Genomic DNA, 57,671 nt, shown 5'->3' with positions numbered 1-57,671 from the left:
AATGGTTACTTTACTCATGAAAGATGAGAATCCTTTTTCAGTTCCTGGATATTTTTCAGCTATAAAATCGTTTAATTTAATTCCGAAAGGCAATTCATACACCTTAGACCCATAACGTAATGAAAAATCGAGTCCGCCTAGGGTTACCTTATCTGAATATTCAGCAGAACCTTTACCTCCCAATAAAGTCTGTTGAACTTTTTCGCCTTTAGTTTCTATTTCTACCACCATGGCATCTCTAGTCTTTTCATTTACTTCTGCTTCGGGAACTTCTACAACACCATAAGACCCCTTAAGAATAGGTTCTGGAATTACAAATTGCATACCCGCAGTGTTATATAAAGACCGCAATACTAAAGGCTGAATACTATCTTTTAAAAGTACGCCTTTAAACTGATCTGCCATACGCATATAATCGCCCTCAAAAGGAGAATCAATTAGATATTCGCCATCCTCAAACAGTATATTTATAGCACCATCGGTTGGTTTGTTTAATGCGAATAGTACATTATGAATGCTTGTTACCTTCCCACTTTCTAAATAATGATCATGACGTTCTCCATCACCAGCTTCAACAATTTTCAAATATTCATTACCATTTTCATCAGGAATTAAACCTTCTGCAGCACCTTTTATAAATTTCACAAATGAAATTTTAAAAGGCTGACCGTTAAAGTCCATCTTCCAAGGCAAACTAGATTTTATACCTTCCGGTGTTACGATAATATCATCTTCAAGAGGTTTACGTAAGCGTTCCCCATCAATATCTCCATCTACATTAGCGCTCAAAAAAGTTTTATCCGAATAAAACACTTTTTCTGTCTGCCCCTCACGGATGGGCATCATTCCTTCAAAGCTTATATATCTTGTTACAAAAGCACCTACGATGATTAGAATCCAAGACATATGCAGCAATAATACAGGCCATTTCTCTTTTCTAAGTAAACGATATCTAAAAATATTACCTGAAAAATTAATAACAAAAAACACCATAATGGCTTCAAACCAAGTGGTGTTATAAATATATATACGTGCCGTATCTGTACTATACCAACTTTCTACAAAGGTACCTATCCCCATAGAGACAGCAAATACAATAAATAAAACGGACATTAATCTTGTGGAGAAAAAAAACTTCTGAAGGAGTGCTTTCATGGATAATAAACCAATTGAATTTGGTCTACAAAAGTACGCCCTTTTACTACTAAATTAAAACCAATCTGGGCTAAAAACGGTTTTAAGATGTTAATTATTTCTTATAATTTATTTAACAATTACCTCCGAAAGGATTCAGCATCAATACGCTGTATTGTTTAAAATATAAAATAAGCGAAGTAGTTCTATATTACTATAGCTATTTTATGAAAATTAGTACTTTTGGGTATGATTTCAATTGTGCTCATTGGTACTGGAAATATTGCAACGCATCTATTTGATACTTTCTTGCAATATGACATGCTTAACGTATTGCAGGTAGTAGGACGACAAAAAGAGGCTCTAAACTATTTTAGTCAAAAAACAGACACCTGCCTTTTAACAGAAACCATTACCACTGCAGATGTGTATATTATTGCGGTAAGTGATGATGCTATTACGGAAGTTTCTTCTAAACTTAAGGATGTTAATGGTTTGGTGGTACATACCTCGGGTAGCGTACCAATGCTTGCCTTAGCAAACTGTAAAAACATAGGCGTATATTATCCGTTACAAACTTTTTCTAAGGGTAAAAAGGTGAATTTTAGAACTATTCCCATTTGCATCGAAGCAGAAAATGATGAGAATTTAAAATCACTTTCTTTTCTTGCGGAAACAATTTCCGATAAGGTATACCACATATCTACAGAACAACGCAGGCATTTACATTTGGCTGCCGTTTTTGTAAATAATTTTACCAATTATATGTACACCATAGGCAATGAAATTTGCGATGAACACCAAGTGCCATTTGATATTTTACGTCCATTAATTAAAGAAACTTCAGATAAAATAGCAACTTTAGCTCCAAAAGAAGCACAAACTGGGCCTGCAAGACGTAATGATGTTGCCACCATGCAACGTCAATTGGAACAAATAAATAGCAAAGACAAAAAACAGATTTATAAAATATTAAGCGAATCAATTCAAGAAAAATATGGAAAAAAGTTATAAAGAATACCTAGAAAATATTACCACATTTGTTTTTGATGTTGATGGTGTTTTCACCGATGGTAAATTGTTAATTACAACAGAAGGTGAAATGCTTAGAACTATGGATGTAAAAGATGGTTACGCCCTAAAAACAGCTCTAAACAAAGGGTATAACGTGTGTATAATTTCTGGCGGCACCAATGAAGGTGTACGTCAGCGTATGAAAACCCTAGGCGTTAAAGATATTCACTTAGGTGCACATCAAAAAATAAGCATCTTAGAAGCCTACTTAAAAGCAAATTCTATAGCCCCGGAACACGTTTTGTATATGGGTGATGATTTGCCTGATATTCCTCCTATGAAAATAGTAGGATTAGCCACATGCCCGCAAGATGCAACGCCAGAAGTAAAAACCATATGCAGCTATATTTCTCATAAAGCGGGTGGTAATGGCTGTGTAAGAGACGTGATAGAGCAAGTATTAAAAGTTCGTGGCGATTGGTATGAAAATTTTGACGCATATAACGCTTAGAATATGTGGAATAAAAGATTGAACGGTTTACATATTATTTTAGCCTCAGGATCTCCAAGAAGAAAAAAGTTCTTTGAAGAATTAGATCTAGAGGTCGCTATAGATGTTCGGCCGGTAGACGAAGTATACCCTGATCATTTAAAAGGACGTGAAATTCCTGATTATTTAGCGGTGCTTAAAGCTTCAAAATTTAAAGAAACACTGAATGAGAATGATGTGGTTATCACTTCTGACACTGTGGTTTGGTATAAGAATGAATCTTTAGCAAAGCCCGCAGATGGTAATGAAGCTTATGAAATGTTACGAAAAATGTCTAACGATTGGCATGAAGTTATTACCTCTGTTTGTTTTACCACTTCTGTAAAACAAACCGTGTTAAATAGTACTACCCATGTAAGATTTAAAGAATTAAGCGACGAAGAAATCTGGTATTATATAAACACCTACAAGCCTTTTGATAAAGCTGGTGCTTATGGTATTCAAGAATGGATAGGACTTATTGGAATAGAAGAAATTAAGGGTTCTCATGCCAATGTTGTTGGCTTGCCAACGCACTTAGTTTATAAAACGCTGATGGGTATGGTATCTTAAATAAATTCCTTTATTTTTAAGGATGAAAATTTAAATGTTATGAAAAAGTGGATGAAATTTGAGTTCTTAATCATTATTTTCTCGTTGGGCGCAGTGAGTTTAGAGTCTTGTGCTCAAAACGAGAAAAAGACAGCTCCTGAAAAAGGTACTACAACAGAAGAAACTACTCCAAAAGCCAAGAAAAACTTAGCCTATAATTTTAAAGAATATTGGTATTCTGGTACGGCAGAGCTTACTTCATATACCTTAGACCAAGCAAGATATGGCGAAATGCGTGGAGGTAATGCTGTTTTAATCTACGTTACAGAACCTTTTTTAGCAGACAAACAGGTAAAGGCAGATGGCTCCAATGCTGACAATATCCCCGTGCTGAAACTAAATAGCACCAAGAACTACATCACGGGCATTTATCCTTATTCATTAATGACGAGTAGTTTTTACCCTGTTCACGATGATGCGCATGCGGTAAAACTATCTTTTTCTGCTCAAGAATGGTGCGGACATATTTACGCTCAATTAAATAACAGAGAACAATTTGATGTGGTTTCGCACTCCTATTTTGAGCGTGAAGCAGATCAAAATTTCACTTTAGAAAAATCAATACTTGAAAATGAAATCTGGAATAAAATAAGAATAAATCCTAGTAACTTACCACTAGGAACATCAGAAGTTATTCCTTCTTTAGAACATATTAGGCAAACACACAAGCCTCTAAAAGCATATACCGCAACTATGCGTATTGATGCTAAAAATGATAGCATTAGCACCTATACCATGAGCTATCCTGAGTTAGAAAGAACTTTGAAAATTGATTTCACAAAAGCATTTCCTCATACCATAGAAGGATGGTCTGAAACCTATAGTAGTGGGTACGGCGACAAGGCAAAAATATTAACGACTACTGCCATTAAAAATAAGTTAATTATAACACCATATTGGCAACAAAATAAGAATAGTGACCTATTTTTGCGCGATAGTTTAGGTTTATAATATATGACGAAGTTTTTTATCAATCACCAAGAAGAGTTATTACGATCTTTCATTACCATCGCTGTAGTTTTAATTTTAAAATTTGTATTTACAAAAGCAGTAAAGAAAGTTGGAAAATTAGGTGATTTTAATAAGGTTAGAACCAACCTTATTATTAAGTATATTTCTATTGCACTAACCATAATCGCTATCGCTATTTTAACTTTGATTTGGAGTGTAAACTTCAAAGATTTAGGCGCATTATTAGCTTCTATCTTTGCCGTAATTGGTGTGGCTCTTTTTGCGCAGTGGTCTATTTTAAGTAACATCACTGCTGGCGTTATCATCTTCTTTTCGTATCCTTTTAAAATAGGAAATACCATCCGTATTTTTGATAAGGAAATTCATAAAACAGATAAGAATGGTGAGGAGACGTTTGTCATAGAGGATATACGAGCATTTCACTTACATTTAAGAAGAGGAAATGGTGAGATTTTAACGTACCCTAATAGTTTGGTGTTACAAAAAGGGGTATCCCTTGTCCAAACCTACAATGAAGACACCCAAGAATTGTAAGTAAGGCTGTTAAAGATATTTTAAAAATTGCACTCTAGCAGTTAATATTTCTATATTTGAGTGCCAACTAAATTCAAAAAATTATATATGCGCAAGATAACCAAGTTGTTTGCATTAGCTCTCCTATTATCAAATTTTACATTTGCACAAGCCCCCAAGAAAAGTTCTTCCTCAGATATTTATCATGCCATAGAAAAATTAAATTTTTTAGGTAAAGCACTATATATCGCAGCACATCCTGATGATGAAAACACACGGTTAATCTCTTATTTATCAAATAACGTAAAAGCAAAAACGGCGTATTTATCGTTAACAAGAGGTGATGGAGGTCAAAACTTAATTGGCACAGAATTATCAGAATTATTAGGCGTATTACGTACCCAAGAATTATTGGCTGCAAGAAATGTAGATGGTGGAAATCAATTTTTTAGCAGAGCTAAAGATTTTGGATATTCTAAACACCCTAATGAAACTCTTAAGATATGGGATAAAGATTTGGTCTTGAGTGATGTTGTTTGGGTTATTAGAAATTTTAAACCCGATGTTATTGTTAATCGTTTTGATCACAGATCTCCAGGCACAACACACGGACATCATACCTCTTCGGCAATGCTAAGTTTTGAAGCTTTTGATTTGGCAGGAAATAGCGCTAGCTATCCAGATCAGCTTTCAAAAACAAGTACATGGCAACCTAAACGTTTGTTTTTCAACACTTCTTGGTGGTTTTACGGAAGTCAAGAAAAATTTGATGAAGCAGATAAAACTAATTTATTAAATGTAGATACTGGTGTATACTATCCTAACCTAGGGCTTTCTAACAATGAGATTGCAGATATGGCTAGAAGTCAGCATTTATGTCAAGGTTTTGGAAGGCTCACTTCAAGAGGTTCTGAAACAGAATACATCGAACTTTTAAAAGGAGATTTACCTAAAGACAAGAGCGATATTTTTGACGGAATTAACACGACATGGACCCGTATTGATGGCGGAAAAGCAATTGGTGCTATTTTATACCAAGTAGAAGAAAACTTTAATTTTAAAAATCCTTCGATACACCTTCCTGAACTACTTAAAGCTTACAAATTACTGCAAAATAGCAAAGATTTAGATTGGAAAGTAGAAAAAGAAAAAGAGCTACTTGCCATTATAGAAGCGGTAACGGGTCTTTATTTAGAAGCTTCTGCAACATCATCATTTGCGGTACCAGGTGAGGTTATTGATATAGCAATTGAAGCCATCAATAGAAGTGATGCCAATATACAATTGCAGGCCTTAGAGCTTAATCCTGATGAAGTTGTTATTGAGGGTGCCGCTCTTAAAAATAATATTGAATACAAAAATACACTGGCGCTAAACATACCTGCATCAGCTAAATATACCAATCCATATTGGTTAAATGAAAAAGGAACCTTAGGCACGTATACCATTAAGGATCAGGAGTTAATAGGAAATCCGGAAACACCTAGACCATTTCATGTGAACTTCACTTTAAATATTGAAGGGGAAACAATTGTAATTACGAAACCTGTAGTCTATAGGTATTCAAAGCCAGATAAAGGAGAATTATACCAACCTTTTGAAATAGTTCCTTCAGCTACAGCAGCTATAAAAGATAAAGTACTAATTTTTGCAGACGGAACATCAAAGCAAATAGCGGTTACTGTTAAAGCTCATAAAGATAATGCCATCGGTGAAGTAATGCTTCAACATGCAAAAGGATGGAAGATTAACACCCCATCATTGCCCTTTACTATTGCTAAGAAAAATGATGAGAAGACCCTTATTTTCACCGTTACACCACCTGCTACACAAGATGAAAGTTACCTCTCTCCTATTGTAAAGATTGACGGATTTGAAATTTCTAAAGAATTGATTTCTATAAACTATGATCATATTCCTGAACAAACGGTATTAATGCCTGCGGAGACAAAAGTGGTACGCTTAGATATTAAAAAAGCAGGGCAGTATATTGGATATATTGTTGGTGCCGGAGATAAAGTTCCTGAAAGTTTAAAACAGATAGGATATACGGTACAAGAGATAGATCCTTTAAGTATTTCTGATGCATCACTTAAAAAATACGATGCCATCGTATTAGGTATACGAGCATACAATGTTGTTACGGAATTAAAGTTCAAGCAGAAAAATCTTTTAGATTATGTAAAAAATGGCGGCACCATGATTGTACAATACAATACAGCCGGCAGATGGAGTGATCAATTTGAAAACATTGCCCCTTTTGATCTTACCTTATCAAGAGATCGTGTAACCGATGAAAATGCAACTGTCCATATTTTAGATAAAAAGAATTCGCTATTGAATTTTCCGAATAAAATTTCAGATGATGATTTTAACGGTTGGATCCAAGAGCGAGGATTATACTTTCCAAGTGCTTGGAGCAAGGAGTTTACCGCTGTTTTAGGAATGCAAGATGAAGGGGAAACAGAAAAAAAAGGGAGCTTACTTATCGCTCCTTATGGAAAAGGAACCTATATTTATACAGGACTCAGTTTCTTCAGAGAATTACCTGCTGGAGTTACAGGTGCCTATAAGTTGTTTGCCAATATGCTGTCTGTTGGAAAAACAACCGTTAGTGCTGATAAAAAATTAAAAGATTAACTGCTATGGATGATAAGTTTAGTTGGAAAAATGAGTACTCTCTAGTACTTATATTGAATATTATTTACATCATAGTATTTTACTTCATTATGACAGGAAACAGGTAATATGGAAGCGATTGATTGGAGTATATTAATAGGCACCTTAGCTTTTATTGTAGGTTATGGAGTTTGGAAAACAAAAGGCAGTAAGAACGTAAAAGACTATGTTCTAGGTGGTAAAGAAGCCAATTGGACTACTGTCGGATTATCAGTGATGGCTACACAAGCCAGTGCTATCACCTTCTTATCTACTCCAGGACAAGCATTTCATGACGGGATGGGATTTGTTCAATTTTATTTTGGCCTACCTATTGCCATGGTCATCATTTGTATTGTGTTTGTTCCGCTGTATCACCGCTTAAAAGTGTACACTGCTTACGAGTTTTTAGAATCTAGATTTGATGTAAAAACCAGAACACTTGCCGCGCTACTATTTTTAATTCAAAGGGGTTTAGCCGCGGGAATTACGATCTACGCACCTTCTATTATATTATCTGCCGTTCTAGGGTGGGATTTACTCACTTTAAACATTATCATTGGTACCATTGTAACTATTTATACCGTTTCTGGAGGTACTAAGGCCGTAAACGTTACTCAAAAACAGCAAATGTTTATTATTATGCTGGGTATGTTTGTAGCCTTCTTTTATATCTTGGGGTATTTACCCGAAGATATAACTTTTAGCAAAGCTTTAAAAGTTGCAGGTGCTAGCGGAAAATTAGATATTTTAGATTTTAGTTTTGATACTTCCAAGCGCTACACTTTTTGGAATGGAATCACCGGAGGTCTTTTCCTTTTCCTAGCATATTTTGGTACAGATCAAAGCCAAGTACAACGTTATCTTTCTGGAAAATCTGTTAGAGAAAGTCAGCTTGGTCTTATTTTCAACGGTATTTTTAAAATCCCGATGCAGTTCTTTATTTTACTTCTAGGAGTTTTAGTTTTTGTTTTTTACCAATACAATCCTTCTCCCTTAAATTTTAATCCTGCTGCAACTTCGGCGGTATATGACTCTGAATATGCAGAAGATTACAAATTATTAGAGCAAGCACATGAAGAACTAGCTATAGAAAAAAAAATAGCGCAAGATGAGTTTTCTGCAGCATTAGACATCAAAGAGTATGATGCTACTGTAGAAGCAAAACAGCATATTATTTCTGTAAATAATAAAGACAAAAAAAATAGAGCTGCAGCCCGTGAGGTAATAAGTGAAGCAGATCCTAATATAGAAACCAATGATAAGGATTATGTCTTTATTCACTTTATACTAAATTACCTCCCAAAAGGACTTATAGGCTTGCTACTTGCTGTTATACTATCTGCAGCAATGTCTTCAACCGCATCAGAATTAAATGCCTTAGGAACTATTACGGCCCTTGACATTTATAAAAGACACACCGAAAAAAGAGGAGAAAAACCACAAGAATACTATGTAAATATGTCTAAATGGTTTACCCTCATTTGGGGCGTTATAGCCATAGGCATTGCGTGTGTTTCTAATTTATTTGACAACTTAATACAATTGGTAAATATTATAGGTTCTATATTTTACGGGAATGTTCTAGGGATATTTTTACTTGCCTTTTTTATCAAATTTGTAAAAGGAAATGCTGTTTTTATAGGGGCAATCATTACACAATTTTTAGTAATTGCCATCTATTATTTCTTTATTTACAGCATGCCAGAAGGAGAGGAAAAAGTGAGTTACTTACTTCTGAACTTAATAGGTTGTGGCCTGGTTATGGGGATTTCAATTTTCTTACAGTTGTTTGATAATATTCTTAAAACACCCTCAATAGAAGCATAAAAAAAAGCGCTTCATTTTACAAATGAAGCGCTTTTACTTTTTAGAGTGCCTTTATTATTTTGCGCCCCATTCTTTTAATGAATCTTTGTTCATTTTAACGTAATCCATATTCTTCGCTATTTCTGCCGCTGCTAAAGATTTTTTAGCTGCTTCAATAGCGCCTTTTTTATCACCTGCTTTTGCATAGATAAGCGATTGTTGTCTTAGTTGCCAAAATGCTGGTTTCTCAGTCATTGACATAGCCTTGTCTATCCATTCTTTGGCTTGCTTAATATCTTTACCAGAATTTAAGTAGTATACTGCAGATGCATAATAATCGCCAGCGCCAGGACCTGCCATCACTTTACTTATTCCTTCCATCACTGTAGCATCCGTAGGAACTTCAAAAGGAATAGCAACTTTAGTCGTATCCCAAGATATTTCTAAATGCGCACCATTATCTGAAATGTGATTGATTGCTAATGTGAAAGATTCTGCTTTATCTGCAGTTGTTGTTGGATTTATTTTTACTACTGCGGCCACTTTACTTGCATCCCAACTTTCTGGTGTTCCCCAGTTTTCTGTGTTCGTGTAAAAATTAACCTCCCAAACTGCTTCTCCTGGAACTGTAAAAATGGCATATGAACCTGCTTTAAGTTCTTTCCCTGCAACTTTTACATCATTGCTAAAAGTAACAATTGAGTTTTTATTAGCTCCTGTTCTCCACATTTTGTCAAAAGGTACCAAATCTCCAAATACCGTTCTACCACGCATTGCTGGTCTAGAGTATTCTAAGGTTACATCTGTTAAACCAACAACTTGTGTTACTTTAGCAGCAGGGCTTGCTTGTGGGGTTGTTATTTGAGCATTCACTGCAAAACCAGCGCAAAGTGCCAAAAATAAAAATAGTGTTCTTTTCATGATAATTAGTTATTTAATTTTAACAAAGCTACTAATAAAGGAATCCATCAATTGTTAACAAATCCTTAAATAAGAATATTGAAAAATTATTTAGCAATGTGATTTTTGTTTAAACATTAATTTGTAACTTTAAACAAAATTTACAGAATGCGACTTTACAGATTACATTCAAAGCAACAATTACCAATTTCTAAAGAGAAAGCTTGGAGCTTCCTATCTGACCCTGCTAATTTAAAAGTGATTACTCCAGATGCTATGGGGTTTGAGATTTTATCTGGTGCCGATAAGAAAATGTATGCCGGGCAAATTATACAATATAATGTTTCGCCGATTGCGGGTATTAAAACGCGTTGGGTAACAGAAATAACGCATGTTGAAAAGGGTACTTATTTCGTTGATGAACAGCGATATGGACCGTATGCACTTTGGCATCACAAACATTTTATTACAGCAACAGCACAGGGTGTAGAAATGGAAGACATCATAGATTATAAAATTCCATTTGGCTGGCTAGGCCAACTGGTGCATGGCCTATTTATAAAAAAACAATTAACTACCATATTCAAATATAGAGAAGATAAACTTACGTCTCTATTTGGCACCATAGAAGGAGCCAAAAATTATCTTGAACTAAAAAAAATATAACGATGAAAAAAAATATACTCCTTATAGGGGGCTCTCACGGTATTGGTTTATCAATAGCCAAAGCATTACATGAAAATCATAATGTATTTATAGCATCTAGAACCAAAGAAGCTTTGGAAGATCTGTCAATAACACATATTCCGTTTGATGCTTTAACTGATGAATTAGATACTTCACTCCTACCCGATACCTTAGACGGATTTGTATTTTGTCCAGGGAGTATCAATCTAAAACCTTTTAAGATGATGAGTTTAGATACCTTCCATGAAGATATGGAACTCAATTTTTTCAGCATGGTTAAAGTAGTTAAATCTATTATTTCAAAAATGGCAGAAAATTCTAGTATGGTCTTTTTCAGTACGGTTGCTGTAGGTACCGGTATGCCATTTCACACCAGTGTTGCTGCAGCAAAAGGAGCTATTGAAGGCTTTGCTAAATCTATGGCTGCCGAATACGCTCCAAAAATTAGAGTGAATGTCATTGCTCCGTCTTTAGTAAATACACCTCTTGCGAAACGTTTATTGAATAACGATAAGAAAATTGAAATGATGTCTGAAAGACATCCTTTAAAGCGCGTAGGTACCCCGGAAGATATTGCCGCAATTTCTGTATTTTTATTGAGTGATAATAGTACTTGGATGACCGGACAAGTTGTAGGCGTTGACGGAGGTATGTCTAGTCTTAATATAAATTAATCGTATTTCAAAACAGTTTAATGAGTAAGAAAATTTCAATATTTTGGTTTAGAAGAGACCTACGATTAGAAGACAATATTGGTTTATATCATTCCCTTCAAAGCGATTACCCTGTTCTTCCTATTTTTATTTTTGATAAAGACATTCTTGAAAATTTACCTAAGGATGATGCTCGTGTGAGTTTTATTTTTAATCAATTGGAAAGTATGAGAAATATACTCCAAGAAACGGTTGAAAGTTCTTTGGCTCTCTATCATGGAACGCCACAGGAAATTTTTAAAAGTCTGCTGGAAGATTATGAAGTACAAGCCGTCTATACCAATCGTGATTATGAGCCATATGCTACCGAAAGAGATACAAAAATTCAAGACTATTTAAAAGATAATGATGTTGAATTTCATTCCTATAAAGATCAAGTAATTTTTGAAAAGGGGGATGTTTTAAAAGATGATGGAGATCCTTATGTGGTCTATACGCCATACAAAAACAAATGGAAGTCTATTTTTGATTCGAAAAAAGATTTAAAAACCTATAACACTAAAAAATATTTTAAAAATTTCATTGCCCATAGCAGGCTCCCGAATTTGAGTTTATCGGATATGGGATTTGAAACCTCAAAAATAAAAGTCCCCAACTATACCGCTAGTGCTAAGGTGATTCAAAACTATGAGGACACCCGCAACTACCCTGCTATTGAAAATGGCACTTCACACTTAGGACCACATTTGCGCTTTGGTACCGTTTCTATTCGTGAGATAACCAAACGCGCTATCTCTGAGAAAAATGAAGTGTTTTGGAGTGAGCTTATTTGGCGCGAATTTTTCATGCAAATTCTTTGGCATTTTCCACATACTACAAAAAATGCTTTCAGGGCTAAGTATGATCGCATCGAATGGCGCAATAATGAGGCTGAATTCGAAAAATGGAAAAAAGGAGAAACGGGCTACGCGCTAGTAGATGCGGGTATGCGCGAGCTTAATACCACAGGGTATATGCATAACAGAGTGCGTATGTTGGTCGCTAGTTTTTTATGCAAACACTTATTAATAGATTGGCGTTGGGGAGAAGCTTATTTTGCAGAAAAACTTTTAGATTTTGATTTGAGTGCCAATGTTGGTAACTGGCAATGGGCGGCAGGTAGCGGTGTTGATGCTGCTCCGTACTTCCGGATTTTTAATCCCATGACACAGATCGATAAATTTGATAAACAAAAAGAATACATCAATAAATGGGTAACAGATTTACAGGAGCTTACTTATCCGGATAAAATGGTAGATCATAAAATGGCCAGAGAACGTTGTTTGAAAACGTATAAGGAAGCACTTTCTTAAATTTAATACACCGGTGTTAAAATTAAATGAGCAATTATAAATTGGTATATCTTTAATCTAGAATTCTTAATTAAAAAAGGTTCTAGAATTTTATGGATAAAATCCCATCATTTGGTAGCCGTTTACGAAGAAATATAGTAACCGTACCTGAAATTATTGAGCAGTGCTCAGGCATTAGTGTATTTGGCCAAGTTTTGAAATCGTTTTTATTTAGTACAGACGTGGCAATTATCAGGAATACCAATGCAAATGCTATCATAGCGGTATATCCTTTTACCCCACAACCAGTAATCTCTAATGCATTGATTTTAGCCGCAGATAAACCCATATTTTGTGGGGTTGGTGGCGGACTCACCACAGGTATGCGTTCATTGGAATTGGCGATACATGCAGAATTTCAGGGTGCAATGGGAGTAGTACTTAACAAGCCTACTCCTAATAGTTTAATTGCAGAGTTAAAAGAGAAAATAGATATTCCTGTGACCATAACTATTGTATCGGACAAAGATGATATCCGTGGAAGAATAAAAGCTGGAGTAGATATTTTTAACGTTTCTGGAGCCAGCAAGACTACAGATATCATTAAGAGAATAAAAGATATTAATCCAGATGTTGCTATTTTAGCTACTGGAGGAAAGTCAGAAGAGACCATATTAGAAGCTATAGAAGCAGGTGCGAATGCTATATCTTACACCCCACCTTCTACAGGAGAATTGTTTAAAGAAATTATGACCCGTTACAGAGACGAATAAAATGATTGAAATAAAAGAAATTACAGCAGAAGAAACATATCCACTGCGGCATGAGGTCATGTATCCTAATCATCCTTTTGAGTATATAAAACTTCCAAAAGACCAAGAAGGAAAACACTTTGCTGTAGTAAATAATGCGAAAAATGTGACCGTAGTTTCTTTATTTTTTGAAAATGATAACGCTCAATTTCGCAAGCTCGCTACCCTAGAATCTGAACAAGGTAAAGGGTATGCTTCTAAGCTTCTAGATTTTATAATCGCCTATGCCAAGACAAAAAATGCTAAAAAATTGTGGTGTAATGCAAGAGTTAATAAAACCAATTATTATAAAAAATTTGGGTTAAAAGAAACCCATAAAACCTATACCGAAGCAGGTATTGATTTTATTATCTTAGAAATGGACTTAATTTAAAAACTCCCATTTAAACAAATAATTAGGGATTTAAAAGCGATAACATTACCTCCATAATACGCTGCTCTCCCGTACATTTAATAACAAATTAGAATTCATTGCTCTTACCTGTATTAAATGAGCACCTTCCTTCATGTTTTCTGGAATAGCAATACGCCATAAATGTTTACTATTTTTAACTGCCTCTGGAAATGCACTAATAGGCTGACCTTTATAACGGCCTAAAACTTGGAGTTTGTACAATCGTTTTAATTCTGGTGCAACTCCTTCATGTTTATCCATTGGCAACCATTGGTTATCCCCAAAATTAATTTCTACTTGAGTATTTTCATCTGCCGCAAAAACATTGGCATAAACAAAAGGCTCGTTCAATTCATTTAATGATTTATCCCACTCATTAACTTCAGGAACCCATATATTAATTTGCTTGGTTGCGGGTGCTCCTGAAACTTTATATTGAAGTTCACGTTTATCTCCTTCCACATTCATAAACCAATACCCTTTAGGCGTACCATCATGCATAATAGAAAATGGGATACCTCTCAAATCATGTGATCCTTGCCACCACGAACCACAAACTGCTCCACAAACCAATTCATGTATTGCAGTTTTCTGTAATGCTCTGTTATAATAATTATGATATTGGGTATGTGTATGGCCCGCAGCAATAAAAACATCATCAAAAGGACGCAGTAGCTTTAGTAAAGCATCCTTATTACTAACTTCATCAAAAGGAATATGCATAGCAATATTGATTGCTTTGTACTTATCCTTCTTTAAAGCTATAAGGTTTTTTATAAATTCTAATTGATCACTATCGATTTGTGCTTTGTACTTCCCTTCAGGTAAAGGGCTGATATTATTTAAAACCAAAAATAAATTATCTCCATATTCAAAAGCATAATATGAGGGCCCAAATTTAGCTTCAAAACTAGCGTCTCTATCACTCAAAGTTGTGGCTTCAAAATTCAAATCATGGTTGCCAATTACATAAAAAACAGGACAACCGACTAAACCTAAGACAGCCGCTAATGGATCAAATATTTCAAGATTATCAAAAGATAAATCTCCTAAAGGCATTATAAAATCTGGTCTATTATAAACCAATTCTTCTGTTACCAATTTTCCAACATGGTGCACATCATCTATAACATCTACTTGTACATCTCCTAAAAGAGCTACTTTGGTTTTTTTATTTTCTGTATGCGCATATAATGCAAAGTCATAATCCTTAATGTTCTCTTTTAAAGGATGAAAATACGACTGTACAATATGTTGTTCATTGCGTTTTGAAATATAGCCTGACGGTTTTATAACAAACACCAAATTACCTGGAATAGCTTTAATAGTATACGCTCCATTAGGATCAGAAACAACAATATCTTTTCCGTTACTTATCAAAATATTGGGAAGTCCTTTTTCAGTTCTATTAAAAGTCCCATTCTTATTCTCGTCTAAAAAAACAGTTCCACTTATTTTCTGACCGAAAGAATACATCACTAGAAGAAAAAATAATGGTATTAATCGTTTTTCCATGACAATTCTTTTATTTATTTAAGGCATTAAGAATTTTTGAAAACAATGCGGTATTCTCATAGACTCCTTGGAATTTTCCTGAACCTGGACCATAAGCGAAAATGGGAACCATAACTCCGGTATGATCATGTGATGCAAAATCAGCTTCAATTTTATTGGTATTCATAGCTCCGTCAAGTAAACTCAAGCCAGATGTTTCATGGTCTGCTGTAATTACCACCAAGGTTTCTCCATCACGATCTGCAAACTTTATAGCTTCCGTAATAGCGGTATCAAAATCAATCGCTTCAGAAATAACTCCTTCAATATCATTATAATGACCAAAGCTATCTATTTGAGCTCCTTCTACAAGTAAGAAGAAAGGATTATTATCTTTGGATAAAAAAGTTATTGCCTCTTTAGTGGTTTTAGACAAAACATTTGATCTTCCGTCGATTATGGAAGGCACCCCGTTTTCCGAGAGAAAAAAGCCGACTTTTGCCACTTTCTGATTATTTAACTCATTCAATTGATTAATTACAAAAAAATTTGAAGCTATTGGTAACGTATTGAAAGTAGATTTTCCACCACCAGCAAAAAAGTTTAATGGACTAGAAATTAGGTCTTTTGCAATAGCCAAGGTCTCTGACCTATCTATTTGGTGCGCATAAAAAGAAGACGGAGTAGCACCTGTAATTTCATCAGTAGTAATGATTCCTGTTTTATATCCTTTTTTAGAAAGAATTTCTATGATATTAGGGATTGGTTTACCCTTACTATCTGTACCTATTGCTCTATTGTTTGTTTTTTCTCCCGTGGCCATAGCAGTAGCACCTGCTGCAGAGTCCGTCGTAAAATCGTCGGCAGCTTGCGTTTTCACTAAACCTATACTTTTTAGTTGTGTTAAGGTAAGTGCTCCTTTATTTGCTAAAACAGCCGCGGAAATTTGTGACAAACCCGTGCCATCACCAATCATCAAAATAATATTTTTTACAGGCTTATCTCTATTGTCAGATTTGAAATTTGGACTATAAACCTCTGAAAAAATAGTAGCTTTATGAATCCGAGAATCTAGACTGCGAACATATTTAGAACACTCATAAATAGCATCGGTATTGATCACGTCTACCCCTAAATCTACAAAGGTGCGCCATGCTGTTTTTGAATCTGGTGTTGCCCAAAACCTAAAGGTCTTCCCTAAACTCTTTGCTTGCGCTAATACATTTGTTACCTTTTCTAAATCTTCATGGGTAAGCCTTCCTTTACCATTCCAGTGAGAATACTGCTTAAAACTTGTACTTACCATAGCAACCTTTTTCCAATTCTCTTCACTCAAATTATGCGAAATTTTTTGGTAATCAAAAAATATAAATTCCGGATAGTTTCTATAGTTTTCAGCCTCTGGTCTATTTCCAGAAATGACAATTTTAATTTCAGGATGTTCTATTATTTTGGGGTACTTTTTTAAACGCTTAATAATGGCATTCAAAGTGGTAATAGCTTCTGACTTTACATCTATCATTAAATGGAATTGATGTATAGATCCAATATTATTTTCAATCGCGGAATTTAGTGGTATCAAATATAAATTCTCAAGCGTACGTTCAGCATCTATTTCTGCATCTGTGTGTGCTACTTTTAGAGATTTATTCTTTAAAAATACATCAACCTCTATACTATTTAATCCATTTGAAAAGGCAGTCCAAAAAGGTACACTTTGTACATAGTCATTATGAGAATGAATTAAAACAGCATTTTTTTCTTGTCCGTAGGAAGCTATTGTTATAAAGAAAACAACGATCCAAACGATTCTTTTAAATAAAAACATAAAATTTAAAAATTAAGAAAAGGTGCAACCAGTGAGAATGCACCTTTTCAAATTAAAAACATAAAATAAGTGTAGAAATTACCAACCTTGATTAGGTGCAATTCCTGAAGATTGAATTACTGTAGCAGGAATTGGCCAAACATGCATATAGGAAGGGTCAAAATTTCTTGCTGGCCATACTACTTCCGATGTATATGGGGAATCTGGATTAGATCTATCTGAATAAATTCTTCCATAAATTGGTTTGCTGTAAGCTTCTTGTGCATCACCCCAGCGTACTAAATCAAAATGTCTATTTGCAAATTCACCAGCTAGCTCTACACGGCGTTCGTGTTTAAGATCTGCCATAGTAGCATTACTTTTCGGGGATAAGCCTGCTCTTTCTCGTACCAAATTTAATGGCTCATCGCCATTCTTACCGTCAGCAATAAGCGCTTCTGCTTTCATTAATAAAACCTCAGCGTAACGCATCAGTGGCACATTGTAAACGGTAGAAGGATTATCACCGTTTGTATTTAAATAAGTCCCAACAGGATTTTCATATTGAAACTCATACATGTATTTATTAAATTGAAAACCTGAATTTGAATTTTCTGATTGATACCTTCTTTCCTCACCGAAATAAGTGAAATTGTCACCAAAATTTAACATCGTAACCCCTCTTCTTATATCGTCTTCTTCAAATTCATTATATAAGCCTTCTGATGGCGTAAAATATCCCCAACCATTATATTTACCCCAACCTTTATTCTCTAACATCACTCCGGTCAAAATACTACCGCCGTCTATACCTGAATCTACAGACCAAATATATTCGCTCCCCCAATTGTTCAAATGACTATGCAATTCGCGATAATCTTTTTCAGGGTTATTGGTATCTATTAAAGCTCTACCTGAGCCAGAATTTGTAACCGCATCTGCATATCTAACAACTTCAGCATATCTACTTTGATCATACTGTGCCCAATATAAATTAGTCTTAGCTATATAAGCTAAAGCTGCATCTCTATGTGGACGACCATAATTTTCTGCACTATATGAAGTAAAAAGAGGTAAAAGATCTACAGCCATTTTCAAATCATCTTCTATCTGTTGGTAGTTTTCAATGACACTTGAAGGTCTTGTATAACTACCAGCTTCATCATTCATATTAAGCTCTGTAACAATTGGAACTCCGCCATTTGCTCCATTATCACCATAGGTATGTGCTACCCAGAAATAGCTAAACGCACGCATAAAATATGCTTCTCCTAGGTACTGATCCTTTAAAGCTTCGCTAATTTCCATATTTGGGACATTTAGAATTACATCATTAGCTCTTCTAATTACCTGATAACTCTTTGGGTAGCATGTAGAAGTATAACTCCCCTCGCCTCCAGAAATATTAAAATCTTTAATATTATCTGCAGCGGCTTTTATGCGCCCAGTAACCATATCGTCTGATGCATTGATATACCAAAAGAAACCTCTAGAAAACATTTCTTGATCAGTCATGTAAGCATACATACTATTTACAGCTTCTTGCGCATCTTGCTCTGTTTTCCAAAAATTTGCATACGAAGTGCTTCCTAAGGGAGAAACTTCCGTAAAATCTTCAGAACATGAATTAGCTAAACCAAGACCTGCAATAGCTATAGTGAATAGGAATAATTCTTTAAATCTATTTTTCATTTTAAGTGTTTTTTTAATTAAAGAGATAATGATAAACCAGCAGTGATTGTTCTAGAAAGTGGGTATTTGGCAACATCTAAACCCTTACCTCCTACTTCAGGATCTAACCCTGAATACTTTGTAATTGTAAAAATGTTTTCTGCGGATACGTAAATGCGTAAAGAAGCACCTTTTGCTATTGTATTCATTATACTAGCGTCTAAATTATACCCTAGCGTGACGTTTTTCATTCTCAAATAAGAAGCATCTTCTAAATAGTAGCTAGACGTTGTACCAAAATTCTTATTATCGTCTTTAGTTGAAATTCTCGGAATACTTGTATCAGTATTGGAAGGAGACCAAGCATCCATGACACGATTATCTAAATTATATCCAGTTAATGAGGCATTATAGGTGGTAAACTTGTATCCGTTAAATACATCTACCCCAGCAACACCTTGGAAAAGCATATTTATATCAAAATTTTTGTAATTTAAATTTAAACCAAAATTATACGTAACATCTGGTTGATAGCTATCATAAAAAATCTTGTCATTATCATCAATCTTACCGTCATTATTACTATCCGCAAATTTGAAATCTCCAGGCACAGCATTTGGCTGAATTAAAGAGCCCTCCTTTGAATGTGCATCAATTTCTGCTTGATTTTGAAATATACCAACTTGAGGAATTAAGTACATGGCGTATAGTGATCTTCCTACTTCAGAACGGAATGGTCTTAATACTTGACGAACATCATCATCATGCGCTATAAAGTTGATGCCACTTTTATTATACCCTTCTAAGTTTATTAACTCATTATCTAAGATACTTGCATTTGCATTTATAGTAAAGTTCACATCGCCGATGGCATTGGAAAAGTTAGCTGCAATTTCAAAGCCTGAATTTTGTACTTCCCCTCCATTTACATCTGCAGCACTAGTTCCTTGATTTAAATCTTCTAAACCAGGTAAAATCATTCCTTTTGTGGTTTTTTGAAAGTAATCAAAAGTTAAGTTTAAGCTGTTGTTGAATAAGGATGCATCCATTCCTAAATCTATTGACTCTGAAATCTCCCATTTCAAATTAGGGTTAGATTGTTTTCCCACAAATGCTCCTTTGTTGTCTTGCGAAGCATTTTCTCCTAAGATAACCGTTGTACTATTTAATGGAACATCAAAAGAATAATAGCCTACGGAATTAATATTCCCAATCTGTCCCCAAGAAGCTCTTAATTTTAAATCGCTAACTGCAGAAACATCAAAGAAAGACTCATCACTCAAACGCCAACCTAACGTTGCTGAAGGAAAGTTATCTACTTGGTTATTTACAGCTAAACGCGAAGTTCTGTCTCTACGGATAGCTCCTGAGACAAAGTATCTATTTTTAAAATTATACATAACTCTACCAATAGCTGAAGTCAAAGCATCTTCATAAATTCCTGTGCTAGGGTTACGAATTACAGAAGCATTTGATAGGTATTGATTGAAGGGTTCTTCATTGCTAAACCCTTCTCCTTGTACCGATAGAGACTCATAATTTGTATGTTGAGCAGAATAAATAGCCGTAATATCTAAATTATGATTTCCAAATGATTTTTTATACCCAATTTGATTGTCCCAAACCCAACGATTAGTTGTCGAGGAATTCTGATTTAAGTAGTTATTAGGATTAGATCTTCCTAGCTCTGGCACCCTAGGCTGAAATCTCTTAGAATTTGATTGTGTATAGCTATATGCATAACTGGTTTTATAAGATAAACCAGTTATTATTTCATATTTGGTATAAATATTTGCGTTTATGAAATTAGTTGGTGCTGTCACCGTAGGACGTAGCAATAAAGCTAACGGATTATAAACATCTCCATAAGCCCCTGCAAATTGTGAAAGATTCTCTGGAGCAACGCCCGCGAAACTACCATCTTCGTAGCGTGTAGGTGCCGATGAAGGCATGTAAATTGCATTAATTATAGTTCCTGAATATGGATTATCCGTATTTGTTCCTACAGCTTCTGTTCTTGAAAAATAAACATTTTCTCCAATCGTAATTTTATCAGATAACGCTACGTCCGATTTTACTCTAAAGTTAAAACGCTCTGCGCTAGTCCCTTCAAGTAGTCCTTCTCTCTTATTGTAACCAAAAGAAGTTAAATAATTAAATTTCTCAGTAGCACCACTTAGGTTGATGTTAGTGTTTATTATTTTTGCTGGTCTAAAAATAGCATCCATCCAATTGGTGCGGTTTACCTGTCCATAAGGATTTTGTAATGCATCGTGAGCAGATTGTCTTGGAGAACCACCATTATCTGCTGCTAGATTATAAGTTGCCGCTTGTTCTTGCGCTGTTAATGGTGTTGGTAAATTTGTAGCTTCTTGAATTCCGCTATAAAAGTCTGCAACGATTTGTGGCTTTCCAATTTTTCCTTTTTTAGTCTGAATTACAATAACACCTGATGCTGCCTGTGCTCCGTAAATTGCTGCTGCAGCGGCATCTTTAAGAATAGACACCGATGCAATATCATTAGGATTAATCGCCGGACCGTAATATGGAACACCATCTACTACTGTTAAAGGCTGCTCACTTGCAAAAGATCCCAATCCTCTAATAACTATACTTCCACTTTGTGATGGATCACCACCTTGTTGGAGAACGGTAACCCCTGCCACATTACCTTGTAAGAAATCTGTTAAACTAGCTACAGGTCTGGAAGCTATACTTTCAACATTACTTACTGTTGAAATTGCCGAGGTTAAATCGCCTTTTTTGGCAGAACCATACCCAATCAGTACCACTTCATCTAAGGCACTTGCTTCCTCGTTTAAAACGATACGAAGCATTTGATTGCCATTATATGAAACTTCTTTCTGAGCATAACCAATTGATGATACTATTAATATACCATGCTCGTTCATTAACTCTAGGGTAAAATTTCCGTCAAAATCGGCTGCTGTTCCTCCCCCTGCTTGCTGCTTCTCTAAAATTGAAGCTCCAGGAATTGGCACCCCTTCACTATCCATTACATTACCTGTTACAGTTACTTGTGCATAGGAATAAAACACGCTTCCTAAAACAAGAAATAAAATTAAGTACATTTTTTTCATTGAAATATCTATTTTGGTTTGGAGCAAATGTATTTTACGAGGAAAGCACAAAGGAGGAATTTTGTTTCTCAAAGGAGGACAAATCATTCAAATTGGAGGGTAAAAAACAATAAAAAAGCGCACTTTTGTTTCACTAACATTTAGCTAACATTGCCATAATCTTGACTATACAATAGGCTTTACCAATTGCGCTTTAAATTCTTTAGGGCTAACACCATAATACTTTTTAAAAGAGCGCCCAAAATACTTGGGGTCATTATACCCACATTCAAAGCTAATTTCGGAGATATTAAACTTGTTCGTCTTTAGTAAAGCCTCTGCTTTCTGTAATCGTAAAGAGGTAATAACATCTGATGGTGATTGCTCCAATATTTCTTTATAGATTCTATAGCATTTTACACGTGATATCCCTAGTTTCTCCACCAACATTTCTACATTGAAAGAAGGGTTAGATAGTTCTTGTTTAATTATAGTAAGACTACTTTTTAATAATTTATCATTTGGAGAATCTATATCATCATCATCTGTAAGTATTTGAAATATCTCTTGTTGTAATTTATGTTCAACACGATTTTCTCGCCTTTCTATAAGGCTTGAAATTTTCTTTAAAATAAACTGTTCACTCGCAGGTAATTGTATGACCACATCAATACCAAACTCTACAGACTGTTCCTGTAATTCGTAATTTATATCTTCCGATATATAGACCATAGGAATTTGTCTCTTATTAGAAGCATTAACCATTGAGCTTTTTAAATACTGAACTAATTCTTTAGAAAATGTAGCTTGGTAGAATACAATAACGTCAATAGTCATATGGTTAATAGCTGAAGTGAAATTATTGACATCATTTTCAAAAACTAATTGGTAATGTTCATTATCAAGGATTTGATTTGCGACACTAAAATTTACTTCCTCACTAAATATTAGAATTTGTTTTTTACCCAATTGTACATCTTTCTGTTGGTCTAAATACTTCCAGGTAATATTTTCAACTTGATGGTGATTGGCGTCAATAAATTCAACAGGTATTTTCAGTGCTATATGCAATCCCTCTACTAGCTCTTCCTTAAAAGTACCTTCTAAATCTTTCAGAATATTTTGAACAGCAATAAAGTACGGGCTATAGTGTAAAATACTATACCAATTAGAAATTAAAACACTACTATTTGAATGAATTTGGATATCTAAAAATTTATTTTGCCTTTCAATTCTAATACCAATAGTACTTGAAGTGTCTGAATACTTTGCCAAATCGTTAAATAAATATTGTAGTAACAACCTCAAGCGTAATACGTCTACAGCCACCCAACCTAGGGAATTTTCAAATTCTGCATTAAAATTGACTTTATTATTTTTTAATTTTACTTTGAGTTTATCAATACTGGCTTTTAAGAGAATAGGAAGGTTTATCGCAGCTATTTTTACGTCACCAATTTCTTTAACATGATCTAAATAATTCCATTCAGAGACTAAATTCACTAATTTACCAGCTTCCCAGAGCACTTCTTTTTGAACTTTTACATCCTCTTTCAACCCACTGGCTAATTTTATAACTCTTGATATAGGTTCTTGAAATTCTGAAAGTACAAATGTCTTAAACTTTTCAATTTCAAAATCTTCATTTTTAAGATTATTATGAATGGTGAGTAGCTTTTCTTTCTGTAATACAATCTCTTTATTTCTATTATCTAATAATGTATTGATGGTTAGTAAGTCTTTCTTCTGATTTTCTATAACTTGCGTTCTGGAAATAATCTGAGCTTCTAATTTTTTTTGTTGTGATGAAGCCGCCTTATTCTTGAATAACAGGATTAAAAAAGCACATACTATGACTAAACAAGTAAGTGTTATATAAAAATATAAAGTTTCATAGAACGCTTTTTTTATTTTTAATTGAAATGAAATTGGCTTTACTGTTGAAATATTACTCTCTTTCACAGAGAAAGTAAAATCACCCGAAGAAAGATCTGAATATATAATTTTTTTACTTTTTGGTAATCGCTGCCATCCCTCATCTTTACCTTCAAGTTGATAATAAATTTCTGCATTTATATTGTTTGGAAATTTAATTGGCACTATACTAATTTCTAAATCATTATTATTGTGATCTTTGATTATTTGGTTCTCATAATTCTCTTTTCCGTCTACTACTATTTTCAGTTTAGCAGGAGTCTCTTTATGCACTAGCTCATTAGGATTAAAATAATTTAATCCATTCACACCTCCAAAAAACATGACACCTTTATCATCTTGAAAAAAAGTACCTTCGGAAAATTCTGGTGCTTGCCAGCCCTCTTTTGGATCAAAGGCTTTAACCTCGTAGGTGCTTTTGTTAATTACGGCAATTCCCTTTGTAGTACTAACCCAAATCTCATTTTTATTAGTAAGAATTCCGTAAACCATATGACTGGGTAATCCTTCTGCTTCCGAAATATTTTTGACAACTTTGCTCTGTTTGTTATAAACGCTAATACCGCCTAAAGAAGCAATCCAGTAATTACTTGTCAATTCATCTTTATAAATAGAATAAATACTATTTCCTAGAATGCCGTTATCCTTTGTCAACTGTTCTACGATACCAGTTCTAGTGTCAAAGAATAATACCCCATTCTCTTCAGTTCCTATAGTAATTTCATCTCCATTTTTAGTAATACTTCTAATATTAAACGGATCAAACTGATTTTGTCCCTTAAAAATTTCGAACCGGTTTTCATTCAAATTGAACTTCGCAAGGCCACCCCAACAGGCAATCCATAGTTGTTTTTTAGCATCTTCAAACATGGAATAATTTCGGTTATTTGGTAGTTCAGAAATCAAATCAGCTTCATACGTTTTATATCCCTTATCTGTAATACGCAATATTCCGGCATAGGTACCCACCCAAATAGTACCATCACTAGCTGTAAATAAATTACGTACACGCTCCCAATCGCTATTTTGTGTGGTCTCTTTTACTTTATATTTAAGATAGCACTGTGTTCCCGTATCATAATAATAAATGCCATTAGTGTAATAACCCAACCATAAATTAGACTTACTATCCTTGGTTATCGCTCGTAATGTTTCATTTGGCAAATGTGGATAATTCACGGGGTGCGGAACTATACTCGTAATTTTATCTGAACCATTATAAGCCATACTTAAGCCTCCATCTTTCTGACCGAGCCAAACATTACCAAAAAGGTCTTGATGTAATTTTTCTATTTCATTACTATTAAAACTATATGGCGTATAAACATCATAATTGTAATGCTCAATTGTAGCGTTATTTATATTGCTCATATTATTTGGTAAAATAAAAAGACCGTCTCTCCGTGTTGCAAACCATATATTACCAGCAGCATCTCTTAAAACATCATTAATTATGAGACTGGGATACTTTTCTAAAAGTATTTTTTTGAAGTTTTCATGACGTTCTTTCTTAGGAGCAGTATAGGTGTCAATAATAAATTTGCCATTTATATACTTATAGGCGGAGTTCCCTGAAAAAACATACAGGGAACCATCTTTTGCTAATTTTATTTGATTGGGAGTGCTATCAAATTTAAAATTTTCAAAATTATGATTACCTGAATATTTTGATATATAACCTTCTTTTGTAATTAACCAAATAGAACCATCCTTGTCGCGCTCAAGATTAACAACGTAGTTACCAGGTAGCGTATGTTCATCATTTATTGTATGTTTATAATACTTAATGCTCTCACCATCAAAATAATTTAATCCGTCTAAAGTAGCTATCCAAAGACCTCCATTTAGATCATTCTCTATATCAATTACAGAATTATTAGATAACCCATCATCTGTAGTATAATTTTCAAATTTTATGTGTTGCCCGATTAGAGCAGAAAAAGTAAACGTAAAAAGAATGGAGAAGATAAAACGATTCATTTTGATTGTTTAAATCTACAATGATATGAATCTACCATTACTCCAATATAAACTATAGGTTAATTTAATAAAAAACCATCCAATGCGTTCAAGCATTATACAAAAAGTATTCCTAATCTTATCTATTTTTTGGGTAACTTAGAAGCTTAAATTTATAGAATGAAAAAACTACTGTTCTTTTTTGTATTCTTTATGGTTGCTATAAGCCATGCTCAGAAATTTGATTTCACTATTGACCATACTACACTTATTGTCAATGATTTAAAAACTACGGGCGATTTCTACCAAAAAGTTATCGGTTTAAAAGAAATAGACCATCCTACCAAAGATCCTGGTTTCAGGTGGTTTTCTATCCAAGGAAATACACAGCTCCATTTAATATACAAAGCAGATGTAGTAATGAAAAAGCATAAATCTAGTCATGTATGCTTATCAACATCGCAATTAAATGAATTCATACAAAATTTAGAGCAGAATAATATCTCATATGAAGATTGGCCCGGCACTAAAAGTGCTATTACTTTACGCGCCGATGGTGTAAAACAAATTTATATTACAGATCCTGAAGGTTATTGGATTGAGATAAACGACGCAAAACATTAAGCCATATGAGTACTATAAAATCTGTTTTTCCATTAGGGTTTCCATGGCAAACGCAAGATCCTTTTTTATTCTGCGTATACCACTTAGATCATTATCCGGAAGGTAATGAAGAGATGGGACCTAAAGCTTCCTTGGAAGGCAGAACATTAGGAAACAATTTTACTTTAAAAGATGGTTGGCGTATGTACCACGGGAAAACCGTTCCTGGTTTTCCTGCACATCCGCACCGTGGTTTTGAAACTATAACTATAGTAAATAAAGGTTATTGCGATCATTCGGATTCTCTTGGTGCTGCCGGACGTTTTGGTATGGGAGATGTTCAATGGATGACTGCAGGCCGTGGCGTACAACACTCAGAAATGTTTCCATTATTGAGTACTGACACCCCAAACCCGCTAGAAATGTTTCAAATCTGGCTTAATTTACCTCAGAAAAGTAAATTTGTCGCCCCCTATTTTGCCATGCTCTGGCACGAAGATATTCCAATTATAAAAACCGAATCTAGCTCCGTAAAAGTAATTGCAGGGACCTATAATGAACATGCAGCATTAGACCCTGCCCCGAATTCTTGGGCTGCAAATAGCGCAAATGAAGTGGCTATCTGGAATATACATGTAGAGGCAAGTAGTACCTATACCTTACCAAAAGCAAAAAGTGATGTCACTAGAACTTTGTATTTTTATGAAGGAGATCGTATTGTAATGGATGGACAAACGATTACTCCAAATCATGGTATTATCGTAGATGTTTCGGAAGCTATTGAAATAAAAGTATTAGGCAAAAATGCCCATTTTTTAATGCTACAAGGAAAACCTATTAAAGAACCTATTGCAAAATACGGCCCTTTTGTTATGAATAGTGATGAAGAGATTCAACAAGCCATGCAAGAGTATCAATTAACCCAATTTGGCGGATGGCCTTGGCCTCAGGCTGCGCATGTACACGATAAAAATAAAGGTAGGTTTGCAAAATACCCAGATGGAAATATTGTAGAAAAATAGATTAGTAATTTATGAGTTTTTTAAAATCGTTATTTAATACAAAAGACGCCGAAGCTCCGGCTCCCCTATCATATCAAGATTTTTGGACCTGGTTTCAAGAACATGAAAAAGCTTTTTATGAGGTCATTAAAAGTGGTAATGATATCGAACAAAAATTCTTTGATGTTTTAGGTCCAAAATTAAATGAACTAAAAGAGCGTACTTTTTGGTATTTATCTGGCATGTCTGATGATACCACGGCAGAACTTATTTTAACGGCAGATGGCAATTTAAAGCATATTCCTTTTGTGGAAGAACTTGCTGCTGCCGCGCCTGTTCTTAAGAATTGGAAAATTACTTCTTTAAAACAACCCAGTTCCTCTAGTACCTTCGGTATTAAAATGAATGATTATACGTTTAGTGAAGAAACTATGAGTTTCTACGCCCATGAAATTCCGGAAATGCCAGATCAAATAGAACTGACTATTCTACATACCGCATATACTCCCGAAAATGAATCTCATATTTCTCATGGTGCCTACATCTTACTAGATAATTTCTTAGGAGAATTAAATTGTGTTACTACTATAGATCATATTATCTTTAAGAATACCAAAGATGCAGAAAAAGAGCTTGTTCCCTTAGCCAAGCTAAAAGACTTCTTACTTTGGCGTGAAAAAGAATTTATTGAAAAGTATGAAGGTTTACGTCATAATACCGAAAAAGATAGTTATTCTAGTTTTAATGGTACCTTAAAAAACGGACTCCCTATTATTGCCATTGTCAATACAGATATTTTACAATGGAATGCTAAAGCGTCTCACCCTTGGATTGCCATTGCTATTTTTAAGTTTGAAGGAGATGACAACAACGGTATGCCTGACGATGAAACATACAATTTATTAAATACATTAGAAGACCGTATTATGTTAGAATTAAAAGATTCTGATGGCTACATTAATATTGGTAGAGAAACTGCAAATTCTACAAGAGAAATTTACTTTTCTTGCCATGATTTTAGAAAACCCGCTATAGTTTTCGACCAGATACAAAAAGAAAATAAAGAACTAATCAGTTTTGATTTTGAGATTTATAAAGATAAATATTGGCAGACGTTCAATAAATATCTTTAAAAAACAGCTTAGGAAAACAAAAAAAAAGAAAATGAAAAAAGAAATGGATCAAATGATGTGTTTAGATATTTACCTATCCTCATTAACAGAACAAGAAAATAAAGATATTACTGTTGCTGTTAAACCGGCAAAAAAAGGCGCTATGGCTCCACTATTAAGTTGGGATCTTCATATTGATAATTTTCACAATTTAGCCGTGCAATCTAAGCAAGAAACTGCTGTTCGGGCGTTTGAAAAAATTGCTAAAAAATTACAATGGGAAAATGACATTTCTTCTCTTTTTGAAAACCAAGAATTTGAAGCATTAGTAATTACTGATTTACACAAAAAAATTGTTTGGGTAAGTGACGGATTTTCAGAAATGACCGGATATACTAAAAAATTCGCATTAGATAAAACTCCAGCTTTTCTTCAAGGCGCAGAAACTACAGCGGAAGTAAAATCTCGTATCAACGCAAAGATTAAAAAAGACGAACCTTTTACAGACATCATTGTCAACTACAGAAAAGACAAAACCTCTTATAAGTGTGAGATTAAAATTATTCCTTTATACACCGAAAAAACAACACATTATCTAGCGTTAGAACGCCAAGTAGTATAAAAAAATAAATTGCCAGGTTTAGGTGTTTTTAAAATATGCCTGGTATTAATTTGGAATAATCATTCCAAATTATATATCTTTGCGGTGTGAGTAAGAAAGAACAGATCTTATCGGCAGCTTTAAAGCTTTTAATTGTGAAGGGCATTCATAACACCCCTGTCTCTGCTATCGCAAAAGAAGCAGGTACAGGGATGGGGACTATTTATAATTATTTCCCGGACAAAGATGCCTTAATCAATGAACTATATGTGACTATAAAACAGAAAGAAGAAGCCATTTTCCTTTCCCTAAGCTCCGAGCAACCTATAAAACAACAATTTGAAGTCTATTATTCAGCTATAATAAATTTCTTTATTGATAACTCTAGTTATTTTAGTTTTATGGAGCAATTACAGGCGTCTCCAATCATTACGGCCGAGAGTAAACTTGTAGGATATAAGGCTATTGAACCGGTCAGCCACTTATTAAATAAAGGAAAAGAAGCGCTCATTATTAAAAATATTGCGAGTGAAGAGCTACTTCAATTTATAGGTGGATCTATACTTTCCTACTTACGTTGGTATTTTAAAGAAAATCGAAAAGATATCAGCCAAGCCTATCAAAATCAGTTAACTATGGCATGGGACTCCATTAAGGCCTAAAAAAATTTATCACTAATTTGGAATGATTGTTCACTCCAAAGTAAAATTAAAATCACTACTTATGAAAAAAAATGTTTTAATCACAGGAACTTCAACAGGAGTTGGTCTACAAGCCGCTGTTTTATTTGCAAGAAATGGCTATAAAGTGTATGCTACTATGCGCAATGTATCAAAAGCAGCTGAACTTGAAACCTACCGTAAGAATGAGAACTTAGCTATTGAACTGCTCCCGCTAGATGTTACTAAAAGTGACACTATTGCAGCCGCTGTAGCTACTATTCTTTCTAAGGATGGAAAGATTGATGTGCTGATCAATAACGCGGGTGCTGGCTTTGCAAAAACTACCGAAGAAGCAACGGAAGATGAAATTAATTGGGTGACCAATGTTAATTATACCGGGGTGGTCCTATGTACCAAAGCCGTTTTACCACATATGCGTAAGCAAAAATCAGGACAAATCATAAACGTTACCTCCGTAGGTGGTTTAGTAGGGCAACCTTTTAATGAATTGTATTGTGGCGCTAAATTTGCCGTAGAAGGGTATATGGAAGCTTTAGCCTCTTATCTTTCCGATCCGTTTAATATAAGAATAACCTGTGTTGAACCTGGTGGAATTGCTACCGAATTTATGAAGTCGGCCATATCTAAAACAAGCATTGAAGGTCAACTTGCTACAGGAGAATATCTACCCATTTTTGAAAGATACATGGCTGGTATTCAAAAAAGAGGTAATGAAAGTGAGTTAAATCTATATCAAACTCCAGAAGAAGTGGCTAAAGTTCTCCTAGAAGTTGCAAGCAATGAGAACCCTCCATTACGTATTAGAACTTCTGAATGGGCAGAAGAATTTACAGCCTTAAAGACAGAACTAGATCCTGATGGCAGCAAGCTTATACAACAACTAAAAAGCACGTTTTTATAATATCATCCTTGACAAAAAAAAAGACACGCCCTTTACAGCCCGCACCTTTGTGAGGTTTTTAAAGGGCGTTTTAGTAGTTTAATTTGATTATCTTAGATGCTACCGATTCTAAAATAATCCTGATGAAATTATTTTCAAAGTTATCTTCCCTCCTTATAACGTGTATCCTTATTTATAGTTGCCAAGAAAACCAAAAGGAAGCCCCTACTCCCTCGAAAAACAGACAACGTATAGAACTGGTCACAAATAAAGGAACTATGGTGATAGCTCTTTATAATGATACGCCACTTCATCGTGATAACTTCATTAACCTAGTACAACATAAAGCCTATGACAGCCTTCTATTTCATAGAGTTATCTCCAATTTCATGATTCAGGCAGGAGATCCTGAAAGCAGAAACGCAAAAGCTATGGACACTTTGGGAGAAGGTGATGTTCCTTATCGTGTGAAGGCAGAATTTTTGCCTCATCTTTTTCATAAAAAAGGGGTTTTAGCTGCTGCCCGTGATGGTAACCCTGAACGCGCCTCTAGTGGAATGCAATTTTATATCGTTCAAGGAAAAATATATAATGATAGCCTGTTAACGATTGCAGAAAAGAGAATAAACGGATGGTTAGCAGAACATTATATTAGAAAAGACCGTGCACACAGCTATCTTTTAGATTCGCTACAGCATCATAGCGCTAGCGGAAATACCACAAAATACATGCTATATAAAGATAGCATTACCAACTGGGCAGCACATGCAGAGGAATTTAAACCCTATACTATTCCTGATGATCAGCGCAGAGTTTATAAAACACTAGGGGGTGTACCACATTTAGATCAGAATTATACTGTTTTTGGGGAAGTTATTGAAGGCCTAGCTACTATAGATTCTATTGCAACTACAGTAACTGGAGAATTTGACAGACCAATTGATGATGTACGTATTATAGCTATGCGTTTGGTAGAATAAACCTAAAATAGGCTTTAATTTACTTAAAACACATACTATAAAACATCCTATAATTTTACCTGCGGTTCATCGAAAAAAATAAAAATAAGTCTTTCTAGAAGTAAGCAAACCCATTTTCTATACGTTACTAATGATAGAATTCCCAAACCAACCCTATCATAACCAACGTCATGGATAAATTTCTACGAATTTTAAAACCTGTTAAAGTATATGCTAATCATGAAGCTAAATCTAGGATTATAAAAGAACTACAGCCCGATGAACTTATTTCTTTTAACCGTGAAAAAAGAAGAAATAAAGAGAATTGGATGGAAATTTATCTTGAAAAAGATACCGTTGGATACCTAAAAAAAGATAGTGATGCCTTTTTTCGTTGCAGTTTTGCTAGCTTAAATGACGAAATCTCTTCTGGCTTTAACTACGAATATAAAACAGAAGACGCATCTAAGGTAGATACTCTTTTTCATCAAATAGGCACCCTCAACAAAGAACAACATACCGTAGAAACTATTGAGGTAAAAACAATAGATGATTCTGACGAGAAAAAAATGGCACATCTACAACTAGAATATAATGCAGATATTATCCATGTTATTCCTGTAGTATTCACCAAAGAAAGCGAATTCTATGTAACCAATGACGCCATAGCAAACAAAAGTTTATTTATTGAAGTAGATAACCGCCAGGGCAAAAAAGGGTATTTATTAAAAACGACCAATTATACCAATACAGAAGATAAATGGGTGGCTCCTTTTGCCATAACGGTAGCGATACTTACCGTTATAGGAATTTTCATGGCTTTTCTAGCTTCTGGATGGATTGTGGTAAGCGGACTCATGTTTATTGTAGGGATTGGAGTTGCTTTTGTATTGATCTTTGTGATGCAAATACTGATCCTAATTCTCAGGGGAATCTTCAATCATATTAGAAAACGCTTGTAAAGACAAGACCTAAAAAAACCGCAAAACTGTTGCTTTGCGGTTTTTATATCGTACTAGTTAAGATCACTAAGACACACGTGTAATTTTTGCGCCAATAGCACGTAAACGTTCATCTATATTTTCATAACCTCTATCTATCTGTTCTATATTATGAATCGTAGAGGTTCCTTTTGCAGACAAGGCCGCAATTAATAAAGAAACTCCCGCTCTAATATCTGGAGAAACCATGGTTGTAGCTTTTAATGTAGACTCAAAATTATGCCCTATCACCGTAGCTCTATGCGGATCACAAAGAATTACTTTAGCCCCCATATCTAATAATTTATCTACGAAGAACAAGCGGCTTTCAAACATTTTTTGATGTACCAATACCTCTCCTTTAGCTTGCGTAGCTACTACTAGAATGATACTCAATAAATCTGGTGTTAAACCAGGCCATGGAGCATCTGCAATTGTTAATATAGAACCGTCTATATAGTTCTGTATTTCATATCCGCTTGTATGTGCCGGAATATAAATATCATCCCCTTTACGTTCAATCGTAATTCCTAATTTACGAAAAACGGTAGGTATTTGTCCTAAGTCATCCCAACTTACATTTTTAATCGTAAGCTCACTTCGTGTCATAGCAGCAAGACCAATCCAGCTACCAATTTCAATCATATCTGGCAACATTGTATGTGATGTTCCTCCTAAAGTATCTACCCCTTCAATAGTAAGTAGATTAGAACCTACTCCACTTATTTTAGCCCCCATTCGGTTCAGCATTTTACAAAGTTGCTGTAAGTAAGGTTCACAAGCGGCGTTATAAATTGTTGTTGTTCCTTCTGCAAGAACAGCTGCCATTACAATATTTGCGGTACCGGTAACAGATGCTTCATCTAAAAGCATGTACGTACCTTTTAGTTTTTTTGCTTCTACACCGTAAAAATGTTCTTCTTTGTTGTAACGAAACTTTGCGCCTAAATTTATAAAACCTTCAAAGTGCGTATCAAGTCTTCTTCTACCAATCTTGTCTCCTCCTGGCTTAGGAATATATCCTTTTCCAAAACGAGCCAATAATGGGCCTACTAACATGATAGATCCGCGTAATCCGCGTCCGTCTTCTTTAAACTGGTCTGATTGTAGGTACTCTAGATTTACGTCATCTGCCACAAAACTATAAGAGCCTTTTCCTTTTTTCTGGATTTTCACACCCAAATCTTCTAGTAAAGCAATTAGTTTATTAACATCAATAATATCTGGGATATTATGTATTGTTACAGGTTCTGCCGTTAAAAGTACAGCACATAATATTTGCAGTGCTTCGTTTTTTGCACCTTGTGGTGTAATATCACCATGAAGTTGATGACCGCCTTCAATTTTAAATGTTCCCATTTAATGTATCGGATTATTAATAACGCTTCTTACCGCGATTATTATTTCTATTATTTGTATTTTTTTTGTTGTTGGAGCGATTAGAATTTTGTTTCGCTGGTCTGTTTTTTAGGAACTGACCGCTATCTGTAAGGTGCTCTTCTGTGGCTGCCAAATCTATCTCACCATCACTCAATTCGTGCAAATGCTTAAAAATGATCTTATCTTCAACGGTATCTTTGTTCCAGTTTAAATAACATTTTTTCATGTGATTGGCAATAGCATATTCTAAACCATCACGCTTATCGCCTTTTTCCCAAGACATAGCCACATCAATCATTTGCTTAATATTATTTCCGTAGAAACGATATTTAGGAAAATTTTGCGGATATCCTAGCGGCTCAGGACGTTCTTGAAGCATTTCCTTCGTCGTCACTGGGTAAGGAGAATCTACCTTCAACTTAAAATCAGACATGATAAACAGCTGATCCCATAATTTGTGTTGAAAATCTGGAACATCTCTAAAATGAGGTTGCAAATTACCCATCACACTAATAATAGCTTGTGCTATTTTATTACGTTCTTCATCATCTTCTATGCTCATGGCATAGTCTACCATTTTCTGGAAATGACGCCCGTATTCCGGAATAATAAGCTGTGGACGCTCCGTGTTGTACTCTAGATTGAATACTTCGTTGTTAGCTAAATTCAAATTGAAAAGTTTTTCTTAATAATTATAAAGAGGAAAGTATGCTCTTAAAGCATGCAAAATAACAAAATTCTGTTAGATATGCTAAGATTACAAAGATATTAAACCTTCTACACCTGCAACCTTCTTATAATAAGCAATAATTGCCTCGGCAGAATCTAAACGTAAGCTTATAGAAACACTCGTAAATTTTCCGTTTTTAGATAATTTATTAATCACCACTGCATCTGTATCATCAAATGCACTTTCTATTTCTTTTACTCCCGTTCCTGCTGTAGGCACTATAAATTTATATAAATAAGTAGTAGGAAAGGTGCTCGTTTCTACAAGACGCTCTTTGAGCTTGTCGTAAAACTCTTTTTCTTTATCGGTATCCATGAAAGTCTTTTTACAAAGATAATCTGATTTTTTTTGATACCATAAATTGAGCCCTATTTTATAAAACTATCTTACACGGTACCCGTTTTTTTACCGCACAAATACCTCCTAAAACGAAACATTTGTAGCGCATGCGGCAATACTATATCATTTGATTACTTTTGTGCTTCTAAAAATAATGAATTGAGCACAAAGAAAGTTGTAATTGCAGGCGGACCAAGCACAGGAAAGACTTCTGTGGTACATGGTATAGAAAAAGCAGGTTTTAAATGTTTCCATGAAATTTCTAGAGAAATAACACTTCAAGCAAGAGAGGAAGGTATTGAACAGTTATTTTTAACAGATCCCCTACTATTTAGTCAGCGTATATTAGAAGGCAGAAAATCGCAATTTATAGCTTCCGAATCACTTACCGATCCCCTTGTATTTTTTGATCGTGGCCTACCAGATGTAGTTGCTTATTTAGATTGTTTTGGCACCGAATATCCAAAGACATTTTCAGAAATTTGTGATGCCCACCCATACGATACGATATTTTTATTACCCCCTTGGAAAGAAATACATACGTCTGATAATGAACGTTATGAAAATTACGAAGAGGCCTTACAGATTCATGATTGCTTAGAAAAAGCATACCAAAGTTTTGGATATGCCATTATTGAAGTACCCAAGGTTTCTGTTGACGAACGAGTAGCTTTTATCATAGAAGAACTAAAATTAAATTAGTGCAGCTAGAGCCTAAAGACATTTTAAAAAAATATTGGGGATTTTCTGATTTTAAAGAATCTCAAGAAGAAATTATAGCTGCTATTTTACAGCAGAAAGATGTCCTCGCTTTGTTACCTACAGGCGGAGGAAAATCGCTTTGCTTTCAAGTTCCTGCGCTGGCTACTGATGGAATTTGCATTGTCGTTTCCCCTTTAATCGCCTTAATTAAAGACCAAGTAGACAATCTAAAAAAGAAAGGTGTAAAGGCATTAGCGCTAACGGGTGGTATCTCTCAAAATGAAGTAGTAGATTTATTAGACAATTGCCTTTATGGGAATTATAAATTTCTATACCTATCTCCCGAAAGGTTGCAACAAGATCTTATAAAAGACCGCATTCAGGAAATGAATGTAAATCTAATTGCCATAGATGAAGCTCACTGTATTTCTCAATGGGGAAATGATTTTAGACCTTCTTATCTTAACTGTAGTGTACTAAGAGATCTAGCGCCTGATGCTCCTATCATTGCTTTAACAGCCACTGCAACCCCTGTAGTCGCTAAAGATATTGTCACTAATTTAAGGCTTGATGAACCCTTAATTAAGAAAACTTCCTTTGCTAGAGATAATATTGCTTTTAATGTACGTTGGGATGATGACAAGCACTACCAATTAAAGCAACTTTTGCAAGACAGTAAACACAGTGGTATTGTTTATGTACGTACCAGAAAACTAACCCAAGAATTAACGCATTACTTAAGTTCTCAAAACATAAGTGCTACCTTTTATCATGGCGGACTCTCTAAAGAGGTAAAAGGAGACCGTTTAAAGTTATGGCTAGACGATAAAGTGCGGGTCATGGTAGCTACCAACGCCTTTGGCATGGGAATAGACAAAGCAGATGTGAGTACTATTGTACATTATCAAATACCTGATAGTGTAGAAAACTATTTTCAAGAAGCGGGTAGAGCTGGTAGAAATGGTGCTCCTGCTACAGCTACTGTACTCACCAACAAATCTGATGAAATACAGGTAAAACGACAGTTTTTGAGTGGTTTACCCACGGTACCGTATTTAAAAACGCTCTACAATAAGCTCAATAATTACTTTCAAATTTCTTTTGGAGAAAGTAGTACAGAAACGTATCAATTAAATTTTAATGCCTTCTGCGCCACTTATTCTTTAAACCCTTTTCTAACGTATAACGCACTGCGTATTTTAGATCAGAATTCTGTGATTGCTTTATCAGAATCATTTTCAAAAAAAACCAGTATACGATTTATCGCTACAAAAAATCATATTTTTGATTACATTGATACCTATGGCAAAATAGCGCCGATACTACAGGTTATTTTAAGAACCTATGGCGGAATTTTTGAGTACGACACTAAAATAAATACTTTTGCCATTGCCAAAAAATCGAGCGTTAGCGAAAAAGAGGTTGTTAAGGTATTAGAACAGTTAAAGAAAGATGAAATTATTACCTATACCGCTCAGCACAATGATATAGAAGTGTTATTTCTTGTTCCTAGAGAAGATGAAAGAACCATTAATCTCTTTGCTAAAAAAGTAGAACTCCTTACCGCCCAGAAAACAAAAAATATAGAAGCCGTTCTTCAATATTTAAAGAATGATACGGTGTGTAGAAGTCAGCAATTACTGGCCTACTTTGGAGAGAAAAAAGAGGCTTGTGGACGTTGCGATGTGTGCTTAAAAACTCCGCCTATTGCTGTAGAAATTATAGCATTAGCCAAAGAGGCCATTTTAATGCAATTACAGCAGAAGCCACAAACTTCTAGAGAAATTATAAAGACCGTCCTTTATAAAGAAGAGGCTATTTTTAGTGCTATAAAGGCACTTTTAGAAGATGAAATAATAGATATTACCGAAAAAAACGAATACAAAATAGCAAAAGCATGAGCAAACTACGAATAGTCTTTATGGGAACCCCAGATTTTGCAGTTGGCATACTGGATACTTTAGTACAGCATTCTTTTGATGTTGTTGGTGTCATAACAGCTCCAGACAAACCTGCGGGTCGCGGTAGAAAACTAAATGAATCTGCTGTAAAAAAATATGCCGTAGCACATAACCTTAAGGTATTACAACCTACCAATTTAAAGAACGAAGAATTTCTAGAAGAATTAAAAGCGTTGAAACCTAATCTACAGATTATTGTTGCTTTTAGAATGCTCCCAAAAGTAGTCTGGGAAATTCCAGAGCACGGCACTTTTAATTTACACGCTTCCCTCCTGCCTGATTATAGAGGTGCTGCCCCTATAAACTGGGCCATAATTAATGGAGAGACAAAAACAGGCGTTACTACTTTCTTTATAGATGATAAGATTGATACTGGAGAAATACTTCTACAATCAGAAATAGCTATTGATCCAGAAGAGAACGCAGGAAGCCTACATGACAAGTTGATGATCTTGGGCGCTGATCTAGTGATAACTACTGTAAAAGCTATTGAATCTGGCCATGTAACTACGAAGAAGCAGCCAGATACGCCTATTGAAAAAGTAGCCTATAAAATTCATAAAGATACCTGTGAGATTAATTGGGATGCTTCAATGGATAAAATTTACAACCATATTCGTGGGTTGAGTCCGTATCCTGCATCATGGACTACCTTATATAATGGTGAAACAGAATTATTTCTGAAAATTTACGATGCCACCTTATTAAAAGAAGAACATTCTATAAAAGCTAAAACTGTCGTTTTTGATAAAAAAACCATCAAAATTGCTGTGACTGGCGGTTTCATTGAGCTTTTAGAGATTCAGCTTCCTGGAAAAAGAAAGATGAAAACCCATGAGGTTCTAAATGGCTTAAAATTGGATGAAAATGCATATGTTGGCTAAGGCCTTGCTATCACTAGTCTCGACGAAGTGTAAAAAATAGCCTACTTTATCAACAAACTGTTAGAGTTATTAACAAAAACAGCGATTTCCCCTTGTTTTACTTGCGTTAACCAGTTTTACTTATAAATTTGTTAGGGTATAGAAATTTTAACAACAATTAATTATTAAAATTATGAACAAAACAGAATTAATCGATGCAATGGCAGCAGATGCTGGTATCACGAAAGCAGCTGCAAAGAAAGCTTTAGAGTCTTTTTTAGGAAATGTTGAAGGTTCTCTTAAAAAAGGTGGTAGAGTTTCTTTAGTAGGTTTCGGATCTTGGTCTGTATCTAAAAGAGAAGCAAGAGATGGTAGAAATCCTCAAACAGGAGAAACTATCAAAATTGCTGCTAAAAACGTTGTTAAGTTTAAAGCTGGTGCTGAATTAGCGAAAGCAGTAAACTAAAAATACTTTAGTAATATAATTAAAGCACTTCTTTTTAAGAAGTGCTTTTTTTTTGGGTACATTTTGTAAGAAACTAAAAAAAATCTTACATTAGAACAACGAACCACGACTATATGATACATCTACAACCTGAAAAAGGGAAACTCTTAATTGCAGAACCAGCATTGGCTGGTGATGTTTCTTTTAGTAGATCTGTTGTATTACTCGCAGAACATGGCGAAGACGGATCTGTAGGATTTATTTTAAATAAGCCCTTAGACTATTCTATTAGTGATCTAGTGACAGAAATAGAAGTGCCTTTTAAAGTATTTAACGGCGGACCTGTAGAACAAGACAACCTTTACTTTATACACAAGGTACCAGAACTAATTGCCAATAGTATAGAAATATCTGACGGCATTTATTGGGGTGGAGATTTTGAATGTATCGTAGGCCTAATTAATACAAATGCCATCTCTGAAGAAGACATTAGATTCTTTTTAGGTTATACGGGCTGGTCTTCTTTACAATTAGACAAAGAATTAACGTCTAAATCATGGGCCATACTACCAAACAAATACGAGAGTAACATCATTCAGAAAGCTCCAGGAGCCTTCTGGAAAGAGAATATGCTTACTTTGGGTGGAGATTACCTTTTGTGGTCTAACACGCCAGAGAACCCTAGCCTGAACTAAGTATTTATTCTTACAGCTACTTCTAGTTTTATTTAGGCTTCATTCTAAAGCTATCTAAGTACCTATCTTTTAGGTTTTATCCTAAGCGAGCAGCTGCATTTAATTTACCAATAAGATCTTTGGCTACGGTATTTGCAAAATTCTTTTTACGATATTTTGTAATAGGCTGTATGCCTACTATTGCATTAGTGATAAACAATTCATCTGCTTTTTGTAATTCAAATGGAGAAATGGAAGCTTCCTGGAACGTATAGCCTTCTAATTTACCTAGAATATCTATCAATTTTTTACGTAAAATTCCGTTAAGGCACCCCTCACTTTTTGGAGGTGTCTTTATTGTTTTTCCGGATACTAAAAACAAATTACCATTTAATGCTTCTACAACCATCTTCTGGTTATTTAGAAGCAAGCAATTCTGATAGCCGTTTTCTTTTGCAAAAATACTTCCTACAACATTTAAAACTTTATTATTTGTTTTTAACGTAGAAAGCATATCAGGGTTTACATAAAAATCTTTGAAAAGCTCTACTTCATAAGCCTCTTCATTGATCATAAAAAAAGTATTCTCTAGTTGCTTGGCTTCAATAATGTAAGAGATATCATTGGTTTCTGGAGCATACAAACCCCCATCATTTCTAAAAACCGTAAAGCGTATTCTGGTAGCACTATCTTCTAAACTGTTACTCGCAATGGTTTCGAGGATTTGATTTTCAAGATATTCCATGGTAAAACTCATAGGAATTTCCATACGCAGAATTCTCATGGAAGCCATTAATCTTAAATAATGATCTTCCCAGAAGTAGATTTTACTATTTACAACTCTAATCGTTTCAAAAAGAGAATCACCATAACGTAGTCCCCTATTATCTTGATTGATGAAGTGTGATGTTGTCGGAATTAATTTTCCGTTATAATTAAGCATAAAAAAACCTTGAAAATTTTCAAGGTCAAAGATATCGTTTTATAGTAAAATAGCCTTAAGCAGAACCTAAAACTTGTTTTAAACTAGATACTTGGTTGGTCCAAAGCATTTTAGACTCATCAATTTCATCTTCTTCTGCAAAATCTGTAATGAATAAAGAAACATCCGAAGTAATTTCATCTACAATAATTTTCATTTCAAAGAAACTATCGTCCTCTTCTGCCGTCCATCTAAATTTAACAAACTCTTCACTTTTTCTTTTTAATAACTTAGCCTCTTCTTCTGACTCATCCCAGATAAAATAAAACTTTTCTCCTCTTGAGTTAACGTTGTCTGCGAACCACTCAGATAATCCTGATGGTGTTGAAATATAGGTATATAACAATTGAGGTGACGACTGTATCACGAACTCAATTTCAAATTTTACTTTATCACTCATTCTAAATAGTATTTTCGTTGGGCAATATATATATTTATATATGATAAAAAAATTAAATGTGTCAGAATATTTTTTTCAAAATTTATTTTGATAGGCAAGAAATTAAAGTATATATTTGCAGCCGTTAAAAAAAACATGGCGAGGTAGCTCAGTTGGTTAGAGCGTCGGATTCATAACCCGGAGGTCACGAGTTCAACTCTCGTTCTCGCTACCAGTAAACAAACGGTTTAGTTCATTCTAAACCGTTTTTTTTATGCTATATTTTTAGTATTTCTAAACTAGCAACATGTACCTGGAGGGCTAAATTTTAGGAAACAAAACTATACATCCACGATGATTTTAAACAACTTATGCGCTTTGCATAAAATAAATTAGGTTTCAAAACAAGGCAATTTTATGGTTTGTTTTAATTTTTGCTTCTTGTTCTGCACAATTTGTTCCATCATTTGGACATGTATTCTTGCCAGAGAACTAAAACATATTTGTCATTTCTGTTCTCTTTTATTTTTCGAAAACCATATTCATATACAAAAAGATACACTTCTCCCTTCTGGTTTTTCCAAAAATGTGTAAAGAAATTAGGGTCAAACCCCTCGGATAGCAACACAGCCTCCCTAACTGTTACCTTACCACCTTTATTGTAATCTTTTAGTATTTTCCTATTACGTCGTAATTGATTATCAACTTTATTGAAAAAGCGTTCTGGTTGCTGTTTTGTTTGCTGGTATTGATACGCACTCTTACATTGTGCGTCGCAGAACTTTTTATCTGATCTTCCTTTCAACTCTTCCTTGCAATAGACACATATTCTATCCAATATCATGCTTTTAAATTAAAGGTATAATATACGCATATTATTCGCATAACATTCTCTTAGCTAACCTGTTTCCATTAAATTGCTTAAAAATAAGAATGGAAAAAGGCAGAAATGTTACATTAAAACACCTCTTAATTAAAGAAAAACGTTTTATCGGTTTGCAGTTCAACACTGATAAAGTTATTCATTCACTTGTAAAACAATTACCAAATGTAAAATGGAGTAACACTTATAACATGGCTTACATTGTAAACAATAAAGAAAACTTAAACCTGATATTTGATCTATTTACCGGTGTCGTTTGGGTTAATTGCAACCATTTCTTTGACCAAAAAATATCAAAAGAAAATAATGAGCCCATTAATATTGCATGGTTCAGAAAAAGACAACTCCCCCAGACTTATAGGGTTTGTCCTAATAGTTATTTAGATAAACTAGAGCTCAAAAAATATGCAAACAATACTGTAAAAACATACATATCAAGCTTTGAGGCATTTATTAATTATTATAATAACGCGGAATTAGTTTCTCTTAATGAAAGTGATGTTAGAACATATCTGTTAAAATTAATTCAAGATAAAAAATCTAATTCTTACATAAACTCTGCTATCAACAGTATAAAATTTTATTACGAATCTGTTCTTGGTATACCTAACAGGTTTTACGAAATAGAAAGACCTAGAAAAGAAAAGAAGTTACCAAAAGTACTTGCTAAAGAAGATGTATTCGGTATTATAGCAAATACAAACAACCTGAAACACAAATGTATTGTTAGTCTTTTATACTCCTCTGGAATACGTAGAAATGAATTAATTAATTTAAAAATTACGGATATAGATAGTAAACGAATGTTAATCAGGGTTGAATCTGCAAAAGGGAATAAAGATCGTTATACCTTGCTCTCTTATTCGTTACTGAAGGATTTAAGAGCGTATTATAAACAATATAAACCTGAAAAGTATCTAATAGAAGGTATGTATGGAAAACAATATTCTGGTCAAAGTATTGGAAAGATAGTACGTAACGCAGCCCAAAAAGCAGGCATTAAAATTATAGTAACACCACATATGCTTAGACACAGTTTTGCAACTCATTTATTAGAAGCAGGTACAGATATAAGGCAAATTCAGGTTTTACTTGGCCATAGCTCTACAAAAACAACTGAAATATATACTCATGTTGCTACTACAACTTTTAAAAAAATAAAAAACCCTCTTGATTCTTAGAAAAATATAAAAGATATAATGAACATATGTTCAATATATCTTAAATTGGCAGTATAATGAACATATGTTCATTATACAATTGTTACCCATAATATCAAATCAGTGCTTAAATCAAAGTTGAGTTTAATAATAATAATAATAATTGGTTTTCTATTCTTGGTAAACTGTAAAACGGAAAGAAAAACTAAAAAATTCCAATCAGACTTAAATCTGAAAAAAAATCTAGCTGATTTCACAAAGCAAATGAATGAAAAGGACACTGTAAAAATCTTTGCGGAATTAAATATGGAATGGTGGATTAGAAGAGACGAGCTAGTTATAACAAAAAAGAATAATGAAATTCGACTTCAGGCAACTATTAAGGAAGACACGACATTTCAAATGAAATATCAGATGCGAATAAATAAATTACCAACAGTAATTTTAAAAGATACAAACAATGCGCTTGAAAAACATTTTGTAAATAAAATTGGGCGGACTAAAGACAAAACAATCCGACAATATATTTATAAAATAATGGGGCCAAATGATACATTAATATTTTATACAAACGGGCTTGGTGACAAAGGCGGTGAGGTTCGAGATTATTATGATTTAATGAATAAGTATTATCCCAATAACAGCGAATTTAAGCTCCCTGAAGTAGAAATTGAAAAGGTTGATGATTTTAGATTCTAATAAAATACTATGGGTAACAAAACCTAAACGTAATGCGGAGTTTAGGGCAAAACCGAAAGGTCTGTGTATATTTATAATGTCGCTAAATCTTATGGATTTAGCTTTGGACAATAAAAAATAAAACTAAACAATAAGCTTTAGCTTCGTGCGTAGACGGAAACGAAAAGTTTCCTTGACTCCGCACTACGCTTAGCTAAAACGTTAGCATTAATTTGAAAAAAGCAATCTACATATCGATTTTGGTCATTCTTATTTCTTGTAAAAATGAGAAAAATGAACAGAATCCTTTATTTATTGAATACCACGAAAAAGGTCTTGAATATCAAATGCAAAACAAAACTGACAGTGCAATTGTATTCTTTAAAAAAGCCCTTAAAGTTGACCCAACCGATATTTTAACATACGAAAGTTTAGTAAAAACATATTGGTGGAGTGAAAAACCTGAATTAGCATTAGGAATTTTAGAAACTGTTCCGACTGAACTACAAAACACAAATTCTATTCTGACTTTGAAAGGAATGACACTCGAAAAAATGGACAAGTTTGAAGAAGCTATGGATTTGTATAAAGTTGCATTCGAACAAAATCCAAAAATTCGTTATGAAAACGAAAATAATATAATGGAATACATTGGCTATCTGACTTTACAAACCATAGTTGGAGAAAAAGAAAAAGCCATAGCGGAATTAAACCGACTTAAATCAAAGAAATTGACCGAATCCGAAAAACATTATGTCAATTCGATTGAGCCTCTAATTAAAAATTATAAAGGTGGTGGATATAACTCAATATTTGGAAATGAATAATAAAAAACTAATGCTAACACCGTATAAAAATAATGCTTAGTTTAGTGCTTAATCAAGAGTCCGTGCGCTTTTGTTACGTCTGATTTTCCTGCGGAAAATCCTCGCACACAAAACCGCACTATTCTTATACAAAACCGTTGTAGCACATTTGAGAAAAACTGAATGAAAAGAATAATCTCGCTTCTAATTTTAATAGTATTTTCTTCTTGCGACCCAGGAGTTGTTAATAAATTCGTTGTTGAAAACAGAACTCAATCTGATATAAAAATTGAATCTATATTAGAATACGGAAGAAGAAATATATCTGATAAAGACTCAATTAAAACGATGGAATTAAAGCCTCAATCGGAATCGCTTATTGTGGAGTACGGCGAAATCGGAACTGCGATTGACAAAGGACTAAATTTTCTTGAAGGAATTGACACTATAATTGTGAAAAAAGAGAACGGAATTTTAAATAAGAATATATTTGACCGAAAAAACTGGAAGTTTAAAATACTAAAAAGTGGACTTTTTACAATGGACGAAGTTGAATATAAACTAATATTGACTGATAATAATTTCGAATAAAAAGCGTGCTACAACACTATATATAGCAAATTGCGCGATTAGTGCTTAATCCAAAAGTTGTTGTCCATTTACTAAGTCGCCAAATCTTTTGATTTGGTATTAAAAGAGAAAAATTAAAACAAAATAAAAAGATTTGGCTTGTGGTTAAACTGAAAGTAATCGATTATTTTCTGCCCAACTTGCCATATATTTAACGTTAGCAAACACTTCTAAAAGTGTTATAATCTGCAAGTAACAAGTGAGCTGTATAAAAGCTATAATGTTGAATTATTACGGCCTAGATCCCTGGCAGGATTGATATTTACACCGTAGAGAGCGTTAAGAATCAAATGCTGTTTGAGCCATAGCGAGTTCATTTGATTTAGCGAATAAGGATGTGAAATATATCCGAAGGGTCAAGCCTTGATTTTTTTGGTTCGGTTTTTTATCAAGAAAAAATGAACGTTTCCTTAATTAATTCAATAAACACTAATCCCCTATTATTAAGCGCATTACAGCGAAAATATTTTCATAAATCATTGGTAAGAACTAACTTGAGAAGTACGTGCAAGCGAGAAACGTTTGAACACGAAACGAACAAGTTATTTCTATCCTCTAAAATGAACGGCGTTTTGACTGAATTTGGCGTTTTATTTGTTTGCTAAAGTAAAAAGAAATTAGCCAGTTTGCCTAAACAGAATTTATACTTACTCAATCCCAGACTGAATTAAAACTCACTCAAGCGCAGTCGGATTTACTCATTACTGCAATAAAATGGAATTCAAAAGCTTTACGTTAATGCAGAAAGCTAAAAGTATTACGCAATAGAACGTAAAAAAAGCGATTTGCTAACAATACCTATAGGCAATGCAGAGGTTTGGTGCTAAATCAAAAGTTTTGTATATATTTATAATGACGCCAAATCAGTTTGATTTGACATTTAAGGCGTAAAAAAATAAACGTAAACCAACTGCTTTGGCTTAGTGCTTAACAAAAGTAATCGCTTACTTGATTCTGCACTGCCCATAGCTGCAACGTTAGCTGTAATGAAACAACAAATCTATTTCTTAAGAACAAGAGAAAATTTTTGAACACAACAAACAAAGATTTGCACACATAAATCACATTCTATTTGAACAATTTTGCATCGTAAGAATAATAAATAAAAGATGGAGAATTTAAAAAGAAAAGATTTGAGCAATTTATCAAAACGTTTAATCAGAGCAGGTGAGCTTTTAGTTTCTGGCGAAGACCAAAAAGAATTAGACTCTTATTTCGATACAGAAAATTTTCAATTTCACGGTCCAGGATTTGATGCAGATTACAGTGGTCTAATTAATTACTTTCAAGCTGTACAAGCTGCATTTGGTCCATTAGTAATTAAAAGAGGAATAATTATTGAACAGAACAATTATATTGCCTGTCAAACATTCATTGAAGGAAAATTTATAAATGATTTTACCCAATCGCCAATTGGAACCATATCGCCAAATGGAGAAAAAGTAGTTTTCGATTTAATGAATATCTTCAAATTTGATAATCAAGATAGATTAATTGATGAATGGGTAAGAATGGATAATAGAGGTTTTCTTAATCAGCTTGGTGTAGAGGACAGTAAATAGCATATAGCAGGTTTCACAAAGGATGGGAAATTCATTTAGAAAAGTACCATACCTTTGTTTAAAATTGAAATATAATTTTATAAGGATGGAACTAATTCGATTAAAATCAATTAAAGAATATCATAAAGCACTCGGAATAGGTAATCCTGAGAATCCTCTTTTAAGTGTTATTAATCTTTCTAAAGTTGAGCCCCATCCGGGAGAAGGCTTACTAAACTATGTTTTTGATTTTTATTCAATTTCGCTAAAGAGAACAGAAAGTGGTAATATAAAATATCGTTATGGACAACAAAAGTACGATTTTGACAATGGTATTTTGTTTTTCATTGCTCCCAATCAAGTTTTTTCTTTTGATGCAGATGAGAATTTTTCTTCCAGTGGTTATATCATACTTATCCATCCAGATTTTCTATGGAAAACTTCTCTAGTAAAAACAATAAAAAGATATGATTTTTTCAATTATAGGATAAATGAAGCCCTTTTTGTATCAGAAAAAGAAGAAACTATATTAACTACTTTTATTAAAAATATAGAACTGGAAAATAATTGGAATATCGATAAGTTTACTCAAAATATTATAGTTTCACAAATTGAGTCATTCTTAAGTTATTCAGAACGCTTTTATCAGCGTCAATTTCTATTTAGAAAAATTGATAACCATCAAATCCTTGAGCGATTAGAGGATTTAATAGATGCTTATTTTAAAAATGAAAATTTAGAACAGAAGTCATTATTGTCAGTGAAATTTTTGGCGAAAAGTTTGAACATATCTTCAAATTACCTGAGTGGTATTTTAAAAACACACACAGGTCAAACCACACAGCAACATATTCACAATAAATTAATTGAAAAAGCGAAAGAAAAGTTATCTACTACTCAATTGACAATTACTGAAATAGCTTATGAATTAGGTTTTGAACAAAGTCAAAGTTTTAGTAAATTATTTAAAAGTAAAACAAAGTTAACTCCAAAAGAATTTAGAGAGACGTTCAACTAAATCTAAAACAAACGAACAAAATCACTACAGCTAACAGCGTATATAAAAAATAGCTGCGTCTTTTCTTAACTGAAAATTTTGGTATATTTAGCTTGTTTTATAGCCGAGAATTAATCGCAAATTTCTACGCTACTTTTCATATACAATCACGTTATATACAAGCTTGACCCGTCCTGAAATATGTATACAAAAAACCAATGTATATGTATAAAAATGATGGATATGTGAGACGCTATAGCGAAAGCTTTAAACTCAAAGTTCTGGCAGAACTTACCAAAGGAAACCACTCCAAAAGACAAATTGCCTTAACTTACGGAATACAATCCAGTACTATCAATGTATGGATAAAAAAATATGATCGTAAAGATTTAATGAATACCCGTGTAACCGTGCAAACAGACGATGAATTAAGCCGTATTAAAGCCCTTCAGAAAGAACTAAAACAACTCAAAGACCTTCTTATCAAAAAGGACCTGGACAAACTGGTGACCGACAGCTATCTTGAGGTAGCCGCCGAAAACCTGGGCTATAGAGATGTTGAAGAATTAAAAAAAAACTTAAACATAAAGCCTTGATGAAAGTAGCACCGATAAACCGTAATGAAAGGCTGTATTCGATTGGTACTATATGTAATGCCTTTGATCTGAAAAGAGATGCCTATTACAAATTCCAAAAAAGGTTTCTAATCAAAAAACAGATAGAACAAGATGTACTCGAACTTGTTCGAAAAAGCAGAAGAACGCTACCTCGAGAAGGTACTAGAAAACTCATGAGATCCTTAAAAGGTGAGTTTCATAAGTGCCACCTTAAAATAGGTAGAGACCAGCTGTTCCGTATCCTAAGAGAAAATCGATTGCTCGTTAGAAGAAAGAAGTACTCATCTAGAACCACCAATTCATATCACCGGTTTTACAAGTATGGTAATATTATAAAAGACTTGAAAATCGATAAACCCAACCAAGTTTGGGCATCTGACATTACATACATTAGAACCATAAATGGATTTTGTTATTTAGCCTTAATTACTGATATGTATTCTCGTAAAATTGTAGGATATGATCTTAGTGATAGTTTGGAACTTAAAGGTTGTGTTAGAGCACTCAATAAAGCAATATACAATGCCAAAAACATTAAAGAATTAACACACCATTCTGATAGAGGAATACAATATTGCAGCAATATATATACGCAAATTCTCAAAAGAAAAAAGATCCAAATTAGTATGACCGAAGAGAATCATTGCTATGAAAACGCATTAGCAGAACGTGTCAATGGAATATTGAAAGATGAGTTCTATCTCGATCAAACCTTTACCAGCGTGACTCACGCTAAAAGAGCAACAAAAAACGCAATCAAATTATATAACAATAAAAGATTACATTTATCTTTAGACTATAAAACACCTAATTACGTGCACCAAAGTGCCGCTTAAATTTTAATATTAATCTGTAGCCGTATTTTAGGACGTGACAGCTGAAATGAATATTCGTTTAACATCAACTTTACTTCTTTTTATCATTTTCGGTTGTAAAAATGACTACAACAAAAAAGTAATTGAGAGACATCCTGAACAAATTGTATTAATATCTAAATATGCTCCTCAACGCTATAAGTTTTTCATAAGCCAAGATAGTCTAGGGTCAATACCTATTGACACTACAGGTGCTTATACTTATATACAAAGGCCCACTTTTGAATATTATGATTCTCAAAATAGCATCAATAAATGGATACCAAAGACTAATAAACTAGATACACTTGTTATACCCTATTATCAAGAATATTTGGAATTGAGTTCCAGAAATGGTTTTGCTTCATTACCCCATACATTTCTTATAAAAAATGGAGACACAATAGTTTTTACTTACAAAGACAAAATACCACATCTAGAATTCGCGAACCGACCAACAAAAGATTTAGAGGCTAATTACAACTCCTACAGATTAAAAACATTATTCAATAACAAATACACTAGTCACTACAAAGTTTCTTTCGGTTTCATCTTAGATAAAAATGAAGACTTTGAAGCTACAACTACAAAATATTACCAAGAAGCTGTAAAGGATAATGAAAGGGAGTTAGAATTATTAGATTCACTTTACAAAACAAAAATAATATCAGATACTGACTATAAGTACCGCATTACAGCCTTGAATCAATTAATGGAAAGTTATAAATCAAATAAAGCTATTCAGAAATGGTTAAACATTAATAATGAGTTTAATAATGAAGAGTCAATGCCAACCGATTTTGGTTTTGACTTATCAAAAGCGGATTCTTTAATGAAATTTCATTCTTTTAGAAAGTACCTTTATAGAATATCTCAATATGACCTAAAATATATTACTGAAAATAACGGAAATTCAGGCGGTTCTTACATAGATTCTAGGATTCGATTTGATTCTATTATCGCAGATGGTAGATTTAATCAGTCAGTTAAAAATTTCCTTTTGTTCAATGCCTATGAAGGAATTGCAATGGACTTCAAGGTAAAGGATAAGGAAGAATATTTCAAAAAACTACAACAGAATACTACCAACCGAAATCAACTAGAGAAACTTAGAAAAAAACACAACCTAGATTTCAATTATGCCGATATTCTACAGTTATCGTCTATTGAAAATAAGAAAACTACCTATTCAGAATTATTAGAGAAAAACAAAGGGAAATGGCTTTATATTGATTTTTGGGCTAGTTGGTGCGCTCCATGTCGGCAAATAATGCCTGAATCACGAAAACTTAAAAAAGAACTGGAAAACAAAGGGGTCGAGTTTATTTATTTAAGCTTAAATGATAAAAAGAAGAATTGGAAAACAGCCATTATCAAGGACTCAATTGGAAATGCTCAGCACTATTTTATTGAAAATGGAAACGCTTCAAAAGTAATTGAGGACTTAGGCATCGAAACAATACCTCATTATTTGATTTATAATACCAAAGGTGAGTTAATTAATGGTTATGCAAATCGACCAGGAAAAGGCGCAAAGGAGCAGTTAGAACAATCAATCAACAACTAGAAAAAAGCCTGTATATAACAAAACCTAAACGTAATGCGAACTATAGGGCAAAACCGAAAGGCCTGTGTATATTTATAATGTCGCTAAATCTTATGGATTTAGCTTTGGATAAGAAAAAATAAAACTAAACAATAAGCTTTAGCTTCGTGCTCAGACGGAAACGAAAAATTTCCTTGCCTCCGCACTACGCTTAGCTAAACCGTTGTACATAATGCAAAAAAAACTGAATTACATATTAATAACAACTCTGATTTTAATGAGTATTTCGTGCAAAAACGAAAAGAAAAACAACTCTCTGAATTTAGAAACTGAAACTGAATTGAAAACTGATTCTGTCGAAGCTTATAATGAATTAGCAAATACAGAGAATAAAAAAACACTCACAATTTCGGAATATAATACTGATAATACAGAAATTAAAAATATTGAACGTCCAGAAAAAACAATCATTCGGAATTTAGCAATTGACACAACTAAAGCGTTCGGAATTTGGACTAAAGACCCAAATGGACCTCACGCAGATTTTTGGTTGACTAAAAAATCATTTTATATAGTGGATTATGATGGAGATGGAGCAATGCCATATATTTTGGACAAAAACAAAATCACGATATTTTATAATGACTTTATTCAAAAAGGAATAATAACTTCAACAGAAAATGATACTCTGAAAATAAAATGGTCAGATATTGAGAATGAGACTGAATACGTGAAATTTGAAAACTAATAAAGCACTATGTACAACACGGTTTATAAAACATAGCTAGTAAGTGATAAACCGAAAGGATTGTGCTTATTTACAAAGACCGCCACATTTTTAAATTTGGCTTTTAAAACAGAAAAGATAAAAACAAAATGTAAAAATGTGGCTAAGTGCTAAACTAGAAATTTAGTACTTTTAAATACGCTACGTTTCATACACAAACCGTTAGGCACAATTACCAAAAAAAATAATTTATGAGTTATCGTCCATTAAAAAAAGATTTAACTGATGGTACCGAAATATGTCATTTTTGCAATAGACCTTTGAGGTCATTAAAAGCATACATCCTAATAGATGAGAAAACAAAAGAAAATGTTTACTCTGGCCCAAAGTGCGCTGAAGATAATATAAACAATGAGTACAACCTCAAATTAATACCTGACTTAACTAAGTATACATTAGCAATTAATGACAAAGAAAGTATTCCTTCTAATAATTCTAAAGAGAGGAATACATCAAAATATTCTGAAAAAGAACTAAACCTTAGAAAGGCCATCGAATATTTAGAACTGCGAGAAAATAAATTATCTGAAGATTTTAATACATCATATAATGTTTTAAAAGAATACTACAATTCATATTTAGAAGAAGGAACTTTAAACTTAAATCAAATTAGTCATATTTTAAACATTGAAAAAAAATCTCCGGATAGTTTGAAATTAATAAACCTTCAAAAATGCTATAATTATATTTTTTGGATAAATACAGGAATACAAAAACTCGAAGTGAAAGCAGATGATTTTTTAATACCAATCAAAAACTATCTCTTAAAAAATTTAAAACTCTCCGACAAACAAAAAATAGGAGTTAACAAATGGCTTCAAAATTTAGATGGAATACCTCAGTTAAAATAACTAAAAAATTGAAAATGAATTATAAATGGAGTTTTATTATCAGAACAGGAGGTCGCGATTTTTTTATCGAAGACCTGATGTATAATTTAAGAACTGATGATATTTCAATCTATGAAGGTGGAGATGAAGAAACGGGTAGTTTAACATATTATTTTACTTCTATTCACCTTAACCACTTAACAGAACCTCTTGATATTTATGATAAAGCACTGCAATTAACATTTTTAGCTAATGCAATAGAATTACTGATACAAGAAAATAAGAATAATGCATATTTTATTGAACTTGAACGTTTAATAGATGTAGAAAACAATAGTCCAATATTTATAAATCAGACAAAAAGACCTACAGTTTTAGATATCGACTTCACAATTAATGAAACAAATAAAACAACGAAAAGACATATCGTTTCTAGAATTATAGAATTAGCAAAAACTGAAGAATTTATTAGAAATATTCTTTTTATAATTTCAGAGGGTATGACGTTTATTAGTATGTATCGAGCTTTGGATGAAATAAAATATTTTTTAAAATCAAATGGAGATAACTTAGATAATCTAGGATTTCCTAAAAAAGGCTTAATAAATGATTTTACACATACAGCAAATAACTATCAATCTCTAGGTCTAAAAGCAAGACACGGAAGTACTGGACATAGACCTCCAGAAGAACCAATGAATATATCTGATGCTCAAAAATTATTGACAGACATCATTAAAACTATATTTATTAAATATTACGGAATAGATATTCCTGAAAAAAAAGACAAAAAATTTAATGTATCCGATTTATTTGATAAATAAAAAAAGTGCCTAACAAGGTATAAAAAGCATAGGGCGATTTGTGTTAAATCGAAAGGACTGTGCATATTAATAAAGTCCGCTAAATATAAAATTTGGCGTTTAGAACAAAAAAGATAAAAGCAAAATATTTATATTTAGCTAAGTAATAAACTGAAACGATAGCGCTTATCACCTGCCCTACGTTTCTTATACTGAACGTTAGCAAACATTAAAAAATTAAAAATCTACTCAATAAAACATTTTATTTTTTCACCTTATGAAAAAAATATTATTAATTCTAGAAATACTTTTACTTGTTGCTTGCAAGGGAAAAATTACTAAACCTGAAAACAAAAGTATTATACAGAGTAAAAACGATAGTATTTTACTTAAAAAAAAGGTAAGTACTCAAGAAGAAATCTATTATGTAATAGCTAAAACTGGGTTAATTTATCGTGATAAACCAAAGGGTAAAAGGTTAGGGAATTTTGGTTTTGGCTCAAAACTAAAAATATTAGAAAAAACTGGAGTTTTTCAAGAAATTAAAAATGACAAAAAGCCTCTGAAAGGAGAATGGGTCAAAATTGCAAACTACAATACAGTAGCTTATGCTTTTGATGGTTTTTTATCTAATAAAGAGCCTGAATTTCAACAATTAAAATTTAAAAGCATTCAAAAATATCTTTATGATAAAGTTTGGGTGCCAACAGAATTTTCAAAAAAACTTAATAGAACAAAATCATACTCTGAGGCAACATCTACACTTGGTCCTAATAACATATTGTTTTATGATAACAATTTAGTAAATACCTTTGACGAAGGTCAAATGGAAGAAAATTACTTTAAATTGAATGAATATTGTGAAATAACCCCTTACAATTCTAATGAAACTATATTTAAAATACTTTCAATCGATGACCACCAAATGCTCATAAAAAACTCTGAAGGATATACAATCAATTATTTTAATGTTGAAAGAAAAATGGAAAATGACGGCTCTTATGAAGTTGTTAGAGATGGAATTGAAATAGTTACTCGAAAGTGGTTTGCTGGAACATATAAATTTACGAATACAAAAACTAATGAATCATATAATAGAATATTTACAGAAAATGATTCTAGCCTGAGAATATTTTATGATGAAAACGATTCTTTTGAATCAATAAAACTAGACTATAGAATAATTAAAATAGTTGATAATACATATTATCTAAAAGAAATTTATTTAGACGAAGAAAATGAAGAAGCTCCAGCTGAATTTAGTAAGGAAACATATACTTTAACTAAAATAGAATGACTAAGCCATATATCTCTACTAAATAAAAACGTTTGCTAACAATGTATAAAAAACATAGGGCATTTGTGCCAAACCGAAAGTTCTGTGCGTATTAACAAAATCCGCTAAATATAAAATTTGGCGTTTATAGAACAAAAAATAAAAGCAAAATATTTATAATTTAGCTAAGTAATAAATCGAAACGTAAGTGCTTATCACCTACCCTACGTTTCTTATACGAGACGTTAGCAAACATATGAGAAAAGCATTCGGATTGATATTATCATTTGTTTTATTTATTATGATTTCTTGTAATAATAAACCGATTGAACCATTTGAATTATCAATTGCGGACTACAATTATTCTATTGCATACTCTGTTCTTTACAAACTCTCGAGCGAAAAACTGACTATAACATTTCGAGGAGAATTGGAAAACGAAAAAGATAGTGTTCTCTACTCTACAACTGAATTACCAAAAAACAAAATCCGACAATTATCCAACATAAATATTGACAGTCTTAATGTTATGTACTCAAACAATTGTATTGAAGACGGAGATATAAAATCATTCCGATTTACTAAAAAAGGAAAATCTAAATCTGTAAGTCTACAAAACTATTATCATTCGGAATTAAGTCCTGCCATCGAAATAATAAACGGAATTGTTCCTGAAAAATTTAAAATGTATTATGACAAAGCGGAACTGATTAAAGAAATGGAAGATTGTGGAGAATTTCAGATAATTAAAAGTTGGGAAGAGTATAATACGGAAAAGTAAATACGTTTGCTAACATCGCATAAAAATAATGCGTAGTTTAGTGCTTAATCAAGAGTTCGTGCATTTTTGTTACTTCTGATTTTCCTGCGGAAAATCCTCGCACACAAAACCGCACTATTCTTATACGTAACCGTTAGTTTTAATGCTTAAGCAAGTTTGCGGAATTAAAAACGCAACATGAATATGCTATTTTCCAAAAAGATATAAAAATCAATTCTCACTCAATTTCTAAAAGGAATATTTTACAGATTATTTAGCTCGCTTGCGGAATCAAAAAAAATTAGATTACGCTAAAACTTACTCAATCGGAGTTTAGCTAGTTGCGGAATTATTTACTCAAACTCCAAAAAAGGAAAAAGGGAAATCACTCAAACGGAATTTTAGCAAGTTTGCGGAATTGAAAAATATAATGAATAAAAAAGAATTTAATTGGAATCTAAAAAGCACTAAAAACTAACAACGTGTATCAAAAATTGCTAGATTAGTGCTTAAATTAAAATCGTTGCTCTTTTGTTACGTCTGATTTTCCTTCGGAAAATCCTCGCTTACAAAAACGCAACTTTCCATACACGAACACGTTGGCAATAATTATGAAAAATATATTCTTTCTAATATTAATCTCATTTTCACTCACAAACTGCTCATCTCAAAATGAACAAAATATAGAGGGGAAATGGTATATGATTAATAAAAGTGGTTTTGTTGAATGGACCATTACAAAAGATAGCCTGTTGAACAAGAAGTTATATCCTAATTTTAATCAAAAAGGAAAAGGAGGATTTAATTATAGTATTTCAAAAAAAATAAAGTTAGAAGATAGAGTTTTGTTGATAGGGAAAAACCCTAAAAATCCAGCAGAATTTTATACTCTAATGACTTTGACATCTTCCGAAAAGGACAAGTCTATAAAATACGTGTGGAACGGAATTGATTCAATTTCTAATATAAAAACCATAACAAAACTCAATCAAAATGATAAACGGCAACTTTTGGGTTATGATTTATACTCAAAAGACTATTTGGAAACCTTCAAAGAAAAGAAATCACTTGACAAAATGAACTTGAGTGACTTCAAAAAATACTTGAAAATTTACAGTAAGAATTTAAAAGTTGCAACAGAGGAGTATAAGAAAAATATCAAAGGTTATTATGGAGAAGCTTCATCTTTTAATTATCAAATAACTGTTTCGTCATTATTGGAATTAGACTATAATCCCATACAAACATCTGATTCTATGAATTCCTTATTTAAAAAATTCATGGAAAATGAAGAGGTAAAGTTGTTACTAAAAGAGCTGCGGGAAAAATAACTATTGCCAACAATGCCTATAATTAATGTGGGGTTTAGGTTTTAACGCTAAGGTCTATGTATATTTATGAGGTCGCAAAATCTTATGGATTTTGCTTTACACAAGATAAATTAAAACAAAAAGATTTGGCTTCGAGCTTTGGCGCAACGGGAATTCCTTCCCTCATCCCCACACTAATCATAGCCGAGACGTTAGCAACAAGCTGAAAAATGAAAACAAGAACCTACATACTGACTGGACTAGCATTTTTGATAGGATTTGGATTATTTGCATGTAGCTGTCCTGTTTATAAAAACCTAGAAATTTTCCAGTTTGCGGAATTGGAACAGTCGGAGTGCATTTTTATTGGCGAAGTTCTGGAGTTTAATCCCGAAAAGAACAGTTATGGAATAAAAGTGATGGAATCATTTAAGGGAACTGAAAACGGACTTATTCTCGAAGGGACTTATGACCAACAATGCGGTCCAGTAATTAATGGACTTGGTAAGTGGATTTTTTACGGACATACGGATTCAAATGGAGTACTGAAAGTAAATGAATGCGGACTTACCAGAAGTTTTGAAAATCCAATCCACGGTTTAACAGACTTTGAAAAATCAGATTCTGAAATCAAAATGCAAGCGCAAGCCGATTTAAAGCTGGAAATCAAAAAATTGAGGGGAAAATAAAAGCCAGTTGCTAACAATACCTAAACGTAATGCGGACTTTAGAGCAAATCCGAAAGGTCTGTGTATATTTACTAAGTCGCTAAATCTTATGGATTTAGCTCTGGAACAAAAAAAGAAAAAGCAAAACAATAAGCTTTAGCTGCGGCGCCAGACGGAAACGAAAAGTTTCCTTACTTCCGCACTACGCTTAGCCTAAACGTTGGCAAGCATTTAAGAAAACCCAGAAATTAAATTGAAAATTGAGGCAAATAAAAACATTTAGTGAT

General features: G+C 33.5%; 55 protein-coding genes and 1 tRNA gene (2 of these 56 only partly in view). 43 read left to right on the top strand and 13 right to left on the bottom strand.

Features of this window, described 5'->3' with window-relative positions:
* Positions 1 to 1,155, bottom strand: partial view of a cytochrome c biogenesis protein gene (ccsA, locus tag M666_RS13540; protein ID WP_029446301.1) — the beginning only. 2,028 nt of this gene lie to the left of the window's left edge; 1,155 of the gene's 3,183 nt are visible here — the first part of the coding sequence; the start codon lies at positions 1,153 to 1,155; the stop codon falls past the left edge of the window.
* A gap of 228 nt (positions 1,156 to 1,383) precedes the next feature.
* On the opposite strand from ccsA, the gene M666_RS13535 reads away from it, so the two are divergent.
* The 7 genes from M666_RS13535 to M666_RS13505 all read left to right on the top strand — a co-directional run bounded on the left by M666_RS13535 (position 1,384) and on the right by M666_RS13505 (position 9,262).
* Positions 1,384 to 2,148 carry a Rossmann-like and DUF2520 domain-containing protein gene (locus M666_RS13535; RefSeq protein ID WP_029446300.1) on the top strand — a complete coding sequence of 255 codons (765 nt, stop codon included), beginning with the start codon at positions 1,384 to 1,386 and terminating at the stop codon, positions 2,146 to 2,148.
* On the top strand, positions 2,132 to 2,659 hold the full coding sequence (locus M666_RS13530) for a KdsC family phosphatase (protein ID WP_024480551.1): 528 nt from the start codon (positions 2,132 to 2,134) through the stop codon (positions 2,657 to 2,659). The genes M666_RS13535 and M666_RS13530 overlap by 17 nt, the downstream gene beginning before the upstream one ends.
* Before the next feature lie 3 nt (positions 2,660 to 2,662).
* Positions 2,663 to 3,250, top strand: coding sequence for a Maf family nucleotide pyrophosphatase (locus M666_RS13525; protein WP_029446299.1), 588 nt, complete (start codon positions 2,663 to 2,665; stop codon positions 3,248 to 3,250).
* Positions 3,251 to 3,289: 39 nt separating this feature from the next.
* Complete coding sequence (locus M666_RS13520) at positions 3,290 to 4,240, top strand: hypothetical protein (RefSeq protein WP_029446298.1); 951 nt, start codon at positions 3,290 to 3,292, stop codon at positions 4,238 to 4,240.
* Between the two features lie 3 nt (positions 4,241 to 4,243).
* Positions 4,244 to 4,795 (top strand): mechanosensitive ion channel domain-containing protein, encoded by a 552-nt coding sequence (locus M666_RS13515; RefSeq protein WP_024480548.1) that lies wholly within the window; start codon positions 4,244 to 4,246, stop codon positions 4,793 to 4,795.
* Positions 4,796 to 4,882: 87 nt separating this feature from the next.
* The gene (locus tag M666_RS13510) at positions 4,883 to 7,414 is read left to right on the top strand and encodes a PIG-L family deacetylase (RefSeq protein WP_029446297.1); all 2,532 of its coding nucleotides are present in this window, start codon (positions 4,883 to 4,885) and stop codon (positions 7,412 to 7,414) included.
* 108 nt (positions 7,415 to 7,522) lie between these two features.
* A complete protein-coding gene (locus M666_RS13505; RefSeq protein ID WP_029446296.1) occupies positions 7,523 to 9,262 on the top strand; it encodes a sodium:solute symporter family protein in 1,740 nt (579 codons plus the stop codon).
* A 54-nt stretch (positions 9,263 to 9,316) separates the two neighbouring features.
* On the opposite strand, the gene M666_RS13500 is transcribed toward M666_RS13505, so the two are convergent.
* Positions 9,317 to 10,162 (bottom strand): DUF2911 domain-containing protein, encoded by an 846-nt coding sequence (locus M666_RS13500; protein WP_029446295.1) that lies wholly within the window; start codon positions 10,160 to 10,162, stop codon positions 9,317 to 9,319.
* 147 nt (positions 10,163 to 10,309) lie between these two features.
* Between M666_RS13500 and M666_RS13495 the strand changes: the two genes are divergently transcribed.
* The 5 genes from M666_RS13495 (at position 10,310) to M666_RS13475 (ending at position 13,997) form a co-directional block, all read left to right on the top strand.
* On the top strand, positions 10,310 to 10,807 hold the full coding sequence (locus tag M666_RS13495; protein ID WP_029446294.1) for an SRPBCC family protein: 498 nt from the start codon (positions 10,310 to 10,312) through the stop codon (positions 10,805 to 10,807).
* A gap of 2 nt (positions 10,808 to 10,809) precedes the next feature.
* Positions 10,810 to 11,502: an SDR family NAD(P)-dependent oxidoreductase gene (locus tag M666_RS13490; protein ID WP_029446293.1), complete on the top strand. Its 693-nt coding sequence runs from the start codon at positions 10,810 to 10,812 to the stop codon at positions 11,500 to 11,502.
* 20 nt (positions 11,503 to 11,522) lie between these two features.
* Complete coding sequence (locus M666_RS13485) at positions 11,523 to 12,833, top strand: cryptochrome/photolyase family protein (RefSeq protein WP_029446292.1); 1,311 nt, start codon at positions 11,523 to 11,525, stop codon at positions 12,831 to 12,833.
* 92 nt (positions 12,834 to 12,925) lie between these two features.
* Positions 12,926 to 13,585 carry a hydrolase gene (locus M666_RS13480; protein WP_029446291.1) on the top strand — a complete coding sequence of 220 codons (660 nt, stop codon included), beginning with the start codon at positions 12,926 to 12,928 and terminating at the stop codon, positions 13,583 to 13,585.
* 1 nt (position 13,586) lies between these two features.
* The gene (locus M666_RS13475; RefSeq protein ID WP_034659750.1) at positions 13,587 to 13,997 is read left to right on the top strand and encodes a GNAT family N-acetyltransferase; all 411 of its coding nucleotides are present in this window, start codon (positions 13,587 to 13,589) and stop codon (positions 13,995 to 13,997) included.
* Between the two features lie 45 nt (positions 13,998 to 14,042).
* Here the strand turns inward: M666_RS13475 and M666_RS13470 are convergent, their stop codons facing one another.
* The 5 genes from M666_RS13470 to M666_RS13450 form a co-directional block, all read right to left on the bottom strand.
* Entirely contained in the window at positions 14,043 to 15,533 is a 1,491-nt protein-coding gene (locus M666_RS13470; protein WP_029446290.1) for a calcineurin-like phosphoesterase C-terminal domain-containing protein, read from the bottom strand.
* A 10-nt stretch (positions 15,534 to 15,543) separates the two neighbouring features.
* Positions 15,544 to 17,340, bottom strand: a complete 1,797-nt coding sequence (locus M666_RS13465) for an alkaline phosphatase (RefSeq protein ID WP_082007915.1) — start codon at positions 17,338 to 17,340, stop codon at positions 15,544 to 15,546.
* A 78-nt stretch (positions 17,341 to 17,418) separates the two neighbouring features.
* Entirely contained in the window at positions 17,419 to 19,011 is a 1,593-nt protein-coding gene (locus tag M666_RS13460; protein WP_029446288.1) for a RagB/SusD family nutrient uptake outer membrane protein, read from the bottom strand.
* Positions 19,012 to 19,028: 17 nt separating this feature from the next.
* On the bottom strand, positions 19,029 to 22,091 hold the full coding sequence (locus M666_RS13455) for a SusC/RagA family TonB-linked outer membrane protein (protein WP_029446287.1): 3,063 nt from the start codon (positions 22,089 to 22,091) through the stop codon (positions 19,029 to 19,031).
* Between the two features lie 165 nt (positions 22,092 to 22,256).
* Positions 22,257 to 25,985 (bottom strand): helix-turn-helix domain-containing protein, encoded by a 3,729-nt coding sequence (locus M666_RS13450; RefSeq protein WP_029446286.1) that lies wholly within the window; start codon positions 25,983 to 25,985, stop codon positions 22,257 to 22,259.
* Between the two features lie 159 nt (positions 25,986 to 26,144).
* Between M666_RS13450 and M666_RS13445 the strand changes: the two genes are divergently transcribed.
* The 8 genes from M666_RS13445 (at position 26,145) to M666_RS13410 (ending at position 32,765) form a co-directional block, all read left to right on the top strand.
* The gene (locus tag M666_RS13445; protein ID WP_029446285.1) at positions 26,145 to 26,588 is read left to right on the top strand and encodes a VOC family protein; all 444 of its coding nucleotides are present in this window, start codon (positions 26,145 to 26,147) and stop codon (positions 26,586 to 26,588) included.
* Between the two features lie 5 nt (positions 26,589 to 26,593).
* A complete protein-coding gene (locus tag M666_RS13440) occupies positions 26,594 to 27,589 on the top strand; it encodes a pirin family protein (protein WP_029446284.1) in 996 nt (331 codons plus the stop codon).
* An 11-nt stretch (positions 27,590 to 27,600) separates the two neighbouring features.
* Positions 27,601 to 28,701: a DUF695 domain-containing protein gene (locus M666_RS13435; protein ID WP_029446283.1), complete on the top strand. Its 1,101-nt coding sequence runs from the start codon at positions 27,601 to 27,603 to the stop codon at positions 28,699 to 28,701.
* Between the two features lie 31 nt (positions 28,702 to 28,732).
* The gene (locus tag M666_RS13430; protein WP_029446282.1) at positions 28,733 to 29,302 is read left to right on the top strand and encodes a PAS domain-containing protein; all 570 of its coding nucleotides are present in this window, start codon (positions 28,733 to 28,735) and stop codon (positions 29,300 to 29,302) included.
* 86 nt (positions 29,303 to 29,388) lie between these two features.
* On the top strand, positions 29,389 to 29,943 hold the full coding sequence (locus M666_RS13425; RefSeq protein WP_029446281.1) for a TetR/AcrR family transcriptional regulator: 555 nt from the start codon (positions 29,389 to 29,391) through the stop codon (positions 29,941 to 29,943).
* Between the two features lie 61 nt (positions 29,944 to 30,004).
* On the top strand, positions 30,005 to 30,865 hold the full coding sequence (locus tag M666_RS13420; RefSeq protein WP_029446280.1) for an SDR family oxidoreductase: 861 nt from the start codon (positions 30,005 to 30,007) through the stop codon (positions 30,863 to 30,865).
* Between the two features lie 122 nt (positions 30,866 to 30,987).
* Positions 30,988 to 31,824, top strand: coding sequence for a peptidylprolyl isomerase (locus tag M666_RS13415; protein WP_029446279.1), 837 nt, complete (start codon positions 30,988 to 30,990; stop codon positions 31,822 to 31,824).
* A gap of 170 nt (positions 31,825 to 31,994) precedes the next feature.
* Positions 31,995 to 32,765: a hypothetical protein gene (locus tag M666_RS13410; RefSeq protein ID WP_029446278.1), complete on the top strand. Its 771-nt coding sequence runs from the start codon at positions 31,995 to 31,997 to the stop codon at positions 32,763 to 32,765.
* Positions 32,766 to 32,831: 66 nt separating this feature from the next.
* Here the strand turns inward: M666_RS13410 and murA are convergent, their stop codons facing one another.
* The 3 genes from murA to M666_RS13395 form a co-directional block, all read right to left on the bottom strand.
* The gene (gene murA, locus M666_RS13405; RefSeq protein ID WP_025614944.1) at positions 32,832 to 34,142 is read right to left on the bottom strand and encodes a UDP-N-acetylglucosamine 1-carboxyvinyltransferase; all 1,311 of its coding nucleotides are present in this window, start codon (positions 34,140 to 34,142) and stop codon (positions 32,832 to 32,834) included.
* A 16-nt stretch (positions 34,143 to 34,158) separates the two neighbouring features.
* A complete protein-coding gene (locus M666_RS13400; protein ID WP_024480527.1) occupies positions 34,159 to 34,833 on the bottom strand; it encodes a DUF4290 domain-containing protein in 675 nt (224 codons plus the stop codon).
* An 87-nt stretch (positions 34,834 to 34,920) separates the two neighbouring features.
* Positions 34,921 to 35,208 (bottom strand): DUF493 family protein, encoded by a 288-nt coding sequence (locus tag M666_RS13395; protein WP_029446277.1) that lies wholly within the window; start codon positions 35,206 to 35,208, stop codon positions 34,921 to 34,923.
* A 183-nt stretch (positions 35,209 to 35,391) separates the two neighbouring features.
* On the opposite strand from M666_RS13395, the gene M666_RS13390 reads away from it, so the two are divergent.
* The 5 genes from M666_RS13390 (at position 35,392) to M666_RS13370 (ending at position 39,898) form a co-directional block, all read left to right on the top strand.
* On the top strand, positions 35,392 to 35,934 hold the full coding sequence (locus M666_RS13390) for an AAA family ATPase (RefSeq protein WP_029446276.1): 543 nt from the start codon (positions 35,392 to 35,394) through the stop codon (positions 35,932 to 35,934).
* Positions 35,934 to 37,835, top strand: a complete 1,902-nt coding sequence (locus M666_RS13385; protein ID WP_029446275.1) for a RecQ family ATP-dependent DNA helicase — start codon at positions 35,934 to 35,936, stop codon at positions 37,833 to 37,835. Before M666_RS13390 ends, M666_RS13385 begins: the two co-directional genes overlap by 1 nt.
* Entirely contained in the window at positions 37,832 to 38,779 is a 948-nt protein-coding gene (gene fmt / locus M666_RS13380; protein ID WP_029446274.1) for a methionyl-tRNA formyltransferase, read from the top strand. The genes M666_RS13385 and fmt overlap by 4 nt, the downstream gene beginning before the upstream one ends.
* Positions 38,780 to 38,951: 172 nt before the next feature.
* The gene (locus tag M666_RS13375) at positions 38,952 to 39,224 is read left to right on the top strand and encodes an HU family DNA-binding protein (protein ID WP_024480522.1); all 273 of its coding nucleotides are present in this window, start codon (positions 38,952 to 38,954) and stop codon (positions 39,222 to 39,224) included.
* Between the two features lie 113 nt (positions 39,225 to 39,337).
* Positions 39,338 to 39,898 carry a YqgE/AlgH family protein gene (locus M666_RS13370; protein ID WP_024480521.1) on the top strand — a complete coding sequence of 187 codons (561 nt, stop codon included), beginning with the start codon at positions 39,338 to 39,340 and terminating at the stop codon, positions 39,896 to 39,898.
* A gap of 76 nt (positions 39,899 to 39,974) precedes the next feature.
* Here M666_RS13370 and M666_RS13365 read toward each other — a convergent pair whose 3' ends face one another.
* A complete protein-coding gene (locus tag M666_RS13365) occupies positions 39,975 to 40,820 on the bottom strand; it encodes an aminotransferase class IV (RefSeq protein WP_029446273.1) in 846 nt (281 codons plus the stop codon).
* 55 nt (positions 40,821 to 40,875) lie between these two features.
* Positions 40,876 to 41,259 carry an START-like domain-containing protein gene (locus M666_RS13360; protein ID WP_024480519.1) on the bottom strand — a complete coding sequence of 128 codons (384 nt, stop codon included), beginning with the start codon at positions 41,257 to 41,259 and terminating at the stop codon, positions 40,876 to 40,878.
* 137 nt (positions 41,260 to 41,396) lie between these two features.
* Here M666_RS13360 and M666_RS13355 point away from each other — a divergent pair.
* Positions 41,397 to 41,473 (top strand) — tRNA-Met (locus M666_RS13355).
* Positions 41,474 to 41,701: 228 nt separating this feature from the next.
* Here M666_RS13355 and M666_RS13350 read toward each other — a convergent pair.
* Positions 41,702 to 42,082: a hypothetical protein gene (locus M666_RS13350; RefSeq protein ID WP_029446272.1), complete on the bottom strand. Its 381-nt coding sequence runs from the start codon at positions 42,080 to 42,082 to the stop codon at positions 41,702 to 41,704.
* An 89-nt stretch (positions 42,083 to 42,171) separates the two neighbouring features.
* Here M666_RS13350 and xerA point away from each other — a divergent pair, with 89 nt between their 5' ends.
* The 17 genes from xerA to M666_RS13265 all read left to right on the top strand — a co-directional run.
* A complete protein-coding gene (xerA, locus tag M666_RS13345) occupies positions 42,172 to 43,302 on the top strand; it encodes a site-specific tyrosine recombinase/integron integrase (protein ID WP_029446271.1) in 1,131 nt (376 codons plus the stop codon).
* Positions 43,303 to 43,419: 117 nt separating this feature from the next.
* On the top strand, positions 43,420 to 43,980 hold the full coding sequence (locus M666_RS13340; RefSeq protein ID WP_158400244.1) for a hypothetical protein: 561 nt from the start codon (positions 43,420 to 43,422) through the stop codon (positions 43,978 to 43,980).
* Positions 43,981 to 44,192: 212 nt separating this feature from the next.
* On the top strand, positions 44,193 to 44,786 hold the full coding sequence (locus M666_RS13335) for a tetratricopeptide repeat protein (RefSeq protein WP_151198063.1): 594 nt from the start codon (positions 44,193 to 44,195) through the stop codon (positions 44,784 to 44,786).
* 162 nt (positions 44,787 to 44,948) lie between these two features.
* Entirely contained in the window at positions 44,949 to 45,356 is a 408-nt protein-coding gene (locus tag M666_RS13330; RefSeq protein ID WP_029446268.1) for a hypothetical protein, read from the top strand.
* Positions 45,357 to 46,528: 1,172 nt separating this feature from the next.
* The gene (locus M666_RS13325) at positions 46,529 to 46,957 is read left to right on the top strand and encodes a nuclear transport factor 2 family protein (RefSeq protein WP_151198062.1); all 429 of its coding nucleotides are present in this window, start codon (positions 46,529 to 46,531) and stop codon (positions 46,955 to 46,957) included.
* An 85-nt stretch (positions 46,958 to 47,042) separates the two neighbouring features.
* Positions 47,043 to 47,954 (top strand): helix-turn-helix domain-containing protein, encoded by a 912-nt coding sequence (locus M666_RS13320; RefSeq protein WP_029446266.1) that lies wholly within the window; start codon positions 47,043 to 47,045, stop codon positions 47,952 to 47,954.
* A 203-nt stretch (positions 47,955 to 48,157) separates the two neighbouring features.
* Positions 48,158 to 48,529, top strand: a complete 372-nt coding sequence (locus M666_RS13315; protein WP_029446265.1) for a transposase — start codon at positions 48,158 to 48,160, stop codon at positions 48,527 to 48,529.
* Positions 48,529 to 49,386, top strand: coding sequence for an IS3 family transposase (locus M666_RS13310; protein WP_029446264.1), 858 nt, complete (start codon positions 48,529 to 48,531; stop codon positions 49,384 to 49,386). The genes M666_RS13315 and M666_RS13310 overlap by 1 nt, the downstream gene beginning before the upstream one ends.
* 46 nt (positions 49,387 to 49,432) lie before the next feature.
* Complete coding sequence (locus M666_RS13305; protein WP_029446263.1) at positions 49,433 to 50,971, top strand: TlpA family protein disulfide reductase; 1,539 nt, start codon at positions 49,433 to 49,435, stop codon at positions 50,969 to 50,971.
* 211 nt (positions 50,972 to 51,182) lie between these two features.
* A complete protein-coding gene (locus M666_RS13300; protein WP_029446262.1) occupies positions 51,183 to 51,698 on the top strand; it encodes a hypothetical protein in 516 nt (171 codons plus the stop codon).
* Positions 51,699 to 51,928: 230 nt separating this feature from the next.
* Positions 51,929 to 52,588 (top strand): hypothetical protein, encoded by a 660-nt coding sequence (locus M666_RS13295; RefSeq protein WP_029446261.1) that lies wholly within the window; start codon positions 51,929 to 51,931, stop codon positions 52,586 to 52,588.
* A gap of 14 nt (positions 52,589 to 52,602) precedes the next feature.
* Positions 52,603 to 53,391, top strand: a complete 789-nt coding sequence (locus M666_RS13290) for a hypothetical protein (RefSeq protein ID WP_151198060.1) — start codon at positions 52,603 to 52,605, stop codon at positions 53,389 to 53,391.
* A gap of 256 nt (positions 53,392 to 53,647) precedes the next feature.
* A complete protein-coding gene (locus M666_RS13285) occupies positions 53,648 to 54,667 on the top strand; it encodes an SH3 domain-containing protein (RefSeq protein WP_029446259.1) in 1,020 nt (339 codons plus the stop codon).
* A gap of 187 nt (positions 54,668 to 54,854) precedes the next feature.
* Positions 54,855 to 55,427: a hypothetical protein gene (locus tag M666_RS13280; protein WP_151198059.1), complete on the top strand. Its 573-nt coding sequence runs from the start codon at positions 54,855 to 54,857 to the stop codon at positions 55,425 to 55,427.
* Positions 55,428 to 56,017: 590 nt separating this feature from the next.
* Positions 56,018 to 56,737: a hypothetical protein gene (locus M666_RS13275; RefSeq protein WP_158400242.1), complete on the top strand. Its 720-nt coding sequence runs from the start codon at positions 56,018 to 56,020 to the stop codon at positions 56,735 to 56,737.
* Positions 56,738 to 56,946: 209 nt separating this feature from the next.
* Positions 56,947 to 57,405 carry a hypothetical protein gene (locus M666_RS13270; RefSeq protein WP_029446256.1) on the top strand — a complete coding sequence of 153 codons (459 nt, stop codon included), beginning with the start codon at positions 56,947 to 56,949 and terminating at the stop codon, positions 57,403 to 57,405.
* A 239-nt stretch (positions 57,406 to 57,644) separates the two neighbouring features.
* Positions 57,645 to 57,671 carry the 5' portion of a hypothetical protein gene (locus M666_RS13265; RefSeq protein WP_029446255.1) on the top strand. Its footprint extends 663 nt past the window's final position, so 27 of the gene's 690 nt are visible here — the first part of the coding sequence; the start codon lies at positions 57,645 to 57,647; the stop codon falls past the right edge of the window.

Origin of the sequence: Cellulophaga baltica 18, assembly GCF_000468615.2 — a bacterium.
GTDB lineage: Bacteria > Bacteroidota > Bacteroidia > Flavobacteriales > Flavobacteriaceae > Cellulophaga > Cellulophaga baltica.
Note: the sequence above shows the minus strand (reverse complement) of the source record. Positions and strands in the feature narration are given on the sequence as shown.

What these genes read in the sequence shown, in the direction of transcription:
- M666_RS13535 (WP_029446300.1), top strand. Translation starts at nt 1,384, where the DNA reads ATGATTTCAATTGTGCTCATTGGTACTGGAAATATTGCAACGCATCTA.
- M666_RS13530 (WP_024480551.1), top strand. Translation starts at nt 2,132, where the DNA reads ATGGAAAAAAGTTATAAAGAATACCTAGAAAATATTACCACATTTGTT.
- M666_RS13525 (WP_029446299.1), top strand. Translation starts at nt 2,663, where the DNA reads ATGTGGAATAAAAGATTGAACGGTTTACATATTATTTTAGCCTCAGGA.
- M666_RS13520 (WP_029446298.1), top strand. Translation starts at nt 3,290, where the DNA reads ATGAAAAAGTGGATGAAATTTGAGTTCTTAATCATTATTTTCTCGTTG.
- M666_RS13515 (WP_024480548.1), top strand. Translation starts at nt 4,244, where the DNA reads ATGACGAAGTTTTTTATCAATCACCAAGAAGAGTTATTACGATCTTTC.
- M666_RS13510 (WP_029446297.1), top strand. Translation starts at nt 4,883, where the DNA reads ATGCGCAAGATAACCAAGTTGTTTGCATTAGCTCTCCTATTATCAAAT.
- M666_RS13505 (WP_029446296.1), top strand. Translation starts at nt 7,523, where the DNA reads ATGGAAGCGATTGATTGGAGTATATTAATAGGCACCTTAGCTTTTATT.
- M666_RS13500 (WP_029446295.1), bottom strand. Translation starts at nt 10,162, where the DNA reads ATGAAAAGAACACTATTTTTATTTTTGGCACTTTGCGCTGGTTTTGCA.
- M666_RS13495 (WP_029446294.1), top strand. Translation starts at nt 10,310, where the DNA reads ATGCGACTTTACAGATTACATTCAAAGCAACAATTACCAATTTCTAAA.
- M666_RS13490 (WP_029446293.1), top strand. Translation starts at nt 10,810, where the DNA reads ATGAAAAAAAATATACTCCTTATAGGGGGCTCTCACGGTATTGGTTTA.
- M666_RS13485 (WP_029446292.1), top strand. Translation starts at nt 11,523, where the DNA reads ATGAGTAAGAAAATTTCAATATTTTGGTTTAGAAGAGACCTACGATTA.
- M666_RS13480 (WP_029446291.1), top strand. Translation starts at nt 12,926, where the DNA reads ATGGATAAAATCCCATCATTTGGTAGCCGTTTACGAAGAAATATAGTA.
- M666_RS13475 (WP_034659750.1), top strand. Translation starts at nt 13,587, where the DNA reads ATGATTGAAATAAAAGAAATTACAGCAGAAGAAACATATCCACTGCGG.
- M666_RS13470 (WP_029446290.1), bottom strand. Translation starts at nt 15,533, where the DNA reads ATGGAAAAACGATTAATACCATTATTTTTTCTTCTAGTGATGTATTCT.
- M666_RS13465 (WP_082007915.1), bottom strand. Translation starts at nt 17,340, where the DNA reads ATGTTTTTATTTAAAAGAATCGTTTGGATCGTTGTTTTCTTTATAACA.
- M666_RS13460 (WP_029446288.1), bottom strand. Translation starts at nt 19,011, where the DNA reads ATGAAAAATAGATTTAAAGAATTATTCCTATTCACTATAGCTATTGCA.
- M666_RS13455 (WP_029446287.1), bottom strand. Translation starts at nt 22,091, where the DNA reads ATGAAAAAAATGTACTTAATTTTATTTCTTGTTTTAGGAAGCGTGTTT.
- M666_RS13450 (WP_029446286.1), bottom strand. Translation starts at nt 25,985, where the DNA reads ATGAATCGTTTTATCTTCTCCATTCTTTTTACGTTTACTTTTTCTGCT.
- M666_RS13445 (WP_029446285.1), top strand. Translation starts at nt 26,145, where the DNA reads ATGAAAAAACTACTGTTCTTTTTTGTATTCTTTATGGTTGCTATAAGC.
- M666_RS13440 (WP_029446284.1), top strand. Translation starts at nt 26,594, where the DNA reads ATGAGTACTATAAAATCTGTTTTTCCATTAGGGTTTCCATGGCAAACG.
- M666_RS13435 (WP_029446283.1), top strand. Translation starts at nt 27,601, where the DNA reads ATGAGTTTTTTAAAATCGTTATTTAATACAAAAGACGCCGAAGCTCCG.
- M666_RS13430 (WP_029446282.1), top strand. Translation starts at nt 28,733, where the DNA reads ATGAAAAAAGAAATGGATCAAATGATGTGTTTAGATATTTACCTATCC.
- M666_RS13420 (WP_029446280.1), top strand. Translation starts at nt 30,005, where the DNA reads ATGAAAAAAAATGTTTTAATCACAGGAACTTCAACAGGAGTTGGTCTA.
- M666_RS13415 (WP_029446279.1), top strand. Translation starts at nt 30,988, where the DNA reads ATGAAATTATTTTCAAAGTTATCTTCCCTCCTTATAACGTGTATCCTT.
- M666_RS13410 (WP_029446278.1), top strand. Translation starts at nt 31,995, where the DNA reads ATGGATAAATTTCTACGAATTTTAAAACCTGTTAAAGTATATGCTAAT.
- murA (WP_025614944.1), bottom strand. Translation starts at nt 34,142, where the DNA reads ATGGGAACATTTAAAATTGAAGGCGGTCATCAACTTCATGGTGATATT.
- M666_RS13395 (WP_029446277.1), bottom strand. Translation starts at nt 35,208, where the DNA reads ATGGATACCGATAAAGAAAAAGAGTTTTACGACAAGCTCAAAGAGCGT.
- fmt (WP_029446274.1), top strand. Translation starts at nt 37,832, where the DNA reads ATGAGCAAACTACGAATAGTCTTTATGGGAACCCCAGATTTTGCAGTT.
- M666_RS13375 (WP_024480522.1), top strand. Translation starts at nt 38,952, where the DNA reads ATGAACAAAACAGAATTAATCGATGCAATGGCAGCAGATGCTGGTATC.
- M666_RS13370 (WP_024480521.1), top strand. Translation starts at nt 39,338, where the DNA reads ATGATACATCTACAACCTGAAAAAGGGAAACTCTTAATTGCAGAACCA.
- M666_RS13365 (WP_029446273.1), bottom strand. Translation starts at nt 40,820, where the DNA reads ATGCTTAATTATAACGGAAAATTAATTCCGACAACATCACACTTCATC.
- M666_RS13360 (WP_024480519.1), bottom strand. Translation starts at nt 41,259, where the DNA reads ATGAGTGATAAAGTAAAATTTGAAATTGAGTTCGTGATACAGTCGTCA.
- M666_RS13350 (WP_029446272.1), bottom strand. Translation starts at nt 42,082, where the DNA reads ATGATATTGGATAGAATATGTGTCTATTGCAAGGAAGAGTTGAAAGGA.
- xerA (WP_029446271.1), top strand. Translation starts at nt 42,172, where the DNA reads ATGGAAAAAGGCAGAAATGTTACATTAAAACACCTCTTAATTAAAGAA.
- M666_RS13330 (WP_029446268.1), top strand. Translation starts at nt 44,949, where the DNA reads ATGAAAAGAATAATCTCGCTTCTAATTTTAATAGTATTTTCTTCTTGC.
- M666_RS13320 (WP_029446266.1), top strand. Translation starts at nt 47,043, where the DNA reads ATGGAACTAATTCGATTAAAATCAATTAAAGAATATCATAAAGCACTC.
- M666_RS13315 (WP_029446265.1), top strand. Translation starts at nt 48,158, where the DNA reads ATGTATAAAAATGATGGATATGTGAGACGCTATAGCGAAAGCTTTAAA.
- M666_RS13310 (WP_029446264.1), top strand. Translation starts at nt 48,529, where the DNA reads ATGAAAGTAGCACCGATAAACCGTAATGAAAGGCTGTATTCGATTGGT.
- M666_RS13305 (WP_029446263.1), top strand. Translation starts at nt 49,433, where the DNA reads ATGAATATTCGTTTAACATCAACTTTACTTCTTTTTATCATTTTCGGT.
- M666_RS13300 (WP_029446262.1), top strand. Translation starts at nt 51,183, where the DNA reads ATGCAAAAAAAACTGAATTACATATTAATAACAACTCTGATTTTAATG.
- M666_RS13295 (WP_029446261.1), top strand. Translation starts at nt 51,929, where the DNA reads ATGAGTTATCGTCCATTAAAAAAAGATTTAACTGATGGTACCGAAATA.
- M666_RS13290 (WP_151198060.1), top strand. Translation starts at nt 52,603, where the DNA reads ATGAATTATAAATGGAGTTTTATTATCAGAACAGGAGGTCGCGATTTT.
- M666_RS13285 (WP_029446259.1), top strand. Translation starts at nt 53,648, where the DNA reads ATGAAAAAAATATTATTAATTCTAGAAATACTTTTACTTGTTGCTTGC.
- M666_RS13275 (WP_158400242.1), top strand. Translation starts at nt 56,018, where the DNA reads ATGAAAAATATATTCTTTCTAATATTAATCTCATTTTCACTCACAAAC.
- M666_RS13270 (WP_029446256.1), top strand. Translation starts at nt 56,947, where the DNA reads ATGAAAACAAGAACCTACATACTGACTGGACTAGCATTTTTGATAGGA.